Source organism: Marinobacter sp. NFXS9 (assembly GCF_040148665.1).
GTDB lineage: Bacteria > Pseudomonadota > Gammaproteobacteria > Pseudomonadales > Oleiphilaceae > Marinobacter_A > Marinobacter_A mangrovi.
In genome coordinates, this window is sequence record NZ_JAGDDW010000019.1 from 1 (window position 1) to 57,671 (window position 57,671).

Here is a 57,671-nt window from a genome sequence, read left to right on the forward strand (position 1 = left end):
CCGTGGGATCATGGGGCTTTCTTCCGGTTTTTGGACGAAACGGGGAGATTTATGATGGATATTATACCCCGAAGTCAGGCCAACTCATTGCCTTTGTTCAGGTTTTTACTTTTGCAGGGGCGACAAAGTCCGGTTTCCGGACACCGAATCCTTATCAGCCTTGTGCCCAAAGTCGTCGTTAATCGGTCATAATATTGATATATCGGCATTTTTTAGTTTTCGTATTTTTGAATTAAGTAATTGAACATACAGCTTTTCGCCGATTACGGCCGATTGCCACCAGAGAGAGAGGCCACCCTCCGGAGGCAAAGGTCATAGGTTCGAATCCTATCGGGCGGGCCATTTTCTCTTCAGAAAATGTCCCTTCCTCGGATTTCCAGTCACCCGTTTTTAGTCGCTTCGCTCCTGTTTTGTGCCGGGTGCCGTTCGCAGCGCTGCGTTTGTCCACTGGACAAACGGTCGTTGCTCACCCTATCGGGCGGGCCATATTCCACAAAGAAGCCCGCCTAGCGCGGGCTTCTTTGTGGAACGGTGGTTTGCGGGATGGCCGATGAAGAACCTACGGTTCGACTCGGAGTCTGCAACGCAGACGTAGAAAACGTCGGAACATCGTGACGACGGCCCCGAAGGGGTGAGGCCGCTTGCGGCGGAATACTAACGGCGCCAGCCGTTTGGGCGTCGGAGCCCTGCGACGACGGGGCGAAGCCCCGAGCAACGCGCCTGACGCGTTGCGAGTCCATCCTATCTCCTCAGGCACATCCTCGTTACGCTCTGTCTGCTCATCTACCCGCAGCCAATGATTCACTTTCTACCCCAACCCGCCAGTAATACATCCCCGACATCTTCCCAATAATCCGCGCCGACATATGCGCATCACTGGCCTTACCGGCCAGCCCGTAGCACACGTGCAGCGGCAACAGATGTTCTTCCCGGGGATGACAGAACCGGGCATACGGTGCTTGATCCCAATGCACCAGCCGTTCATTACGCTGCGATTCCGGCATGGAGGCGTCACCACACGTCTCTTCCAGCCACGCTTCGAACGCTTGATTGCGGGCACCGTCCTCGGGAGAGACCGCAGAGTAGAACGCTCGCATGTTGTGGAACGAAAACCCCGATCCGATCACCAGCAGGTTGTCATAATCCAGCGCCTGCAAGGCTCGACCGATCGCCAAGTGCGTTTCCGCGTCCATCGTGTTCACCAGGGACAGCTGCACGCAGGGAATGTCCGCCTCCGGGTACATCAACTTGAGCGGCACGAACAAGCCATGATCAAAACCCCGCTTGTAGTCCAGCCGGGCCTGCAGCCCCGCCTGCTCCAGTGCCATCGCGACCTGCCGGGCCAGCTCAGGCTCCCCCGGACACGGGTACTGAATTTCGTAGGATTCCGGCGGAAAACCGTAGTAGTCGTATATGAGCTTTGGGTAAGCGCCTGCCGTAATCGTCGGCACGGATTCTTCCCAATGCGCGCTGACCACCAGGATCGCCGATGGCCGGCGTAGCTTGCCTGCGATGTCGGCCAGCGTGTCCACCATCTCCCGATGGCCAGGGTCGCCGAGCAATGGCATCGGACCGCCTCCATGGGAAATAAACAGCACATCGGTGTGAGTGTTCATCGTCACATTCCTCCAGGCTCATTGTAGATCTGCAACCGGCGCCGACACAGCAACCCGTGCCGGCTCCCCACCCAATCCAGCGAAGCGTCACGCCGCCTTATGGATCAGGTTATCCAGGGCGAAACGGCCACCGCCCTGAATCACCAGCGATACCGTGACGGCGAGCAGCGCCAGGGCATATTCGTAGCCGTTGTTCGACATGAACAGGCCGTTGCCAATGTGGACGGAGAAGATCGCCACCAGCATGGTGAAGGCTGTCACGAACGCTGCAGGACGCGTCAGCAAGCCCAGGAACAGCGCCAGACCGCCAAAGAATTCCGCACTACCGGACATCAGGGCCATCAGGTAGCCCGGCTCCAGGCCGATGCTCGCCATCCACTGACCCGTGCCTTCAAGGCCATAGCCACCAAACCAGCCAAACAGTTTCTGGGAACCGTGGGCCGCCAGCGTGAGACCGACCGGGACCCGCAGGATCAGCGCGGCCACACCCGCGTTGGACTGGAGCAGCGTTTTGACGAATGAATTGTTCATGACAGACACCTCGAATGATTCGTTGATCGATGAATCCCGAGGCCCTCGCCCCAGGTGATGTGAGCACTTTACTATCACCAATTAGCGAGACTAAGATGGCATTCATTGCTTTATTATCAATGAAACGTTGATTATCAACACAGCACACGTGGGAGCCCGGCCATGGATCGCATCGAAGCCATGCGCGCGTTTGTTCATGTCGTCCAGGAAGGGTCCTTCACCCGCGCGGCGGAACGGCTGGATACCTCACCGCAACTGGTCAGCAAGTACGTCTCCCAGCTTGAGCAGCACCTGGGCCTGCGCCTGCTTAACCGAACGACCCGACGCATTCACCTGACCGAAGCCGGAAACCGCTACTACCAAGGCGCCCAACAGGTCCTCACTGACATCGACGACATGGAGAACCAGCTCGGCGATCTGCATGCCGAGGCGCAGGGCGTGTTACGCATCAGCGCGCCGGTGTCATTCGCCATGCATCACCTGCCGCCGCTGCTGAGTGCTTTCCAGAAGGCGCACCCGGCGGTCAAGATCGACCTCCAGCTGAATGACCGGAAGGTGGACATCGTCGAGGAAGGGTTCGACGTCGCCCTGCGGATCGGCCACCTGAAAAGCTCATCGCTGATCGCCAAACGCATCGCGCCGGTCCGGCTGGTGCTGTGCGCCTCGCCGGACTACCTCGAACAACACGGCCACCCGGAGCGCCCGGAAGACCTCATCCATCACCAGTACCTGCACTACAGCTACATGGATATGGAATCGATCCAGCCCATACAGAAATCCTTGTTGAGCATCAGCGACGACGACCGGGTCATCGCGAGTAACAACGGTGACGTGCTGACCGCCACCGCGATCGAGGGGGCGGGCATTGTCCTGCAGCCGACGTTCATAGCCGGTGCCGCTATCAAGGGAGGCAAGCTAAGGGTGATCCTGCCGGAATACGAGCCTGAGCCATTGGGACTGTACGCGGTCTATGCGCACCGGCAGCTGCTGGCCAGCAAGGTGCGCAGCTTTATCGACTTTATTGATGGGTTCTTTGGGGAGCCGCCTTATTGGGATCGGTTTGAGTGAGCCATTCAGGACCTACTCTTTGGCGGGTTCTTTCAGGAGGATAAAGTGCTCAATCAACCGAATCATCAGGGATTTCTGATCCGGCAGGCTTTCAGCCACCAACAGGGCCAGGGCCACCAAGGTGTTGTCGTTGATAAGTTGCTCTACGGGCCGCGCCAGCAGAGACTCATTGCGGCGTAGATACCACAGAAACAGAAACGATCCGCAGCGTTTGTTGCCATCCGCCAGCGGGTGGTTCTTGATCACGAAGTAAAGCAGATGAGCCGCCCTTGAAGCCACGTTAGGATAGAACAGCTCATCGCCAAAGCCCTGCTCGATCGTCGCCAGCGCCGAAGCCAATCCCTCTCCACGAAGTTGCCCGAATAGGTCGGTGGCTTCGCCCTTAGCCATCAGCGTCTGTTTCAACTCCCCGATCGCGGTCAGCGCCTCATCCAGTTCAAGCGGGCGCATGTCCGGCTGCTTGATGCCGACTTCGGCCAGTTCCTGCTCGTCGTAGCCTTGCAGCAGACTCCAGGATCGGGCGTAGTCGCTGATGACGTGAGCAACGGCTTCGCCGTCAGTGGATACCAACCCCTGATTGGTTAGTGTTCGACTCAATAGTTCGACGGCCTGCTCGAATTCAATGCCACGTTCAGCAAGGCGGCGTTGGTTGAGGGTATAGCCCTCGACCAAATGGTCCTTCAGAACTCGCGTGGCCCATTGGCGGAACTGCGTCGCACGTTTGGAGCTGACCCTGTAGCCCACGGAAATAATGGCGTCCAGGTTGTAATGTTTGATGCGGCGTCGAACCTGCCGCTTACCTTCCTGGCGAACTACTAAGAATTCCTTAGTAGTTGCCGGCTCCGACAACTCTTCGTCCTTGAACACGTTCTGGAGGTGCATCAGCACGTTCTCCGGAGTGGTATCAAAGAGCTGGCCCATCTGGGCCTGACTCAACCAAACCGTTTCCGCTTCCAGCGCCACTTCCAGCCGGGCCTGGCCATCGCTTGCCGAAAAAATGCGCACTTGCTGTTCTGTCATGACAGATCCTTGTCTTCTCTTACAGAACGACCAGTATAACGGCCACTACGCTAACCAACAGCCAGACGTTCGTGCCTGTTTTCACCCGTAACGCGACTGTCGAATTGTCAACTCACTGTGGCAAGCCGCCCCACCACCCAAACTTGCACTACTTGTCATAGCCCGCCCAAAACCGCTTGCGCCGTCCTGGCCCTAAAAAATCACCTTCGCACCAAACAGGGACGCTTCGGTTTCACATCTATTTTCGCCATTCCGCATTTTTCATTTTTTCAAAATTCAAGAAAAACAATCCACTTCCAACCTCTTTCCCGTTCATGGCACAGCGTCTGCAACACCTACCCCACGGATCATGACCTGTTAGTACAAGTGACCAAACGGGAAGGATAAGACGATGAGAGACTCAAGAACCCTTGCAACCATCACCCTATGCGGATCGCTCGCGCTGTTCGCGAGTGCATCATCAGCAGAGACCATTCGTGTCGGTATCGGCCACCAGAGCATGGTGACCAACACGGTGTCCGGCGGCATTGTGCTGGAGAAGCTGAACCTGCTGGATAAGTACCTGCCTCATACCGGCAAATACAAAGACGTCGATTACGACATCATCTTCCGAGACTACGATTCCGGCCCCCCCATCACCAACCAGATGCTGGCCGACAAACTCGACTTCGGCGTCATGGGCGATTACCCGCTGATTGTGAACGGCGCCAAGTTCCAGGAAACCGGCAAACAGGAAACGCGCTTTATCGGCGTGACCGGCTACAACCTGCTGGGCACGGGCAACGGCATTGTCGTCCCGGTGGATTCCCCCGCGCAGAGCCTGGCGGACCTGAAGGGAAAAACCCTCTCCGTTCCGGTCGGCAGCGCCGCCTGGGGCATGACGCTGAAAGCCCTGAGCGAGGCCGGACTGAGCGATGACGTGCGCATCGTCAACCAGAGTCCGGCGGTCGGGGCGGCCAATATCCAGGCCGGCCGGATCGACGCCCACGCCGATTTCTGCCCCTGGTCGGAAATCATGGAATACCGCGAAACCGGCCGGAAGATCTTCGATGGCAGTGAAGCCGAGATCCCCACCTTCCACGGCATCGTGGTCCGGGAAAGCTACGCCGAGAAATACCCGGAAGTCGTTGAGGGCGTTCTGGAAGCCACCCTGGCCGCTCAGAAGTGGATTAAGGACAACCCGATGGAAGCGGCGGTCAAAGTGTCCGACTGGACCGGCGTCGAGAAAGAAGTGCTCTACCTCTACTTCAGCGAAGGCGGCATCACGACGGCGGAAGCCAGCATCAAGCCCCAGTGGGTCGATGCGATGAAGTACGACCTTGCGCTGCTCAAACGGGAAGTCGGCGTCCCCGACCTGGATTTCAATCGCTGGGTGGATGACAGCTATCTGCGCGCCGCCTACCAGGCCATGGATCTCGACTACGACACCCTGGTCGCTTCTGTCGTCTCCGCGGAGCCAAACAACCCCGCCCTCAAACCCGCGGAAATCTGGTTCAAGGACAAGGGCATCGTCACCTACGGCAGTATCGCCAAGATGCTGGAAGCCTCCCAGGGCAACCAAGACCGGATCAACGCCACCTATGTCTACGACAACCTCACCGGCCTGAAGCTGTTCGGCAAGGCCGCCTACATGGTGAAGGGTAACGATGGAGAGGTGGTCGCCTTCCTGAAGAAAGTCGATTCCGACAATTACATCGCTGAGCACGGCGGGACTCCGGTCACCGGGGACCAGGCCGTTGCCATGGCCCAGTAAGCGAACCGGCGCGGTCCGTCGGTGAGACTGGCCGCGCGTTCCCGGCCTGAGGAGCAACAAAATGGACAGTAAAAGCAACGTGGCGCTCAAGGCGTCCGAGCCGCCTGTCGCGGACTCCGAGCCCGAGTCCGAGTCAACGGCCCGGCGCAATCCCGCCATACCCATCCCGGACCACACTCCGGCGGTCGAACCGCGTGTCCCGTTCAGCACCTGGCTGAAAACCACGGGCGTCCGGTACGGCATCCGGACCCTGGCCCTGATCTCCGCCCTGGTGTTCTGGCAGCTTGCCTCGACCCACGGTCTGCACGCTTACGTGAACTTCGAAAACATTCCGGCACCGTCTGTGGTCGGCGCCGCACTGGTCAGTGAACTGACCGGCCAGGAATTCTACCTGCACATCCTGTACAGCATGGAGCGGGTGGCAATCGCCTACGGCCTGGCCGTCGTAATCGGCGTACTGCTGGGTATTGCGATGGGCCGTTCCCGCTGGGCGGAAGACATCATTTTGCCCTACATCGAACTGCTGCGCCCGATACCGGCCGTGGCCTGGATTCCACTAGCCATCCTGATGCTACCCACCGAGCAGGCGAGCATCATCTTCATCACCTTCCTTGGCGCCCTGTTCCCGATCGTGCTCAACACCACACATGGGGTCGAGCAGACCAACGACGTCCTGATCCGGGCCGCACGCAGCCTCGGCGCCAGCAACGCGTCGATCCTGCGCCACGTCATCCTGCCCGGCGCCATGCCGTCGATTGTGGCCGGGCTGGCCATCGGCATGGGCGTAGCCTGGTTCTCGCTGCTGGCCGGCGAAATCATCAGCGGCCAGTACGGCATCGGCTACTACACCTGGAACTCCTACACGCTCATCCAGTACCCGCAAATCATCATCGGCATGCTCACCATCGGTGGCCTCGGCACCCTGTGCACGCTGCTCGTCCGCAGCGCCTGCAAACCGTTGCTGAAGTGGCAGGCCAAGGGAGGTCGATCATGAATCACCTGTCGGCAAACGATAACCGTCTCGCCGTACTGGATCACCGTCGCCTGCGCGACAAATCCGGCCCGGAAGAAGGCGACCGCGGCCATATTCTTGTGAGTGATGTCGACGTCGTGTTCGACACGGCCACCGGCCCTCACGTCGCTGTCCAGAGCGCCAACCTGACGGTGCGTCCGGGCGAATTCATCTGCCTGCTGGGCCCGTCGGGCTGCGGCAAGTCGACGCTGATGAACGCCATCGCGGGTTTTGTCACGCCCACCCGCGGCGACATCGCCGTCGATGGTGCTGTCGTGACCGAACCCGGACCGGCCCGGGGCATGGTGTTCCAGCAGCATTCGCTGTTCCCGTGGAAAACGGTCAAGGAGAACGTGGCCTTCGGCCCGCTCATGGCCGGTGCCAGCCGCCGGGAGGCCGACAGCATTGCCCGCACCTTCCTGTCTCTGGTCGGGCTCGCCGCCTTCGAGACGGCCTACCCCAACACACTCTCCGGCGGGATGCAGCAACGGGTGGGCATCGCCCGGGCGCTGGCCAACTACCCCAGCGTGCTGTTGATGGACGAGCCCTTCGGCGCCCTGGACGCCCAGACCCGGATCATGATGCAGGAGAACCTGCTGGAGATCTGGCAGGAGTTCCACAACACCGTGGTTTTCGTCACCCACGACATCGACGAAGCGGTGTTCCTGTCCGACCGGATTGTGGTCATGAGTGCCAGCCCCGGCCGCATCATCGCCGACATCGCGGTCAAGCTGCCGCGCCCGCGCGAGCAATCCCTGCTGACCAGCACCGAGTTCATGGCGCTCAAGCGCCAGTGCCTGGACCTGATCCGGCAGGAGACGCTCAACGCCTTCCAGCAACAGAACAAGGCGGGCTGAGCCATGGACATCCAATCAATGACGACGGCTCCACTCGCCATAACTTGTCATGACAATTGGGAGGGTGCGTTATGCCTGACGCAAACCAAATGATGGTGGAAGAATCCCCCCTTCCGCTGTACGTCCAGATCCGTGACAACCTGCGTCGACAGATTCTCGACGGCACCTTTCAGGTCCATGAACGGCTGCCTTCCGAGAACACCATGATGAAGACGTTTCGGGTCAGCCGGATCACCATCCGCCAGGCCCTGCGGGATCTGCACAACGAAGGGCTGGTCTTCAGCGCCCAGGGCAAGGGGACCTTCGTCAGCAAGCCGAAAGCCGTACAGAACGTGCAGCGCCTTGAGGGTTTCGGCGAAGCCATGGCTGCGCAGGGTTACGAGGCCTCGGCCCGGGTCCTGAGTATCCAGCAACTGAAGGCCCCCAAGGCCGTGGCCGCCTCGCTCGATCTGGAACCGGGGGACGACGCTGTCGAGGTCAAGCGTGTGCGCTATCTCAACCGCTCGGCCGTGTGCGTGGAGAACAGCTACTTCCCCATGGATATTGGCCGGCGCATGTTCAGCCTCGACCTGTCCGGCGACATCTTCCCGATGCTGGAGAACCTGTTCGGCGTGCCGCTTGGCGGCGCCGATATCAGCCTGGACGCCATCCTGGCCGACGACGAAGCCCAGCAACACCTCAACCTCAAGAGCGGCGAAGCCATCCTTCGCGTCGAGCGCCTGACCCACAACCGGGAAGGGCGCCCCATCGACTTTGAGTACCTCTGCTATCGCGGTGATTCATTCAAATACCAGTTCCGGATTGACCGGAAATAGGAGTGCAGCATGGAAATCAACAACATCCCTGTCATCGACACTGACGTCCTCGTGATTGGCGGTGGCACGGCCGGCCCGATGGCCGCCGTGACGGCCAAGGAACAGAACCCCGACCTGAACGTGATGCTGCTGGAAAAGGCCAACGTGAAACGGTCCGGCGCCATCTCCATGGGTATGGACGGCCTCAACAACGCCGTCGTGCCCGGGCACGCCACGCCGGAGCAGTACGTCAAGGAAATCACGATCGCCAACGATGGCATCGTGCATCAGCCTGCGCTGATGGCCTATGCCACACGGTCGTTCCCGATGATCGAAAAGCTGGATTCCTGGGGCGTTCATTTCCAGAAAGACGAAACCGGCGACTACGACATGAAGAAAGTCCACCACCTGGGCACCTACGTCCTGCCCATGCCGGAGGGCCACAACGTCAAAAAGATTCTGTATCGCCGTCTGCGCCGCAACCGGGTGCAGATTGAAAACCGCTACACCGCCACGCGCCTGCTGAAAGATCCAGACGGCAACATTGCCGGGATGATCGGCGTGAACACCCGCACCGCGGAGCCCATCATCATCCGGGCCAAGGCGGTCATCATGGCCACGGGCGCGGCCGGTCGCCTGGGGCTGCCCACATCCGGATACCTGTTCGGCACTTACGAGAACCCGGCCAACAACGGCGATGGTCATGCCATGGCCTACCACGCCGGCGCTGACCTGGCGAATCTCGAGTGCTTCCAGATCAACCCGCTGCTGAAGGACTACAACGGCCCGGCCTGCGCCTACGTGACCGGCCCGCTGGGTGGTTTCACCTCCAACGCGTTTGGTGAGCGGTTCATCGAGTGCGACTACTGGTCCGGCCAGATGATGCTGGAGTTCTTCAAGGAGCTGGAATCCGGAACCGGACCGGTGTTCCTCAAGCTGGATCACCTGGCCGAGGAAACCATCCAGGAAATCGAAACCGTTCTGCACACCAACGAACGCCCATCACGGGGCCGCTTCCATGAAGGACGGGATGTGAACTACCGCCAGCGCATGGTGGAAATGCACATTTCGGAAGTCGGATTCTGCTCGGGCCACTCGGCCTCCGGCGTCTGGACCGATGAAACAGGCGCCACCACCGTACCCGGCCTCTACTGCGCCGGCGACATGGCCAGCGTGGCCCACAACTACATGCTGGGTGCCTTCGTTTACGGCCAGATCTGCGGCGAAAGCGCCGTTGAATTCGTGAAGTCCCGAAACGAGCCGGTGCTGGACGAGGCCTTCATCCAGACCGAACTCGAGCGCATCCAGGCCCCCATGAAGCGCGCCGACGGCCTCCCGCCAGAGCAGATGGAATACAAGGTGCGTCGTCTGGTGAATGACTACCTGCAGCCGCCCAAGGTGACCAGGAAAATGGAAATCGGCCTGGAGCGGATTCTCGCCGTTCGCGAAGACCTGCCCCAACTCTGCGCCCGCGACCCCCATGAGCTGCTCAGGGCCATGGAAGTGCAGTCCATCATCGACTGCGCCGAAATGGCAGCGCGCGCTTCCCTCTACCGCACCGAGTCCCGCTGGGGCCTCTATCACTACCGCGTGGATTACCCGGAGCAGGACGACAGCGAGTGGTTCTACCACAGCCGGTTGTTCAAGGACGAGAACGGGCAGATGGCCAGCGGCAAACGTCCGGTGGCGGATTACCTCGTCAAGCTCGGCGATGAGAAAGACGCCTACCGCAAGATGCGGGTCCAGAAAGCCGCCAACGCCTGAGACCACAACAACAGGCTCCCCGAGGGTCTGTGAACACCGAATCAAGCGATGAGAGAGGAATACCGACATGCCCATTGCCAATCATCATTCCAGCGTCCCGGTGATCGTGGACGAAGACAAATGCATCGCCGACAAGGGCTGCACCGTGTGCATCGACGTGTGCCCGCTGGACGTCCTCTGGATCAACGAGGAAACCGGCAAAGCCCACATGAAGTACGACGAGTGCTGGTATTGCATGCCCTGCGAGGCCGACTGCCCGACGGATGCCGTCACCGTCAACATTCCCTATCTGCTGCGCTGAGGTAAGCCATGAAGACCTACGACGATCCCGAACTGCAGGCCATCGCCAACAAGCTGTCGTCCGACGATCCCGGTATTCGCCGGGTGGCCGTCCTGGAACTGGTGGACACCGGCGATCCCGATGCGGTGGAACTGGTGATCCACGCGCTCCAGGACCCGGACACCCACGTACGCCAGGAAGCAGCCAAAGTGGTGGACGAGTTCGAAGCCGAGGACATGGCGGACGCCCTGATTGCCGCCCTCAGTGACTCCGACGAAACCGTCCGCAACGCCGCCGCCCACGCGCTGGCCGACCTCAAGGATCCGGCAGCGGCCGAACCGTTACTGCAGGCCCTGGAAACCAGCACCGACAGCTTCGTGGTGTCCGGCATTCTGCGGGCCCTCAAGCCCTTGCGAACCCAGGAGGCCCAACGGCCGGCCCTCACGCGCCTGGCCGATGCCGACGCGCAGGTGCGGCGTGAAGCCGTTGGCGTGATCGGCTGGCTGAAACAACCGGAGAACCTGCCCGCACTGGTGGAAACCGCCCAGCACGATGCCGAACCGGAAGTCCGCCGGGCGGCCACCGGCGCGCTGGTTTACGCCAACCCGAGCCAGGTCGGCCAGGCCCTGATCGGCCTGCTGTCAGACGCGCACTGGCAGGTGCGCTGCGAAGCCGCCAACAGCCTCGCGAAGCTGGATTACCAGGCCGCCGTACCGGCCCTGATCACGGCCACCAGCGACGACCTGTGGCAGGTCCGCGAAAAAGCCGTCGACGCTCTCGGCAAGTTGGGCTCGGTGGAAGCGATCCCCGTACTGGGCGAATGCGCCGCCGACACCATGAGCAACCTGCGCAAGGCCGCTATCGGCGCCCTCGGCACCATCGCCCACAGCGACGGCCGGCCATACGTGGTGACGGCCCTGGACGATCCCGATCCGGACGTGCGCAAGCTGGCGCGCTGGGCGATCTCGAAACTGGACGCGGCGGCTTAGCCCCGGGAACCGGCCCGGACACCGGGCCGGTCGCTGCCTTTCAACATTGAGGAGACCGTCATGACCTTTGTTGTGACCGAAAACTGCATCCGCTGCAAATACACCGACTGTGTCGACGTCTGTCCGACCGACTGTTTCCACGAGGGGCCGAACTTCCTAGTGATCAATCCGCAGACCTGCATCGACTGCAGCCTCTGCGTTCAGGAATGCCCGGCCGATGCCATCTACGACGAGAAGGACCTGCCGGAGGACCAGCGTCACTTTATTGAACTGAATGCCGAACTGGCCGAAGTCTGGCCGGTCATCGATGCCACCTCGGCGCCCATGAGCGAAGCCGAACAGTGGATCGACCGCCCCGACAAGCTGCAGTACCTGGAGCGCTGAGCCATGCCCCAACTTGTCATAACGAGTGGATTCCGGCGGTTCCCCCTGGCGCTGGTGGTGCTGTCCGCCGCGGTACTGGGCAGCGCCCGCCCGATCGACATTCCCGACCGGTACACACCACCAGCGGAAACGCCGGATCTGATTCTCCCCGCACGGGCTTTGGCCTGGGCAACAGCGGATAACACGAGGAGCCCCTCATGACCCGACAGCAGATTGTTGATCCCCCGACGGAAGTCCGCCTGAGGCGCAAGAGCAACGCGGTGGAGCTTAGTTGGCCAGACGGCCTGACCGTGCAGCTGACGTGCCTGCAACTGCGCAAGTCCTGCGCCTGTTCGCACTGCACCCAGGCGGAGCGTCAGGGTCGTCTGAGCCTGATCGACGTTACGGTCAGCGTCGAGCGGATCGAACTATCCGGCGTCAGCGGCCTGCAGTTTTTCTTCAGTGACGGCCACTACCGGGGTCTCTACCCCTGGGCCTACCTGCGGGAGTTGAGCGAATTGTGCGAACTGAATGAGCAGGCGTCATGACCCCGACCCTGCGCGCCCTGGACACCAGTTGGTGGACGCCGGTCCGCCGGCGCTACCCCGGTACCGCGATGTGCGTGGTGCTGGCCCTGGCCGGCAGCTTCCTGGCCCAGCATTACGAGGCACCCGCCCTGATGTTGGTCCTGCTGCTGGGCTTCGGGTTTGCCAGTCATGCCTCGGATCCGCGGCTCGCGGAAGGCGTTGCCTTTTGCAGCCGCCAGGTCCTGCGTGTGGGCATTGCCCTGTTGGGCGCCCGGATCGGCGTCGACCAGTTGATGGCGGTCGGCAGCCTGCCGCTACAGGTTGTCCTGACCTGCGTCCCGCTGATCATCGGCGCCGCCCTGTTACTGGGCCGTTGGCTGGGCCTGCCGCCGTTGCAGAGTCTGGTTGCCGGAATTGCCGTGGCGATCTGCGGAGTGTCGGCGGCGGTGGCCGTCGCGGCGGTGATCCCGCAAGGCAAGCTGGAAGACCGGCGGCTGCTCGGCGTTGTGGTCGGCGTCACCGCCCTGGGTACGCTGTCCATGCTGACCCTGCCTCCTCTATTCGAATCGCTCGGCTACAGCGACCCACAAACCGGCCTCCTGCTGGGTGCCAGCATCCACGATGTCGCCCAGGCCGCCGGCGCCGGTTATCTCGTCTCCGACACCGCCGGCGACATAGCCACGCTGACCAAATTGCTGCGGGTCGCCCTGCTCGCTCCGCTGGTCTTGTTACTGGGCGCCCTGCTGAACCGGCAGGGCACCAAGCGAACGGAACACCCCTGGTTCCTACTCGGCTTCGTCGGCCTGTTCAGTCTCAACAGCCTGGGCTGGCTGTCGGCCGAACTGCGCCAGGCCCTGACTTCGACCTCGCAGGCCTGCCTGCTGGTCACCATGGCGGCACTGGGCATGCGGACCAGTCTGCCGGCGCTTCTGACCCAGGGATGGCGACCGTTTGCCCTGCTCGCCCTGCTCAGTGCGTTGCTGGTCAGTACCGCCATGCTGGCCATGGCCACCTATTCACCCTGAATCCATTGCTGTTCTGAGTCCGTCCACACGCCACTCATGTCACGACTAACGCCACCAGGAGGAACACCCCATGGCTGCACTGGGAACCGAAAACGTCATCAGCGTCCATCACTGGAACGACACGCTGTTCAGCTTCAGAACCACCCGGGATCAAAGCCTGCGGTTCGAGAACGGGCACTTTGTCATGATCGGCCTGCCGGTGGAGGGCAAGCCCCTGCTGCGCGCCTACAGCATCGTCAGCGCCAACCACGAGGAACACCTCGAATTCCTCAGCATCAAGGTCCCCAACGGGCCGCTTACCTCACGACTGAAACACCTCAAGGTCGGCGACCCGGTGTACGTCAGCCGCAAACCCGTCGGTACCCTGGTCATGCACGACCTGAATCCCGGCAAGTACCTCTACCTGTTCGGAACCGGCACCGGGCTGGCGCCGTTCATGAGCATCATCCGCGACCCGGAGACCTACGACAGCTTTGAAAAGGTGATCCTGGTCCATTGCGTACGGGAGGTCAGCGAACTGGCCTACCACGACTACCTGACGCAGGAGCTGCCCAACCACGAGTTCCTGTCCGAGATCATTGGTGACAAGCTGATCTACTACCCCACCGTCACTCGCGAACCGTTCCGCAACCAGGGCCGGATCACCACTCTCATCGAAAGTGGCCAAATCGCCAACGACCTGGGCCTGCCACAACTCAGTCCGGACACCGATCGGGTCATGCTCTGCGGCAGCCCGGCCATGCTCCGGGATCTGACGGCCATGCTGGACGCCAACGGCTTTGTCGCCTCACCCCAGCAGGGCGAGCCCGGTGACTATGTCATCGAACGCGCCTTTGTCGAACAGTAAGCGGAGCAACTGCCATGACGTCCCATATCTCCCAGATTCCAACCTCTGCCAACCGGTCCGCCAATCTGGAACAACGCGCCATACCGGGTGTGAAGCACCTGATCGCCGTCGCGTCAGGCAAAGGCGGCGTGGGCAAATCGACCACCACGACCAATCTTGCCCTGGCACTGAAGGCCCAGGGCGCCCGGGTCGGCATCCTGGACGCCGACCTTTATGGCCCCAGCCAGCCCCGCATGCTGGGGCTGGAGGGCACGCCTGAAAGCGCCGGTGGCCAGCGCCTCAAACCCATGCAGGGACATGGCCTGCAGACCATGTCCATTGGGTTCCTGGTGGATGACGAATCCCCGGTGATCTGGCGCGGACCGATGGTCACCCAGGCACTGACCCGGCTGGCGTATGAAACCCAATGGGACAACCTGGACTACTTGCTGGTAGACATGCCACCGGGAACCGGCGACATCCATTTGACGATGGCCCAGCGCATGCCGGTCTCCGGCGCCGTCATCGTCACCACGCCCCAGGACATCGCGCTGCTGGACGCCCGCAAAGGCCTGGCCATGTTCGAGAAAGTGAACGTGCCGGTACTGGGCATCATCGAGAACATGAGCACCCACCTCTGCAGCGAATGCGGGCACGAGGAGCATATCTTCGGGGAAGGCGGCGCCCGCAGGATGGCCGAGGACGCCGATACGGAATTGCTGGGCGAACTGCCCCTGCACATCCACATCCGGACCGGATCGGACTCTGGCATTCCGGTCATGGTCAGCGATCCACGCGGGCCCCTGTCCACCGCCTATAACATCATCGCGACGGCCATCGCCCACAAGCTCGACACGCTGTCCGCCACCTCGACCGACGCCCGGGAACCGGCCATGCCGAATATTGTCATGGAGTAGGCATCAACCTGCCATGAGGCAGTTTGCCGTCCGACATACGGCGGCAGGCTGCCCGATCACTCCGCCCTGAGTCGCGCCTGGCTTAACGCCCCGGACCGAACCACCCACGTCATATACACCACCAGCAACACCCCACCCATCACCGCAAACGCCACGGTAAAGTTGGTCATGTCCGCCAGAAAACCAATCAGCATCGGCCCCAGCACCTGGGCGCCGCGATTGCCCATCAGGCGGGTGGCCATGGAGGCGGAGCGTTGTTCGGGAAGGACGCTCTCGGACAGGATGACCATGGACAGAGGCTGGGAGATGCCGCCGGCGATGCCGATGATGACGGCCAGGACCACCAGCAGTGCGTAGTGGTCGCCGACCAGGCCGGTCACGGTGAGGGAGCCGGTAATCAGGACGATGGCGATCAGGATGGCCCGGTTGCGGCCGCCGCACAGGTCAATGATGCGGGACATCACCACCCGCACCGCCATGGAAGAAATGGCGCGGATGCTCAGCAGCAGGCCGATGGAACTGGCCTCCAGCGAGAGGGATTCCAGGTACACCGGCATAAAGGTGGAGTGAATGCTCAGCACGAACAGCGCGGTGACGGTGAGCATGATCGACGTCTGCATGCCGGTATTGCGGCGCAGCAACTGCCACTGTTCACGGTAGCCGCCACCGGACCGGACCGCCTTGCCGCTCTTGCGGATATCCCGGGAAAAGAACAGCGCACCGATCGCAGACAGCAATGGGATCAGACCAATCGCCGCCAGGGAGACATTGACGGAGAAATGGTCGATCAGGAACCCGGAGGTGATCGGCCCGAGCAGCTGCCCACCCGACAGGCAGGTGGTGTACCAGCCGAAGTACTGCTCCAGCCGCTTGCCACTGGCGAGGCCGGACACCACGGTCTGGGCCGAGATGATCAGAACCATATTCGCCAAACCGACAATCACCTGGGTGACAAACAGACTCGCCACCGACGGCAGCAACAGCGTTACCCAGGGCCCCACCGACATGCCAAGGGCGCCGGCGATGATCATTTTCTGGCAGCCGACGCGGGCCACCAGGCCACCCATGGGAATCGCCAGGAGCATGGGCAGGACATAGGGGGCCGAGATGATGACACCCACCAGCGACGGCCCCACGCCCAGCTCGATCGCCTTGAAGGGCACCGCCAGCAGCAACATGGTGTTGGCGAGGATGGCCGCCGTCAGGCACAGGCTGACCACCACCAGATTTCTCAGGGCGTCTTTTTCGGCAGGCGTTTCAGAAGTTTGGGCGTCTTCCGTCGTCATTGATCGAGGGATCCTTGAACCGGGTGCTGACACGCCAATGTCGGTAGAAGGCTACCGATTAGCGCGCGAATTGAAGAACACCATTCTAGGATTCCGAACCGGTCTTGTATCTACGTAATTGGGCGACCATGGGCTTTGGCAAGCTTCAGACCACCACTAAGCTCCCATGGCCACACCGACTTTCGAAGCCGGCGCACGCCCCAGTTCACGGCTGATCCACTTTCCAACCGCCACCAGCCTGTGAAGGTCAACACCAGTCGTCACTCCCATGCCACTGAGCATGTACACGACGTCCTCGGTCGCGACGTTACCGGACGCGCCCTTGGCGTAGGGGCAGCCACCCAGTCCGGCCACCGAACTGTCGACGGTAGCGATTCCCATATCCATAACGGCCAGCAAATTGGCCAACGCCTGGCCGTAGGTGTCATGGAAATGGGCAGCGAGATGAGCGACAGGTACCCGGGTCGCCACCGTTTCCACCATTTGCCGAGCCTTCAATGGGGTGCCGGTGCCGATCGTGTCGCCAAGGGAAATCTCGTAGCAACCCATCCGGAACAACCGGTCCGCCACTTCGGCAACGGCCATGGGGCTGATGTCGCCTTCATAGGGACAACCCAGCACGCAGGACACGTAACCCCGGACCCGGATACCCGAAGAGCGGGCCGCCTCCACCACCGGCGCGAAGCGCTCCAGACTCTCCAGGATGGAGCAGTTGATATTGCGCTGCGAGAAGCTTTCCGACGCCGCGCCGAACACGGCCACCTCTTCCACGCCGACCGCCCGAGCCGCCTCGAACCCTTTCATGTTAGGTACCAGCACTGGATAGGATACCCGGGAGCGGCGCCGGATAGCCGAGAACACTTCACCACTCCCGGCCATCTGCGGAACCCATTTGGGGGAGACGAAAGCTCCTGCCTCGACCACGGACAAACCGGTATCGGCCAGTTGCTCGATGAGGGCGGCTTTTACGTCTCCACCAATGACGCCGGATTCATTCTGAAGGCCGTCCCGCGGGCCGACCTCCACGATTTTTACGACTTCAGGTATCGCCATAAGGACGCCTCGTCATCACCCGGAATCACGATCATTGTTGCCGGAGCGACTGGAGAATCGCCTCGGCCACATCCACTCTCACCTTGCCCAGGGCCACCAGTTCCTGCGCCACCTTGTCGATTTCCTCGCCCACGGCCCCGACCATGACGGCAATGTTCTTTGCATGCAGCGCCATGTGGCCTTTCTGGATACCGGTGGTTGCCAGCGCCTTGAGCGCGGCGAAGTTCTGGGCCAGGCCGACAGCGGCGATGGTGCAGGCCAGTCGTTCCGCGGTCTGCACACCCATGATATCGAGCGCGATACGGGCGGTCGGGTGGGAGCGCGTGGCGCCGCCGATCAGCCCCACAGCCAGAGGCATTTCGATCGTACCGGTGAGGTTGCCGTCTGCGTCCACTTCCCACTGGGTGAGCGAGCGATACTGCCCCGAACGAGCGGCATAGGCATGGGCACCGGCTTCCACGGCCCGGGTGTCGTTGCCCGTCGCCAGTACCACCGCGCTGACGCCGTTCATGACGCCCTTATTGTGGGTCGCCGCCCGGTAGGGATCGATATCGGCAAAATCGAACGCCGCCAGGATACCGTCACGCACATCGGCGCCGCCGATGTCGTCCAGCGACCAGGTGGCCCGGGCCCGGGCCAGACGACGATCCGCGAGGTTGGACAGAATGCGCAGATAGGTCCGTCCGCCGGTCCACTCGGCAATCCGTGGCGCCACCGCTTCGGCCATGGAGTTCACCGCATTGGCGCCCATGGCGTCACGGGTATCGACAATCAGGTGGGTAATGACCATGGGTCCGGTCCGTCCGGACAGGATACGCACCTCGATATCCCGGAAGCCGCCGCCGTGCTTGAGCAGGACCGGATCGGTCTCATCGCAGATGGCCTTGATATCGGACAGGTGTTCGAGGATCTGCAGCCGCGCGAACTCGGGATTGGTCACGCCGACCAGTTGCACCTGGGCAATCATCTGCGCGCCGGACATGGCGGTGGTGAAACCGCCGGTACTGCGGCACTGGCGTGCGGCGTTGCAGACGGCGGCAACGACCGAGGATTCCTCAGTTGCCATCGGCACCAGGACGTCCCTTCCGTCGATCAGCATATTGGTGGCAACGCCCAGAGGCACGTTCATGGTGCCAATAACATTCTCGATCATCGAATCGGCTGTCGCCGGATCCAGGTTGCCAGTATTGCGCATATGGGCAACGGCATCGGCCCCCAGGCCCGCCGCCTCGGCGACTTTTTCCAGACGCTCGGCGGGAGGCAATTTGTGCAGCCCCGGAATACGCGAAGTTGTGGTTGTCATCGTGAGTTATCTCCAGTGTTCATTCAGTGAACCGGCTGTGCGATCTGCTCGGGCAGCCAGGTCACGATGTCGGGGAAGAAGATGAAGAGCAGCAGACCAATCAGCTGCAGGACCAGGAAGGGCACGATCGCCCGATACACGGTTTCCATGCCGATGCCGTCCGGCAGCACGCCCTTGATGTAGAACAACGTGTAACCGAAGGGTGGGGTGATATACGCCATCTGGGCGGTAATCAGGAACAGCACGCCGAACCACAGCGGATCAAAGTGGAAGGCATTGATGATCGGCAGGAACACCGGTACGCAAAGCAGGATGATGCCGATCTCGTCCAGGAACAGGCCGAGGAAGACCAGCACCAGCATCATCGCCAACAGGACCAGCCAGCGGTTCACGTTCAGGTCCTGGATAAACTGCAGCAACGAATCCGCGCCGCCGGTTCCGGTAAAGATCGACACAAAGATCTTCGCCCCGATGGTGATCCACATGATCATCGTGGTCACCCGCAGTGTATCCATGGCAGCGCCCTGGAGATTACCGAACGTCAGCGTTCGTTGCAGCGCGGCGGACACCAGCGCACCGGCAACACCCACCGCGGCCGCTTCCGTCGGTGTGGCGATACCGGCGTAGATACTGCCCAGTACCGCAACGACGATCAGGGTCGGCAGGATCAGCGACTTGAGGGAGCCGAACATTTCCCGCAGATCGACCGCCTCGCCCTGCTGACGTGGCGCCTTTTCCGGCTGGAGCGTGGCGCGAATCACGATATAGAGGACATACAGACCCGCCAGCACCAGACCGGGCACAATGCCCCCGGCAAACATCTTGCCCACCGAAATCTGCGCCGTGGCGGCGTAGACAATGGTGATGATCGACGGCGGAATCAGGATACCCAGCGTACCACCGGCACAGATGGTGCCCAGCGCCAACCGCTGATCGTAGCCACGCTGGAGCATGGATGGCAGCGCCAGAATGCCCATCGCCGCCACCGCAGCGCCCACGATACCGGTCATGGCGGCCATCACCGTACAGATCGCCACGGTTCCCACGGCCAGTCCGCCCGGCAGGCGCCGGAACCAAAGCTCCATGGCGCGATACAACGCTTCGATAATGCCGGAACGCTGCAGGACACTGGCCATCAACACATAGAGCGGGATCGCCAACAGGATGTCGGAGGTCATGGCGTCAAAGGTCTGGAGCACCGTGAGGACCAGCGCATCCGTGCCCCAAAGTGAGATGGTGAACAGCACCGCCAGAGAGGACAACACAAAGGCCAGCGGCATCCCACTCAGCAGCAACACCAGCAATCCCACGAACATCATGGACAGGACCAGGGTGGAACTCATACCGCCACCTCCCGGCCCAGGGCCCGCCGGGCCGCCAGGATGGTCTCCGCCACGGCCTGCAGTACCAGCAACAGGAAAGCTACCGGAATCAGCGCTTTCACCGGCCAAATGGCCGGATTCCAGGCGGTGAAGGACGTCTCGCCGCTGTCATAGGCATTCATTGCCACCGGCAGGCTTTGATCGATGAAAATGACCGCAACAATGACGATCAACGGATAGGTCAGGCAATCCACTAACCCAGCCAACCGGGGAGATAATTTGCCATACAGGATATCGACGTTGACGTGACCGGCGGTGTGCAACAGGTAAGGACCGGCCAACATAAAATAGGGCCCGAACAACAGCGTCGACAGTTCCATCGCCCAGGTGGTGGGCGCATCGAAGAAGTAGCGGGAAACCACCTCGTAGCTGATGACCGCCACCATGACGAAGACGAGTGCAGAGACCGCCCCGGCCACCCAGCGGTTGATCGCCGTGATGAGCCGGCAGTAGCCGAGCAGAACAGTCATAGGAAAACCTCGGGGAATGGCAGCCCGGCTTAGCCGCCGGGCTACGGTACGATCAGGCCCGGACGCTTAGTCCATCAAGCCCAGTTCTTTCATGAAGGCGATCTGGCTGTCCAGAATCCTGTTGGCCAACTCGTCATCGCCCGCGGCTTTACGCCAGGCTTTCATGGCAGTGGGACGGCCCTGGGCAATAATGTCCGGATCCAGGTGGATCACATCGGCGCCCTGCTCCTGGAATTTCTTCAGGGCAACGGCATCCTGGGCGAGGATGTGCTGACGCAGCGATGACGAAATTTCCCGGGCCGCCACTTCGAGCGCCGCCTTGTAGGAATCCGGCAACTTGTCGTAAGCCGATTGATTGGCCACATAGCTCGTTGCGGTCGTTGGCTGGTGGAAGCCCGGCACCACCACGTACTTGGCCACTTCGCCGAGACCGGCTTCCAGGTTGGCGGTCAGGTCACCACGGTCGGCAAAATCGATCACGCCTTTTTCCAGCGCCTGATAGACCTCCGCCGTAGGCAGTCCGGTTGTGGCCACACCGAATTCCGCCATCACGGTACTGGCCAGTCCGACGAAGCGGCCTTTCTTCCCTTTCAGATCGTCAAGAGAATGAATGGGGAACTTGGAGTGGATGGGCTCCTGTCCATAGACGGTTGGAGCGATGTAGAAGAGGCCGGCCTTGGCATAGGCTTCGCGGGCCATTTCCAGACCGCCTTTCTCGTAGAACCAGGCTTCATACTGGTCCGGCTCCGGAAAGCCGAAGGGCACCGTGCTGGTAAAAGCGAAGGCGGGAATGGAGCCCGCCTCATAGCCGTCGAAGGTTTTCATCATCTGGAATGCGCCCGCACGGACAGCCTCGAACGCCTGGGCCGACGGGGCCAACTGGCCACCGGCAAACAGCCGAATCTGGAACTTGCCGTTGGTCAGGTCCGCGACACGCTGGACGAATTTTTTCTCATAGTCGTAGGGCGTCGTTCCGGCATCCCAAAGCGCCTGCATGCGCCAGTTAACGGAAGGCATCTCATCCGCCGCAGCCACCAGCGGGGAAACCGAAGCGGTCACCAGAATAGCGGCGGCGAGTGTTTTGAGAAAACCACGGCGATGGTTGTTGGTCCGCAATTTCATATCGTTCTCCATTGTGCGTGGTCGCAGCTCAGATCCGGATGCCGGACGAATGCGCCACAGTTTCTTGTTGGAACAACACAGCAACGGGAAACCCCGTTTTGAATACCTGTCTTTGCGAGGAACCTGCCAGCACCCGTCCTTGATTCATGCTTTTTTCATACCGGACTGGACAGCTGGACAATTCGTATTCAAAACTTAGGACAGCAGAGCAAAGTGAACAAGGTACAATTCGGTCAATTGTGCCTAACACTGTACCAACCAAAAAACGGGCACAATCTGGACATCTATGGAACACTCGGTATCGCGCGCGCAGGAAATCGCCAACACGTTTGTCCGGCAGATCGAGCAGGGGCAATTGCCCGCGGGTACCCGCCTGCCCTCGATCCGCAGCGCGGCCACACGGTTTGGCGTCTCGAAAAATACGGTGATCGATGCCTACGACCGACTGGTGGCAACGGGCCACGTCAGCCCGAGGCGTGGGTCGGGCTTCTACGTTGAGGCCGCTCGGCCTGCTCACCCGGACATCAAGCCTGAACATTTCACGGAAGCCGTCGACCTGATATCGCTGCTGCGGGAACAACTCAACCAGCACTACGAAGTCAGGGCCGGTGACGGGCGCCTCCCGGCCAGCTGGATGGAAAACACCGACATTCGCCGCCACTTCAAGCGCATCACCCAGGATGGTGAACAGCGGGATGAGTTCGAGTACGGCAACCCCCAGGGCTTGCCGGGATTGCGTGACGACATTTCCCGGACCCTGATGGACCGGGCCATCAGCGCTCACCCGGACCAGATCCTGATGACCTTCGGCGCCAATCACGCACTGGATCTGATCGTCCGCCACTTTGTCGACACCGGCGAAGCCGTATTGGTGGAGAGCCCCGGCTACTACCCCATGTTCGGCAAGCTGCGGCTCCAGCGAGCGAACATCGTCGGTGTCACCCGCGGCCCCGAAGGACTGGACCTGGTAATGCTGGAGCAGAAAATCCGGGAGCACCGGCCGCGACTGCTCTTCGTCCAGCCAATGGCCCACAACCCCACCGGCACCTCGATGTCGCTGCAGAACATGCACGCTCTGCTGCGCATCGCTGAGCAGCACGACCTGACCATCATCGAGGACGATCCGTTTGGCGACATCCTGCCCCGTGCGACCCCGCACCTGGCCTCACTAGACGCGCTCAATCGGGTCATCTACGTGGGCACATTCTCCAAGACACTGTCAGCCAGCCTGCGCTGTGGCTATATCGCTGCCAGTCAAAAGCTGATCCGCTCGCTGACCGACATCAAGATGCTTACAGTGGTCAACGGATCCAGCATCATCGAACGTATGATTCATGAAATGATCGTTCGGGGCCGCTATAGACGACATATGACTCGCCTGCGCGACCGGGTGGCAAAGGCCGGCGCCGAAGCCGTAACGGCTTTGCAGGGCATTGGCATCAAGGACATCCATCCGCCGAACGGCGGTTACTACATCTGGTGCCCGCTACCCAGGCACGTCAACGCCGGCGAACTCGCCCACCGTGCCTCGGCACAGGGAATTTTCCTGGCCCCTGGCCACCTGTTCACTCTCTCTGAGGCCGAGGGTGCTTCCGCACTGCGCATCAATATTGCCCATGCGAAGCATCCGCGACTGCTGGACTTTCTGGCGGAGGCGATCCGCGCTAAAGAGTAAACATCTAAAGACTTACCGCGCCGGCCTGGGGTTCTCGGCGAGTTGGGCAACGATCGGCTGATCGGGCGCCGTCCGCAGGTGTGTGCAGTAGAGTGGACGGTTAACGGGTGGTTTCCCGGATCCGTTCGGCCACCTGCTGCAGGCGGGGCAGATAGCTGTTGGTCAATGTGTCCATATCCACCCGGGCGGCATTGGTGCTGATGTTGATGGCGCCCAGCAGTTCCCCGTCGCCGGCGAAAACGGGCACGGCGGCCGAGCGCAGCCCCAGGTCGAGCTCCTGATCGACGATGCAATAGCCCTGTTCCCGGCCTTGGAGAATGGCTTTTCTCAGACCAGCCACCGAATCGACCGAAGACGGCGTGTGGCGATGCACCTCCACCCGGGACAGGAACTGCTCCAGCTCGTCATCCGGCAACTGGGCCAGCAGGATTCGCCCCATGGAGGTGTAGGCGGCCGGCAGGCGGGTCCCTACAGACAGACTGATCGCCATCAACCGGTGACGCGCGGCGGAGCGCACCACATAGACCACATCCTGCCCATCCAGCACCGCCAGTGACGACGACTCGCCCAGATCGGCCGTGATGTCTTCCAGGTATTGCTGGATCACCGCGCGATAACGGTTCGAGGCCTGGTAGGCGTAACCCAACTGCAACACCCGCGGCGTCAACTCGAAGTAGCGACCGTTGCGCCGCACGTAACCGAGGGCGTGCAGGGTCAGCAGAAACCGACGCGCCTTGGCCCGATCCATGTCCGCCCGGGCGGCGACTTCACTGAGGGTCATGCGCTGGTGCTCGGCGTTGAACGACTGCAGCACGGTGAGCCCGGAGGCCAGGGCCCCGACGTAATCCCGATCGCCCGGCCTCAGTGTCTTGTCTTCCATTCCTGCTCCTGTTGGGGTGCCGCCATAGGGTGGTCTGCGACCGAATGGTAGCAGCTTGTTCGTTCTGCGAACACTCGTTCTCAAAAGCAAACGATCAAACTTTGCACTTGACGATGGTAAAACCTTCGCGTCATTATGTTCGCATATTAAACTTATATTCGCATTACGAACAAACAACGCAAAGTGCCAGAGGAGAATTGCCATGGCCGAATTTCTCTCTCTTAAAGAGGCGGTCAGCCGCCACATCAACGATGGCGATACCGTCGCCATGGAAGGGTTTACCCACCTGATTCCCTTTGCCGCGGGACACGAGATCATCCGCCAGGAGAAGCGCGACCTGACGCTGATCCGCATGACGCCGGACCTGGTGTACGACCAGATGATCGGCGCCGGCTGCGCAAAGAAGTTGATTTTCTCCTGGGGCGGCAACCCGGGCGTCGGCTCCCTGCACCGCCTGCGGGACGCAGTCGAACGCGGCTGGCCCAACCAGCTGGAAATCCTCGAACACAGCCACGCCGCCATGGCCTGCGCCTATGAAGCCGGCGCTGCGGGCCTGCCGCTGGCCGTGCTGCGCGGCTACATCGGCAGCGACCTGCCCAAAGTGAACGAGCAGATCAAGTTCATCGAATGCCCGTTCACCGGCGAGAAACTGGCCGCCGTGCCCTCGGTCCGCCCGGATGTTTCCGTGGTTCACGCCCAGCGCGCCGACCGCAAAGGCAACGTCCTGGTGGAAGGCATCATCGGCATCCAGAAGGAGGCCGTGCTGGCCGCCAAGCGCAGCATTGTCACCGTCGAGGAAGTGGTGGACGACCTGGGCGCCTCCGTCAACGCCTGCGTACTCCCGTCCTGGGCGATCACGGCCATTGCCGAAGCGCCGAAGGGCGCCAAGCCGTCCTACGCGCTGGGCTACTACGACCGCGATAACGCCTTCTACAAGGAATGGGACGGAATCGCCCGCGACCGCGACGCCTTCCAGGCGTGGCTGAACGAGAATGTCTTCGAGAACGGAGGTGCCTGAGATGAGCCTGGAATTCACTTCGTCGGAAATGATGAGCGTGACCGCTGCGCGGGCGCTGAACAACGACATGACCTGCTTCGTCGGCATCGGCCTGCCCAGTGAGGCCGCCAACCTGGCGCGCCTGACCCACGCGCCGGACGTCACCCTGATTTACGAATCCGGCACCCTGCAGACCAAGCCGGACGTATTGCCGCTGTCCATCGGTGACGGCGAGCTGTGCGAATCCGCGCTGACTACCGTGTCCGTGCCGGAAATGTTCCGCTACTGGCTGCAGGGTGGCAAGGTCAGCGTGGGCTTCCTGGGCACCGCCCAGATCGACCGGTACGCCAACATCAACACCACCCTGATCGGCGACTACCGTGAACCGAAAGTCCGCCTGCCCGGCGGTGGCGGCGCGCCGGAGATCGGCACCAACGCCCACGAAGTCTTCATCACCGTGAAGCATTCCAAACGCACCTTCGTGAAGGACGTGGACTTCATCACCACCGTCGGTTTTGGCCGGGACGGCAAGGCGCGGGACAATGTGCCCAACATCGGTCGTGGCCCGACCGTGGTGATCACGGACCTGTGCATCCTCAAACCGGACCCGGACACCAGGGAACTGGTGGTCACCTCCCTGCACCCGGGCGTCACCCGCGAGCAGGTGATCGAGGCGACTGGCTGGGAGATTCGTTTTGCCGAGAAGGTGGACACCACACCCGAGCCGTCAGCCAAGGAACTGGAAGTGCTGCGCGATCTCAAGGCCCGCACCAACGCCCACCATGCCGGCCAACAGTGAGGTGAATCATGACTGACGTCTATCTCTGCCATCCCCGCCGTTCGGCCGTCGGCCGCTTCGGTGGCACCCTCGCCAGCGTGCGTCCCGACGACCTGGCGGCCCACATTTTCAAGGCCGTACTGGCCGAAGCGCCGGAACTGGACCCGGCCGCCATCGACGAAGTGATGATGGGCTGCGCCAACCAGGCCGGTGAAGACAACCGCAACGTGGCCCGCATGTCCGCCCTGCTGGCCGGCCTCCCCACGTCCGTGCCCGGCACCACCCTGAACCGCCTGTGCGGCTCGGGCATGGACGCCGTCGGCACCGCGTTCCGCGCCATCCGCGCCGGCGAGATGGACCTGGTCCTGGCCGGCGGTGTGGAATCCATGTCCCGCGCGCCTTACGTGCTGGGCAAGGCGGACAGTGCCTTCACCCGCGGTCAGACCATCGAGGACACCACCATCGGCTGGCGTTTCGTGAACCCGCTGATGAAGCAGCAGTACGGCATCGACTCCATGCCGGAAACCGCCGAGAACGTGGCCGAACAGTACAAGGTGTCCCGCGAGGATCAGGATCTGTTCGCCGTGCGCTCCCAGAACAAGGCCGAAGCCGCCCGGGAGGCCGGTCGCCTGGCCGAGGAAATCGTCCCGGTCAGCATCCCGCGCCGCAAGCAGGAGCCGCTGGTTTTCGATACGGACGAGCATCCCCGCGCCGGCACCACCGTGGAAAAGCTGGCCAAGCTGCCCACACCGTTCCGCGAGAATGGTTCCGTGACCGCCGGTAACGCCTCTGGCGTGAACGACGGCGCCGCCGCCATGCTGGTCGCCAGCGAAGCCGCCGTGAAAGCCCACGGCCTCAAGCCGATGGCCCGCATCCTCGGCATGGCCACCGCCGGTGTGGAACCGCGCGTCATGGGCATCGGCCCGGTCCCGGCCACCCGGAAGCTGCTGAAGCGCCTGGGCATGACCGTCGACCAGCTCGACGTGATCGAATTGAACGAGGCCTTCGCCGCCCAGGGCCTGGCGGTCCTGCGCGAGCTGGGGATTGCCGATAACGACGCCCGCGTAAACCCGAACGGCGGCGCCATCGCATTGGGTCATCCGCTGGGCATGTCCGGCGTGCGCATCCTGCAATCCGCCGCCCACGAGCTGCAGCGCAGCGGCGGCCGCTACGCGCTGTGCACCATGTGCGTCGGCGTCGGCCAGGGCATCGCCACGCTGATCGAACGGGTCTGATCGACAGGAGGAACCATGGCCTTTCTGGAACACGATGGACGGACGATTCACTACCGGCTGCTCGGGTCAGCCGACAAGCCGCTGCTGGTGCTGGCCCACCCGCTGGGCATGACCCAGGCGGTCTGGGATGACCTGCTGCCCGGCCTGCTGCCTCGCTTCCGGGTGCTGACCTGGGACCTGCCCGGCCATGGCGGCAGCGCTGCCGCGAGCCCGGCCTGTGATGCCATCACGCCTGAAGATCTGGCACAGGAAACGCTCGCCCTGGTGGGCTCCGCCGACGCGGAACAGTTTCATTTCGTGGGAACGTCCATCGGCGGCGTTATCGGCCAGCAGTTGCTGAGTCGCTACCCCGAAATCCTGCTGTCCGCCACGCTGACCAACACCGGCCCGGTGATCGGCACGCCCGACGCCTGGAAAACCCGGGCCGCGGATGTGCGCAGCAAAGGCCTGCCAACCATGGCCGAAGGCATCGTGCCGCGCTGGTTCGGCCCACTGGCCGCCGCCGAACAACCGGCCCTGCTGGATGGCTGGAAGGTCCTGATGGGTCGCGGCGACGCGAACAGCTACGCCCTGCTGTGCGAGATGCTCGGCCTGGCGGATTTCCGCGGCGCCTTCGGCGACCGCAAAGTACCGGTCACGCTCATCGGAGGCCGAGATGACATGGCTACTCCGCCCGCGGCGCTGGAAGCCCTGGCCGACGCCGTCGGCGGCCCGACACCGCACATCCTCGACCGGGTCGGCCATGTGCCGTCCGTCGAAAGCCCGCAGCAACTGCTGCCATTGATCGAGCAACACCTTTCTTCCTGATTGTGCCCCTGGCCCGTCGACAACTCGACGGGCCCTTTTTTCTCCCCGCCCGTCTTTCACACCCCTGATTCCCCGGTGACTTTTCGCTAGACTCAGCATGCAATGGTCTTGGCGCTCACGGCGCCGAACTCGCCCGCCAATAATAAAAAGGGACACTCACTCCATGCCCTCATCCGCCGTCACGATCGAAGAAAACGGCCCGGTCTGCACCATCATCCTGAATCGCCCCGGAAAAAAGAACGCGGTCGACCGGCCTACCGCAAGCGCCCTGCGCCAGGCGTTCACCGATTTCGAAGCGAACGACGCGCTGCGGGTCGCGGTGCTCTGGGGCGATGGCGGCACCTTCTGCGCTGGCGCCGACCTGTCGGCCATGGGCGATCCGGACACCCGCAACGAGATCGAGCCGGAAGGCACCGGACCCGGCCCGATGGGCCCGACGCGCATGGCGCTGAGCAAGCCGGTGATCGCCGCGGTCTCGGGGCACGCGGTGGCCGGTGGACTGGAGCTGGCGTTGATGTGCGACCTGCGGGTGGCCGAGGCATCCGCCGTCTTCGGCGTGTTCTGCCGGCGCTGGGGCGTGCCACTGATCGACGGTGGTACGGTACGTTTGCCGCGACTGATCGGCCAGTCCCGCGCGCTGGATATGATCCTGACCGGTCGCCCGGTCGGCGCCGACGAAGCGCTGCAGATGGGATTGGCCAACCGCGTCGTGCCGGACGGCGAGAGCCGCCAGGCGGCGGAACAGCTGGCCGCCGACATCGCCCAGTTCCCGCAGCACTGCCTGCAGGCGGATCGGGCGTCCGCCTACGCGCAATGGGATCTGACAATAGAGGAAGCGCTGAAACAGGAAGGGGCCGGTGGCTATCCGGTAGTCTTCGAAGAAGCGATCAAGGGCGCCGACCAGTTTGCCAAAGGCGCCGGCCGGCATGGGCGGTTCGACGACTGACCCGGGGATTACTCGGGCTCGCCCTCGCTCAGCACCCAGTCCCGGAACAGACGGACGGTTTCGTTGTCTCGCCGGTGATCGGGCAGCACAAAATGATAGCCGCCCTGGCTCTGGAAACTGTGCGAGACCGGCACTATCAGTTGCCCGGCCTCCAGCTCCCGTTCAATCAGGAACGGCGGAATCAGGGCGATGCCCATGCCGTGGGCGGCGGCTTCCGCCAGCATGGTGAACAGCTCGTAGCGCTGCCCGGACATGTCCCGCTCCACCCGCATGTCCAGTGACCGGAACCAGTGCCGCCAGGCATAGGGTCGCGTGGTCTGCTGCAATAACGGGTAGTTCAGGATTTCTTCATAGGTCAGCGATGTGCGACCCGCCAGCAGATCCGGACTGCACACCGGCACCGGCCGCTCCCGCATGAACACCGTGGTTTCCGTACCGGACCACTCGCCATCCCCAAAGTAGATCGCCGCATCGAACGGAGTGTCCGAGAACAGGAACGGCCGCGTCTTGTTGGTCATGTTGACCGTAATGTTCGGGTGCAGCGCCTTGAACCGCCGCAGCCGGGGAATCAGCCAGCGGGTCCCGAAGGTGGGCACCACCGCCAGCTCCAGGGCGTTTTCCGTGCCATGATTCCCCATGACGGACAGCGTATCGCGCTCGATCTCATTGAGGCGCTGGGCGACCAGACGATGGTAGTTGTGGCCCGCCTCGGTGAGCCTCACACCCTGACGACCGCGCCGGAACAACTTGACGCCGAGGAACTCCTCAAGCGAAGCGATCTGGCGGCAGATGGCACTCTGGGTCAGCGACAGCTCCTCGGCCGCCTCGGTAAAGCTGACGTGGCGCGCCGCGGCTTCGAAGCCCATCAGGACGGTGGTACTGGGGACCTTGCGACGCATGGCGCTCTCCGGATAGGGTCAGGGCAGCAACTTATGAAGTGAGTTTTATGCACAACGAAATGAAATATTATCGTTTGAGCCCGACGTTGTCGATTCACTAGTATGGCCACACATCAATAATATCGCGCGCTCCCGCATCACAAGAGATACCGCCAACTACACGACATGTGAGGTAAACGAACAATGAGCCGCCCCAACGCTGAATTTGACTGGTTGAGCCCTCTCCTGCTGGACAGCCAGCTTGAAGAAGAAGAACGTATGGTGCGGGACACCGCCCACAACTACGCGCAGGACAAACTGGCCCCGCGCGTACTGGAAGCCTTCCGCCACGAGAAAACCGACCCGGCGATTTTCCGGGAAATGGGCGAACTGGGCCTGCTGGGTGCCACCATTCCGGAACAGTACGGCGGTGCCGGCCTGAACTACGTGTCCTACGGGCTGATCGCGCGGGAAGTGGAGCGGGTCGATTCCGGCTACCGCTCCATGATGAGCGTGCAGTCCTCCCTGGTCATGGTGCCGATCAACGAATTCGGCTCCGAGGAGCAGAAGCAGAAGTACCTGCCCAAACTGGCCAGCGGTGAATGGATCGGCTGCTTCGGCCTGACCGAGCCAAACCACGGCTCCGACCCCGGCAGCATGGAAACCCGCGCCAAGAAAGTCGACGGCGGCTACAAGCTGAGCGGCAGCAAGATCTGGATCACCAACAGCCCGATCGCCGACGTGTTCGTGGTCTGGGGCAAGACCGAAGACGGCAAGATCCGCGGCTTCATCCTGGAAAAAGGCATGAAAGGCCTGAGTGCGCCAGCCATCCACGGCAAGGTCAGCCTGCGTGCTTCCATCACCGGCGAGATCGTGATGGATGAAGTGTTCGTGCCGGAAGAAAACATGTTCCCGGAAGTGACCGGCCTGCGCGGTCCGTTCACCTGCCTGAACTCCGCCCGCTACGGCATCGCCTGGGGCGCCCTGGGTGCCGCCGAGTTCTGCTGGACCGCCGCGCGTCAATACGTACTGGACCGCAAGCAGTTCGGTCGCCCGCTGGCCGCCAACCAGCTGATCCAGAAGAAGCTGGCCGACATGCAGACTGAAATCACCCTGGGCCTGCAAGGCTGCCTGCGCCTGGGTCGCATGAAGGACGATCACACCGCCGCCGTGGAAATCACCTCGCTGATGAAGCGCAACTCCTGCGGCAAGGCGCTGGACATCGCCCGCACGGCCCGCGACATGCTGGGTGGCAACGGGGTTTCCGATGAGTACGGCGTGATCCGCCACATGGTGAACCTGGAAGCAGTCAACACCTACGAAGGCACGCACGACGTCCACGCCCTGATCCTGGGCCGCGCCCAGACCGGCATTCAGGCCTTCACCGGTTAATAGCCCGCTTACCGGATCCCCCTACTCGCACCGACTCCGGTGCGAGCCTCCCCTTCACGTGCCGATGAAGGAGTTATTTCATGTCTGCACAAACCAATGACCGTCCGGGCCCCCTGGACCATCTGACCGTACTCGACCTCAGCCGCATCCTGGCCGGTCCATGGACTACCCAAATGCTGGCCGACCTGGGCGCCCGGGTGATCAAGGTGGAAAGTCCGGCCGGTGACGACACCCGGCGCTGGGGCCCCCCGTTCTTGACCCGACAAACGGAAGACGGACAGACCGAATCATCCGACGCGGCTTATTTCACCTGCTGTAACCGTAACAAGGAATCGGTGTGTGTCGATTTTTCCAAGCCTGAAGGTGCCGAACTGGTCCGCAAACTGGCGCAGTCCGCCGACATTCTGGTGGAGAACTTCAAGGTGGGCGGCCTGAAGAAGTACGGCCTCGATTACGACAGCCTTCGAGCCGTCAACCCACGTATGGTCTACTGCTCCATCACCGGCTTCGGCCAGACCGGCCCCTACGCCAATCGCGCCGGTTACGACTTCCTGATCCAGGGCATGGGCGGTCTGATGAGCATGACAGGCCTGCCGGAAAACGGCGACCAACCGGCCCAACCCCTGAAGACCGGCGTGGCTATTGTCGACGAATTCACCGGCATGTACGCCGCCACGTCGATCCTCGCCGCCATCGCCAGCCGCGACCAGACCGGCGAAGGCCAGCACATCGACTGCTCGTTGCTGGACTGCCAGGTCGCCATGCTCGCAAACCAGGGCTCCAACTGGCTGGTCGGCAAGCGTACCCCCAAACCGATGGGCAACAATCATCCGAACCTGGTGCCTTATCGGGCCTACCCGGTCCAGGATGGACACGTCATCATTGCGTGCGGGAATGATCGCCAGTTCCAGGCCTTGTGCACGGTGCTTGATGTCAAGTCCATCGCACGGGATGCCCGGTTTGCCAGCAATGCGGGCCGGGTCACCAACCGGGACGAACTGGAAACCATTCTGGAAAGCCGTCTGGCCACGGTATCTCGCGAGCGGATCATCAGTCTGCTCGAAGTGGCTGGCGTCCCCTGCGGACCGATAAACACCGTGCCGGAAGTGTTTGCGGACAAGCACATCATTGCCCGGGAAATGATGGTTCCCATGACACGGGCAGACGGCTATGAGATTCCAACGGTGGCCTATCCCGCCAAGTTCAGCGGTACGCCGGCTACTTACCGGTCTGCGCCTCCCAGCCCTGGCAGCCACACGCGTTCAACGCTGTCCAAAGACCTAGCACTGACCGAAGCGGATATCGAAACGCTCGTCAGGTCCGGGGTTGTGGCCTGAGGCGCCCCAAACCGCCCCCTCCCGGAAGACATCAGGATACCGAACCGGTAATCGCCGCAGGCAAGACGCCGCCTGTGGCGACCGGCTTCGGTCGCCGTCTCAATCCCAAAGCCCCCCCAGGTTCGACAACGTCATGACCATCGGATGGTCCCCGGCGCCGTACGATTACAGAATGCAACCGTGCCCCCTTTGCGGGACGGCCATCAGATCCCTCACAGCCGGCGCTCAGACGGGCATCGAGCGCATCCGCCAGCGCTTGCCAGGAGGAGGACAGCGGAGAAAGGAATTCGAAGGAAGATGGGGCAAAGGCAGGAAAAAAGGGCCCCGGATGAACCGGGGCCAATCAGAGTCAGCAACTCACAAGGAAAATGTCATCCATTCGATGACCCACTTAGAACCCGAACTTGATCGTGCCCTGCAGGCGGACCGCATCCCCTTTATCACCATTTACCTGCTTACGCGTGTGGTAGCCGGCTTCTACACCGTAGGTAATGTGGTCATAGGGAGACCAGATGTAGTTCACGAAGGTGCTGGCGTATCGCTCGTCAGAGGTTCCGGCCAGATCCCCGCTTCGGTAGGCATCATCCAGATCGGTGACAACGATTCCGTATCCGACATTCACTGAGCCGGGTCCGGTCGCATAGCTCACGCTAACGCCACCGCCTGTGCCTTTGATCGTCTCCAGGTTGCCAGTGCTGCTGACATAACCCGGTGCGGCAGGGCTCAGGTACAGGTACCCGCCAATACCGTCGCCATGGGTGATGGAGCCACGGATGGTAATGCTGTCCGTCAGCTTTGTGTTGGCTTCCAGCATGACACCCCAACCTGTCGCGGTGTCGTCAGTCCAGGCCGGATTCGAGACGGTTTGCCCTTCGGCGTCGTATTGCAGGTACCGCACCAGGGCAGCCGCCGCATAATTGATCGGGCCGGACGTATTTTGATAACGCACGGTCAGATCCGGAATACGATAGACGTTCGTACCTTCGGCGATTACATCCCCGCCGGCGGCGCCGCTGCCCTCGGGATCCTCGAGCGAGAAGGAGAAGTCGCCCGTCGTATAACGCAGCTGAGCCTGGCGACCGCCACCCTGACCGAGCGGACCGTTGAAATCGACGGTCGGAAACAGGCTCAGGATGTTGCCGAAGTTACTCCATGTCTGCCCGGCCAGGATGCCGTTCCAGGTCCCGTAGGCATGGCGCAGGCGCAGTTCGCCACCCCCGCCACCAAAACCATTATTGCCGTAAAAATCCCCCTCAATCACGGTTTTCAGCGTGTGGCCGCCAACCGGTGTTGAAGTACGGAAGCCAAGCCGACTCTGATAAGCATGCATGGTGGTATGGCCGTCAACACCGGGCTCGCCATCCAGCCCGATTTTGCTGCGAATAATGGTATTGCCCAAATCCGCATCGACGTCATAGATCATGTCGAGCTTGGCATAACCATAGACGTCAATGTCCGTGTTTTCGATCGTCAAATCTGCAGCCTGGCTAGACGATGCCATGAGCATGGTCAGCCCGGCCAGCGACAGCATAGACGTTCTCTTTTTCGTTAGTGCGTGCATAAAGCCCCCTCAAGTGACTCTTCTTGGTATCGATTTATGTCTTGAAGAAGTGGGTTGGTCGTTTGGATTGACCTGTCATCCGGTGATTGCCTAACGACTCTCAGTCGTCATTTTTCTTGGTGGTTCGAGTTAAACAATACACCTGCATGTATTTTTTTCAATACATTTAAAAATGTTTTTTTAATACAAATATTGTGATTTTAAAAATTTAACATTTTGGCTTAAAAAAAATACAAATGAGTTTGGATAAAAGCGACCGGAGAGGGGCATTCGCGCGTGATGAGGGCAACGGGTGCAGGGTGTAACAGAGTAGACTCAAATACGGCCGGGCCCCACTCTGGACGGCATAGAGGTAGGTGCCGGCCGATCATTGAAACATCGGCCGGCGTGCCCGGTTGAGCCAGACGGCTAAGACAGCGACGGCAACCAGGTCACCAGGCTCGGGAAAGCGACCAACAAAAGAACCAACAGGATCGAGCACACGATGTAGGGAATGGCGGCCAGATAGATCTCCTGCATGGTGGTACCGGGCGGCGCGACGCCTTTCATGACAAACAGGTTCAGGCCCAGAGGCGGTGTGGAGAAACCGATCTCAAGGGCAATCAGGGTGATCACCGAGAACCAGACCAGATCAAAGCCCATTGACTGGGCCAGCGGGAAGAAGAATGGAACGGTGATCATCATGATCGAGATCGCCTCCATAAATGTCCCCAGAACCAGCAGGACCAGCAGCATGCAGGCCAGCATCAGTAACGGCGGTAAATCGAAGCTGGTCGCCCAGTGGATAAGACCGCTTGACGCTCCGGAAAATGCCAGGAGCTGACTGAATGTCGCCGACCCGAAGACAATCAGGTAGGCCATCAGCGTCACCTTCAGTGCACCGACAACGGAAAGCTTGAAGGACTCGACAGAAAGCTCTCCAAACACGAGGGCGAGCACAATAACACCCAGGGCACCAAACGCCGCCGACTCCGATGGCGTCGCGAACCCGGTCAGCATCATCACCACGATAATCACAATAACGCTGAGCATGGGCAGGATATCGCGCATGAATATCATGAGCTTCTGGGCGAGGGGCACAGACTCTACGTCATAGGCCGGTGCGGCCGACGGATTGAGTTTGGTTTTTAGCCAGATTGTCAGCATATAGAGCCCAGCTAGCAGAATGCCCGGCACGATACCGCCAATCAGGACATCACCGATGTCAATCTTCGCCAGAGTGGCCAGGAGCACGCCAATCGCGGAAGGGGGAATAATGATGGCCAGCCCGCCCGTCCCCAGAATGGGGCCGATCGACATGTATTTCTTGTAGCCCCGCCTTTCCATTTCGGGAACAAGCAGGGATCCGAGCAACGCCGTGGAGCCCATTGACGAACCACTCAGTGTCGAAAAGGCCGTTCCGCCGACAACGGTTACGTAGGACAGTCGACCGGGGACCCGCCCCATCAGGTGGTCGATCGCGTTGAACATGCGCATCCCGAGCCCCGTGCGGAAAAACAACTCCCCCATGAGCAAGAAAAGGGGAATGGGCACCAGGCTAAAGCTGGAAAGGGCGCCGAAACCATTATTGAGCAACTGGGTCAGACCGGCGCTACCGCCCATAAAATACCAGGCGCCAACCAGATTCGCGCCGATAAAAGCCAGAGCAACAGGGGCGCCAATCAGCATCAGCACCAGGACGATGGATAACAGGAACAGAAGAGACTCGTGCCAAACCATGTTATACGTTCCCGGATTTGCTGCTGTGGAAAGAGTCTTTCGAAACGATGAATCGACTGAATTCGATCCCCATCAGCGAAAAGCTGACTGGATAGGCCACGGTAAAGATCCACATGGGTACGAAATAGGTCCTGACATCGTAATCGCTGCCCTGAATGTTGGAGATCACGAGCTGCAGCCCCTGCCAGGCCAACACGAAGCTGATCGCCGCACAGATCGCCATCACCAGTCTCGACAACACACTGAGCGCCCTGGGTGGCAGCCGGTTGATCGCCACCTCGATATAAACGTGCCCTTTCTCGCGAACGAGCCACGGAGCACCGAGCAACGTCAGGTAGAACATGAAATATTCCGTCGAAGAGAATAGCCATGCCGGCGACTGATATCCGAGGTTTCGAATCACAACGGAGAGAACCACCGCGACCATAAGCCAGACCAGCATCGTGGCGGCGATAAAGGCCATGGCATCGATCAGCCTGTCGTAGAGGCGAATGAAGGAGAACATAGGCGCACCCATTACAGAATCAAAAAGGGCCCGGCAAAGCCGGGCCAACGGGGTGGTTATTCCGCGTCCGGCTTATTGAAGTCCTTAACAAGCTCGTCGTAATTCGTCAGGCCACCCGGCTGATCCTTCATATGCTCACGCATCCGATGGAGCGACGCGTCCTTGGCGGCCTTGAGATAGGTTTCGGCCGCAGCATCCCCCAGGGTGAAGGGCTTCATGCCACCCTCTTCCAATTCGGCCTGCTGCTTGCTGGACAGTGCCTTGAAGGCCTCAGCGCTGTCCTTCTCATGCTTGATGGCTACGCGTTGCAGGATGTCCTGGGCCTTGTCACTCAACTTGTTCCAGCTTTTCAGGTTAACGATCACACCCATGTCCGTTGAATAGAAAGCCGGATCGATACGGTAGTTGAGGAACTTGTCCCAGTTGAGATCGTGCATCCCGATCTGTGTCCAACCGGTCGCATCCACCACGCTGCGCTCCAGGGCTGAATAAACGTCAGTCGTCGGCAGGCTGATCGGCTGTGCTTTCAGGTAGTCGGTAAAGAACGCGTTATATACCGGGTTGCTGCGCAGGCGTATGCCGGACATATCAAGATTGCCCTGCGCATCCACCTTGGGCTTGTTGACGGTATAGAGGTTGTATTTCACCCCGCTATCGAACCACCCCAGGTAGTAAACGCCCATCTTTTCCTGGTGGATCTTGTTAAGCAGATCAATACCACCGGACTTACGCGCATAGATCGCATTGGTGTTGGAAGAGATGAGGGCATCCCGCTCGGGCAACTTATCGGCATAGAAGCTCGCCGCCGTGTAGGCCATGTCGACAACGCCGTTACGAACCGCTGACGGTTGCTGGGAGAGGCCAATAGCTTCCGGTCCGCCCAGAACCTGGATTTGCACAACCCCCTTACCCGCCTTATTCACTTCGTCAACAAAGTCCAGAAAGCTCTGGGTGTAGATCAGCGATGTGGGAAACGCGTGAACCGCCCGGATCACCTGCTCTTCGGCCGATGCATTCAGCGCAAACAACATCGAAAGACACGCCGCAATCATACGCATTGGTTTATTCATGATAACCTCATTTGGTTTTTTATTGCTGTTGGCAGAGTATTGATTTTATTTAAATTACTCTTTCCCCGAGTTGAGCCAGGGGTAGTGCTTGACGTAGTCACGCCGGAACCGTTCGATCTCCGGGGTCCTGTCCCGGGTCAGGTCAATGTCGTCCCAACCATTCAGCAGCTTCAGCTTCCAGGTCGGGTTTACCTCGAACCCCACTTCGTGGCCGTGGAAGGCAATGGTTTGAGCCGTGAGGTCAACCGTCACCTGCCCGGGGTTCCCGGCGAGTGCCTCAAGCACTTTTTCGGCATCCTGCTCGGAAACCAGCGCAGGCAGCAGGCCATTGTTAACGGCATTGGAGGCGAAGATGTCACCGAAACTCGGCGCAATAACACATCGAAAGCCGTAGTCGACCAGGGCATACACCGCCGCTTCGCGCGATGACCCCGCCCCGAAATTACGACGCGCCACCAGGATTTGGGCGTCCTGCGCCGGCTCATGATTGAGGATGAAATCACGGGGTGTCCCGTCGGCGTTGAAGCGGAGGTCATGCAGCAGGAAGCCACCGTAGCCGCTCGACCGCGACTCCTTCATGAAGCGTGCAGGGATCAGTTGATCCGTATCCACGTTCTCCATCGCCAGAGGACACGCCAGTGATGAGATTTCCTTTAATGGTTCCATGACGATCCCCCCCAGAGTTCGCGAATGTCGGTCAGATGGCCATTCAGGGCTGCGGCGGCAACCATGGCGGGCGACATCAGGTGGGTTCGGGCACCCGGCCCTTGCCGGCCCTTGAAATTACGGTTGGTCGTCGAGGCACAGCGTTCTCCGCTTCCAACCAAGTCGCCGTTCATGCCGACGCACATGGAGCAGCCGGACTCGACCCACTCCAGCCCCGCCTCGACAAACACTTGATCCAGCCCTTCTGCCTCAGCCTGGACCTTCACAAGCGTTGAACCCGGCGACACCAGACCGCCAACCTTGCACTTCTTGCCGCGAAGAACATCGGCGGCCGACCTCAGATCCTCGATACGCGCATTGGTGCACGAGCCGATAAAAACACGGTCGACCTGGATGTCAGTGAGTTTCTGGCCGGGGGTCAGCCCCATATAGTCCAGACTGTCTCGAATCTGTCGGGCCTTGGCGTCCGAGCCCGCCTGGAGCGGATCCGGCACAACGGAATGAATGGGGAGGGCTTCTTCGGGCGAGACGCCCCAGGTTACCGTCGGCGCGATATCGCGACCTTCCAGCTGCACGTCGCGGTCGAACGCAGCATCGGCATCACTGAAAAGCGATCGCCAGTACCGTTCGGCCTGCTCAAGAGCCGCACCTTCCGGCGCAAACGGCCGACCTTTCACGTACTCGATGGTTTTATCATCCGGCGCGATCATGCCGCAGCGGCCTCCCCCTTCTATGGAGAGGTTGCACAGGGTTAAACGAGCCTCGACGCTGAGACCGTCGATCACGTCGCCGGCGTATTCAATGGCATACCCACGGGCACCGTCTGCGCCCAGGTGAGCGATCCAGGCAAGAGCGATATCTTTCGCGGTGACGCCGGGCGCCAAAGCCCCGTCAATCCGGACTCGCATCCGTTTGGGCTTGGTCTGCCATAGCGTCTGGGTGGCCAGCACATGCGCGACTTCAGACGCTCCGATACCGAATGCAAGAGCCCCAAGAGCGCCATGGGTCGATGTATGACTGTCACCACAGACCATGAGCAATCCGGGCTGAGTGATGCCCTGTTCCGGTCCTACGACATGGACAATACCCTGGCGCGGATCGTCCAGGCCAATCAGTCTTACGCCATGGCGGCGGGTGTTTTCGACGAGCTGCTCAATGACATCGCGGACCTTGGGCTGCACGGCGATCAGGTCGCGCCCGCGGGTGGGTACATAATGGTCCGCTATACCGATCGTCTGCTCCGGATGGCGTACCGGAAGGCCTCGCTCAGCCAGCTTGTTGAAGGCATGAAAAGAACCCTCATGAGCCAGATGCCGGTCCACCCAGAGCAGACTTTGGCCTTCATCATTTTGGCAGACTTCGTGTGCCCGCCAGATTTTGTCAAACAGCGTCTCTCCCGCCATGCTTCTGCTCTCGATTTCGATCTGTGGCTTGCTTCTTGCGGCATCAGCTCACGGATAAATGTATTTTTATCACTACAACAAATGTATTATTTGTTATACAGATAAAGGTATACCAGTCTTTTTGCCGATGTCAACAGAATGAATGGACGAGAGCATGGGGCCGAACGGAACTATCGCTGTTCCGGCGCCAGGGGCTGCCAGTAACGATCGTCCTCGTCACCTGCGCGGCTCAGATCAATCTCAATGCGATAACGATCCGGGCGGTAAAGCGCGTGCAGATACTCAACGCCTTGCCCGCTCTTGTCGTACACGACACGGGTCAATGAGATGAGGGGCGATCCAACGGCCACATCCAGCGCCTCGGCGACGTCCTTCGTTGCCAGCGTTGCCGAAATGGACTGGGAGGCATGATCGACATACACCCCACTGCGCTCCAGAAGAGCAAACAGTGGCGTCGTTGCGAGATCGGCTTCGTCGTAGCTCAACGCAATCCGTTCCGGCACGTAGGTGGTGAGATAGGAGAACGGCTTATCTTCCGCCAGGCGAACTCGGACCGACCTCTGCGCCCGATCTTCCGGGGCCAGACGCAAGCGCTCGCGAACGCCTTCTGGAGGAACGCCATAACCAAACTCGAGCAAACGAACGTGCGAGTTCTCGCTCAACTTGACCATGTTGGGCAGAAGGTTCGAGACGCTGGCCGTCATGACAGTAGCCCCCACAGGGCGCTCGCAGACCAGCGTCCCCACACCCGGCCGGCGTGTAATCAACCCCTCTTCGGTCAACGCCTCCAGCGCACGGCGCACCGTCACACGCGAGACACGATGCTCTTCTGCCAGCTTTAGTTCTCCGGGAATCTTGGTTCCCGCCGCCATGCGCCCACTAACAATGGCGTCCTTCAGCAGCAGAAATAACTGATGCGACTTGGTACCACCAGGTCCATTAGTGGAATGGGATGTGACCATTTAGCTTGCCTCTTAATTTTCCAGGGTCGTCAGACTTGACAGCTCATCCAGATAGAACATATAAATGTATCATGAATAGAACAATCAGGTAATCAAGTATTCCATCAAAGCGCGCCGCACCAATAAGGAACCATCATGCCGATGATACAGGTCAATCTACTGACGGGGTACAGCTCTGCACTCAAAGATCGACTCGCGCGCGCCCTCACATCGGTGATCGGCGGCATTACCCGGGCGAAGCCAGACGCCATCACCCTCTGGATCCATGAGATTGATCCTGAGAATTACAGTCGGGGAGGTTCCCCGCGGCTTCCGGGCTCCGGCACAACGGACCCGGTGATGCTGGTCCTTGGTTATCTGGACGCAATGCAGGAAAGGAACCTGGAGACGGCCCAAACCTACCTGGCCGCCCCTTTCGCCATGACCTTCCCCGGGAGTGGTGAACTCACATCGCTCGGCGCCCTGGTCGAGTGGTCTAAGGACCGTTATCGCCACATCGAGAAAACGGTGATGGCGACCAATGTGGCGTATGAAACTGACCACATTGTCGTGATGGTTCAGGGCACCCTGGCGGGTCAGTGGCCCGATGGCCGCAACTTCAGCGGCGTTCGGTTCATCGACCGCTTTGAGCTCCGGGAAGACCTGATTCATCGACAGGACGTCTGGAACGACCTGGCCAATAAGAAGCCACCGGCGTAGCGCGACGTCCCGTTTTCATGATCGGCAACGCCGGTGTTTCACGGCGCGGCCACCTCTAGCCAATCAACATGGAAAAGAGTATGCCAACACATCAGAACGCCCTGCCAACGGCGACCCTGAAAGATCGTTTGTGGAGTCCGGGCATTGTTGTCGCACCGGGTGTATACGATGCACTGGGAGCGTCACTGGCGGAACAGGCCGGTTTCGATACCGTGTACCTTTCCGGTGCCAGCCTCGCTTACACCAAGCTGGGCCGGCCCGACATCGGCCTGATGAGCCTGACCGAGGTTAACGACTCCCTCGCTCACATCCGCGAACGCAGCGATCTCTCGATCGTCGTCGACTGCGACACAGGGTTCGGTAACGCCCTCAACGTCATGCGTAGCGTCCGCCTGCTTGAGCGCTCCGGCGCCAATGCGATCCAACTGGAAGACCAGACCTATCCCAAGCGCTGCGGTCATCTCCGTGGCAAGACACTGGTCAGCGCCGGTGAGATGATAGGCAAGATCAAGGCGGCAACCGATGCCCGCCACGATGACAAGACACTGATCATTGGCCGCACCGACGCCATCGCTTCGGAAGGTATTGAGAGAGCGCTTGAGCGCGCCAACGCTTACTATGAGGCGGGCGCCGATATGATCTTTGTGGAAGGAATCCGCTCATCTGAGCAAGTTCGGCAGGTGATGGACCGGCTCAGGGGCACAGTGCCGATAATGGCCAATATGGTTGAGGGTGGCGACACCCCGCTCCAGGATGCAACGACACTCCAGTCCCTGGGTTTCTCGATGGTCATTTTCCCTGGCGCGCTCGTCCGGGCTTTCACCTTCATGGCTTCCCGCTTCTTCGATACATTGAAAGCCGACGGCACCACCGACAACTTCCGTGACCGCATGTTCGACTTCAAGCAACTGAACGACTATCTCGGCACCCAGACCATGCTGGATCTGGGGCAGCAATATGAAGATCCAGTGCGCTGAGACCCTGTACACCCAGATTTCAAGAGGAACACGATGCAAACCACTGACAAAACCGCCAAAGAGATTTTCTCCGACGTGATGGCCAACCCGCAGCGGGTTCCGTTTGGCTTTGGGAAAAAGGCCGTACTGGTTAATGTCGATCCACAAAAGGCCTATACCCGGACGGATCTCTACAAGACTGCGTACGAAACCGACCCTCGCCAACTGGAATATGTCAACGAACTGGCAAAACGCTTCCGGCGCCTGGGCTGGCCGGTTGTCTGGACCCACGTCGCCTTCCTGGGCTCCGCCGAGGATGCCGGCGTATGGGGCACCCGAACCGATACGCCCGATTCCCTGCAAAACATCAAGTACGGTTCCGATCGGGCCGCCTTTGACGAGCGGGTCGATATCGATTACAGCCGGGACGTCGTTTACACCAAGCGAATGCCCTCCGCGTTCTTTGAAACGCCGCTGCAGTCCCTGCTGGTCTGGCACCAGGTCGACACCGTGATCATCACCGGCGGCTCCACCTCCGGCTGCATCCGAGCCACCGCTGTCGAAAGCCTTTCCCGCGGTTACCGGACAATCGTTCCCGAAGAATGCGTGGCCGATAAACACGAGAGCTATCACTACGCCAACCTGACCGACCTGCACCTTAAATATGCGGACGTGGTTAAGGTTCAGGGCGTCATGGAATGGCTGGACAACCAAGCCGGCGAACACGTATAGCAGGCCTGGCGGACCATTAGGAGTGTGGGAGGCGCCGCTGCCTCTCGCATGCCTGTTCCTGATACAACCAAAGGCGGAACGTTATGAAAGAAAGTCTCAGCGTATACGACTACTGGCCCTATAGGGACCGCCCCAAAATTCGCTGGCCCAACGGCGCCAAGGTCGCCTTCTGGGTGGCGCCCAATGTGGAATACTATGAACTGGATCCGCCAGCGAATCCTTATCGCAAAGCCTGGCCAAGGCCGAATCCGTCCATCCCGGGCTACAGTATTCGCGACTACGGCAACCGGGTTGGACATCGCCGACAGATGGCCTTGCTCGACAAGTATGGGATACGGGGCTCCGTCTCCCTTTCCGTTGCGCTTTGCGAGCATCACCCTGAAATCATCCAGATGTGCCAGGAGCGTGACTGGGAGCTGTTCAGCCACGGCATCTATAACACCCGTTACACCTACGGGTTGAGCGAGCAGCAGGAGCGCGACATGATTCGCGATTCCATCGAGACTATCTACCGGCATACCGGTCAGAAATGCGCCGGCTACCTGGCTCCCGCCCTGTCTCATTCAGAACGCACGCTGGATCTGTTCGCCGAGGTCGGTACCGAACTGTTTGGGGACGAAGCTGGCATCTATACCTGCGACCTCTTCCACGATGACCAGCCAACCCCGGTATCCGTGCGCAGCGGCAAACGCTTCATTTCCATCCCCTACTCGCTGGAGATGAACGACACCATCGTCTATGCCGTCAACAAGGTGGAACCACGCCACTACGGCGACATCCTCAAGCGCCACTTCGACCGCCTGTACCAAGAGGGCGAGGAATCCGGAACCGTGATGTGTATCCCGACACACAACTATCAGGTCAGTTGCCCGCACCGGATCAAGGTATTCGAGGAAGTGCTGGAGTACATCACGGGCCACAGCGATGTATGGGTCGCGACGGGCCGGGAAATCGCCGACTACTACATGGCGAATTACTACGATGCCGCACTTGAAGACATCGAACGGAAGAGGGGAGTGTGACATGAGCCTCGACAATGACTACCTGACCTACCCCTGGCGCTCCCATGGCTACGATCACGAGCGATACGACTGGTCCATGCTGGCGGACCGCAAGCCGGTCTCCTGGCCCCAGGGCAAGCGGCTGGCCGTCTGGATCAACACGTCGCTGGAGTTCTATCCATTGAACCAGCGGAGCGAGCCTTTCAAGGTTCCCAATGGCATGACCATGCCGTATCCCGACCTGCGTCATTTCACGCTCCGGGATTATGGAAACCGGGTGGGTATCTACCGCTGCCTGAAAGCCTTCGAACGCTCCGGGATTCGACCGACATTTGCCATCAACAGCCAGTTGGCCCAGCAAACTCCCTACCTGCTTGAGCAGTTGCTGGACTTCGACAGTGAAATCCTCTGCCACGGCTGGAACATGGATCACCTCCACTATGGTGGCCAGGACATTGATGAGGAATCGGAGCTGGTCCAACGATCCGTGGAAACCCTGCGAGAACTCACCGGACACCCTATCCGAGGATGGCTGAGCCCGGCAAAGAACCAGAGCTGGAACACGCCAGACCTACTGACAGCTAACGGAATTGACTACTGCTGCGACTGGGTCAACGACGACATGCCGTATCGTTTCAGGACGGCCAATGGTCCGCTGGCCATGATGCCCTTGTCGACGGAACTGGAAGACCAGTTTGTCATCGGCCAGAACCTGCACTCCGAGGACGCCTGGGTCCAGCAGATCAAGGACGCTTTCGATTTCCTGATGGAAGAAGCGGAAGACGAAGGTGGCCGCATGCTGGCACTGAATGTCCATCCCTGGCTCATTGGCCAGCCCCATCGCATCAGCTGCCTGGAAGCTGTGCTGGACTATGTCGCCGACCGCGACGACGTCTGGCAAGCCACAGCCAGTGAAATCCTGGACGCCTTCGACAATCAGGACGGGCAGGGAGGAGATTAAGGTATGGCCGATGTCAGAAATGATGGCGCCGATATCGCTTTCGAAATGACGCTACCCCTGGTCATCATCGGTGGCGGCGCCTGTGGTCTTGTGGCTGGACTGGCTGCAAAATCGCTGGGTGTTGAGGCGGTCATTCTTGAACGGGACGCCACGCCGCGAGGCAGCACCTATATGTCGTCAGGATTCGTTCCCGCCGCGGGCACCCGGTTCCAGCGAGCGGCAGGGGTCGATGACTCACCGGCGACCATGGCCGACGATATCCAACGCAAGAACCATCATGAAGCCGATCCGGCGATCGCCCGGCGACTCTCGGAAGCGTCCGCCGCTGTCATCGAGTGGCTGGCTGACGAGCATGGCATTCCCTTTGAGCTGGTCGAGGGTTTCCTCTATCCGGGCCACAGTCGGATGCGCATGCATTGCACGCCCCGCCGCACCGGCGAGGAGCTGATGGCCTGCCTGCTGTCCGCCGCCGAAAAAGCAGAGCTCAGCGTGTTGACCGAAGCCCGGGTAACAACGCTTCACATCGACGAACAGCGCCGCGTTCAGGGCGTCTCCTTCGAACGCCCGGACGGCGCGGTCGAGCAACTGGGTTGCGCATCGCTGTTACTCGCTTGCAATGGCTACGGCGGCAATCCGGCTCTCATTGAGCGGTACATTCCGCACATGAAGGAGGCGCTCTACTTCGGTCACGAAGGCAACCAGGGAGAGGCACTGCTCTGGGGCGAGGCGCTGAACGCAAGCATGAAGGACCTTGGCGCGTTTCAGGGCCACGGCTCTCTCGCCTGGCCCCATCAGACGCTGATTTCCTGGGCCGTCATGATGCAGGGCGGTATCCAGCTGAATCAGCACGGCCAACGATTCTCTAACGAGCACGGCGGTTACTCCGAGCAGGCGGCCAAGGTCCTCGCACAGCCCGGAGGTATCGCCTTTAATGTGTTCGATCACCGAATCCACGAACAAGCCATGCAATTCGAGGATTACCGCAACGCCTTCAGCGCCGGAGCCATTCGAACCTTCCCATCGCTGGAGGCGCTGGCGGATGGCCTGGCCCTCCCAACAGAGCAGTTGCTGGCCACATTCAATGAAATCGAGACACTGCAGGAAAACGGAGACGCTGATCGATTCGGCCGTCGATTTGATCCTGAAGATCGTCTGGAACCACCTTATTCGGTGGTCCGTGTCACCGGCGCCCTCTTCCACACCCAAGGGGGACTGGACGTTTCTTCGGAAGGACAGGTCTTGGATACAGAGGGAGAACCACTCCCCAACCTCTACGCCGCTGGCGGGGCTGCCAGAGGCGTATCGGGCGCCGGCGACAGCGGATATATGTCCGGAAACGGGCTGCTCAGCGCCGTCGTACTCGGCGCCATCGCAGGCCGCTTTGCGGCTTCGGCCACAAACCAGATCACGACACCCGCCGGATCCAATCGCTGATCCGGCGACATCAACACCAACGTGTGTTTAGGCACCAGAGCTCCCCTCGGTGCCTCTTTTTTCACTGCCCCTGGCTGGTCAACGCCGGCATTGCCCGAGCAGATCAACCGCCCGGCACGGCTATCCACAACGCGACCCTGGCGAATTAGCAACCGATTCATTCTTGACGCCTCAGTCACCTTCGGCCACCATGTTCGTATATTAAATTATTGTTCGTAATACGAACACATGAGATAGACATGGATGTCCGGGACTCCCGACAAGAGCCCCTCCAGCGTTCCGGTTCCGCCCTGATGGCGTTGCCAAGTACCGGCAAGCCTGACGCGGGAGCGGGACGTCTCTGACGAACCAAAAACAGCAAACCGAACCGAGAAATCACCAACCATGCAAGCCGTTACCAACTTCTCCGTCCGTATCGTGCAACGCTACCTCCCCAGCGCCTTCGTGCTGGCGATCCTGTTGACCGCCATCGTCTTCCTGCTCGGCGTCACCCTGACCGACCATTCCCCCATGGAGATGGCCAACTACTGGGGCGGTGGCTTCTCGAAGCTGTTCAAGTTCGGGATGCAGATGACCCTGGTGCTGCTGACCGGCTACGTGCTGGCGCTGACGCCGATGGTGCAGACCCTGCTGACCGGCATGACCAAACACGCCAGCACCCCAAAACAGGCGATGGTGCTGACGATCGTGGTGAGTTTTGTCTGCTACTACCTGAACTGGGGCTTCGGCATGGTGACCGGCGCTATCCTGGCCCGCGAGATGGGCGCCCGCATCAAGGGGCTGCACTTTCCGCTGATCGTAGCCGCCGCTTACGGCGGTGAGCTGGTGCGCGGCCCGTCGTCGTCCATCCCGCTGGTGATTGCCACACCCGGGCACTTCATGGAAGACAGCATCGGCATCGTGCCGGTCACGGAAACCCTGTACTCATCGTGGAATATTGCGCTGACGCTGGCCCTGCTGGTCTTGCTCATCATCTTCTTCTTGCTGCAAAAACAGCCGGAGAAAATTGTCACATTGCGTGCTAGCGAAGAGCGTAACGATGAGGAGGCCCTGGACAAGGCCAACATGAGCCCATCCGACCGGCTGGAAAACAGCCGCTGGCCGACGTTGCTCCTGGGGCTGATCGCTGCGGCCTTCCTGATCGGTCAGGCGATCGACAAGGGCTTCAGCATTAACCTGAACACCATCATCGTGATCTTCCTGGCACTGGGACTGCTGCTGCATAAAAGCCCGGCGGCTTACCTGCACGCGGTTGAAAAAGCGGTCAACGCGGCCCGCGGCATCATCGTCCAATTCCCGCTCTATGCCGGAATCGCCGGCATGATGACCAGCGCCGGCCTGGTGACCCAGTTCAGCGAGGCGATCATTTCCGTGGCCACACCGACCAGCTTCCCGCTGCTGACGTTCCTGTCCGCCGGTATCGTCAACTTCTTCATCCCGTCCGGTGGCGGCCAATGGGCGATCCAGGGGCCAATCATGATGCAGGCCGCCGCGGCCATTGGTGCCGACCCGGCCCAGACCATCATGGCCTTTGCCTGGGGCGATGGCTGGACCAACCAGATCCAGCCGTTCTGGGCGCTGCCGCTACTGGGCGTCGCAGGCCTGTCCGCCCGGGACATCATGGGCTACCTGCTGATCTGGCTGATCATTGCCGGCGTGGCGATTTCCGGCACCTTTGTCGCACTGTCGGTGTTCGGCTGACCTTCTGCCCCTCCTTCCCGGCCAGGCTTCAACCTGGCCGGCTTTTTCCTTTCCTGATCGTGCAACCACCTCGGCGGCTGACCGGGATCATGCCTCGTATTTGCACCTCTCCCGGGCTTTTATTAACGTGCCGAGACGCCTGAGTGACCATAGACCCGGTCAACCGGACAGGCTCACATTCGCGCAACGGATTTGCGCTGACTCAGCACCCAAGGGAATGGATATGCAGATTAAACGCCCCCGGGATCTCACACTTCGGGATCTCCTCCGTATTGAATCACCCGAATTCGCCCCGAGCAGCCTCCCGCTCAACACGGCAATCGCCAGCCCCAGTCTCAGCGAAACACTCAAACTCGCCGATGATTTTATTGGCAGCCCCTACCGGTCAGACCGCGAACGCATGGATCGTCTCAGGACAAAGTTGCGGGATTGACCTTCGGCGAATCGCAACCGTACTGTTCATGCCAATGTGCCGGAGAACGCATGAAATCACTTGTTTTATCATTGTTGGTCATGGTTGCAATAACTTCATTGACCGGGTGCGCCGCATCAAGCGAGACGCCCCCAAGTTGGTCATTCTCCGTCGCGGCCCCAGAGCATTATCGCGTCTGGGTAGAGCACCTTGAACTAGAGAAGTCAGGAGTCAAGCACTGGCGCATGCCTATTGGCGGTGTGGATTGCTGCTGGCGAGGGTCAGATGGACCAAGCGGTCCGGGTGGGCCGATAACCGTTCTGCCGAATTACATTGGCATCCAATGGTTCTCCTTTTCGGAGCAGAAATACTATCAACGCCGGATTCCTGTCCCTGACGATCTCAAACAAAGGATGGAAAAACCTGCCACTTATTCCGGTGCTAATGGAGAACACCAAGCACCTAGAGATATGTTTGTTGTAGGTCTCGCCCCAGGAGGAACCATTGTCCTCTGGATCATGAACCAAATCGGCAACGAGGTCGAAGTCGCCCGAATGCAAGCCAACGAATTCGGCGGCGACCCTAACGACTATCGGGCGGCCACCAAGCGTTATCTCAAAGAAAACGGCGACTACCTCAAACAACACGGTGTCCCTACCAGCGGCTGGTAAGCCCCATACACCCGCCCAATCATCACCATAGATTTCTCCATCGTCAGCCGTCGCTTCACGGCCGACCTCACCGCCAGACGGCGTCCCGTCTGGCGATCCCTGCTTTTATTTAGCCTCGCTCAATATATGCACATTAAATCATAAGACTTTTGGCTAGTTGCAGGCCTAACCACTTTTAACTGCAATCCATGACTGGTGATTGCATGTTCATCACCTGTAACACCTATGAAATACCATGCATATAAAACAACAACAACAATGAGAGCCGCTATGAGAGGAATCATCGCGCGCCAGGGTTATTGGATAAGGGATCTCGGCTCACCGCCATCCCTCACCACTGCCCTGCCTGATCTCACCAAGGCCATGCACGCTGTAGGTATTCGACCCTCGCCTCTCGATTTCACCAGGCGACGTCGCCGAAGGCTGACCAGCGTACGGTAACGATCCCAATGGACCCCAACCCCGCCACGGCAAGCGCTGTGACGCATAAGCAATAACAAGAGAGAGGAATGTATATGGACGGCATTACTGAAGACGGCGCGCTGGCGTCGAACGGCCGGGGCTCGGCCGGCTTCTTCTCCCGTGAACGGACCATCGCCGGTCCGCAATTCAACCGATGGCTGGTGCCGACCGCAGCGCTTGCGATCCACCTGTGTATCGGGATGGCCTACGGCTTCTCGGTGTTCTGGCTGCCGATGACCCACATCGTCACCAATGCCGATCCAGCCATGTGCTCGAACCTGAGCTTCTTCCAGGCGCTGACCACCACCTCCTGTAACTGGACGGTGCCCCAGGTCACCCACATCTTTGAAACCTTCATCGCCATGCTCGGTGTCTCCGCAGCCCTCTGGGGCGGCTGGCTTGAACACGCCGGTCCGCGCAAAGCCGGCTGTATCGCGGCACTGTGCTGGGGTGGCGGTCTGATCGTCGGCGGCATCGGCGTGATGGTGCACCAGCTGTGGCTGGTCTACCTGGGCTGCGGCATCCTCGGCGGTATCGGTCAGGGTCTGGGTTACATCACGCCGGTATCCACACTGATCAAATGGTTCCCGGACCGTCGCGGCATGGCTACGGGCTTCGCCATCATGGGCTATGGCGGTGGCGCGATGATCGGTGCACCGCTGGCTGTTCTGCTGATGGGTCACTTTACCGGCTCCGGTGGTACCGGCGTTGCCATGACCCTGGTGGTCATGGGCGCGATCTACATTGTGGTCATGGCGTCCGGCGCCATTGGCTTTCGCGTCCCGCCCAACGGCTGGAAGCCGGAAGGTTGGACACCCCCGAAAGAAGCCCACGGCAGCGGCATGATCACCCGCCGTCACGTCCACCTCGACACCGCCTGGAAAACCCGTCAGTTCTGGCTGATCTGGGGCGTGCTGTTCCTGAACGTGACCGCCGGCATTGCGGTGATCTCCATGGCCAGCCCGATGTTGCAGGATGTGTTCGGCGGGGAACTGGTCGGCATCGATAACGGCGGCGCAGCTCTGACAGCGGCGCAATCAGCGGCGGTGGCGGCAGCGGCCGCGGGCCTGGTGGGCCTGATCAGCCTGTTCAACAGCGTGGGCCGCCTGTTCTGGGCCTCACTGTCCGACAAGATCGGCCGCAAGAACACCTACTACACCTTCTTCATCCTCGGGATGATCGTCTACTGCCTGCTGCCCACCTGGGGTCACCTGGGCATGCCGCTGATGTTCGTCATTTCCATCTGCATCATCCTCAGCATGTACGGCGGTGGCTTTGCCACGGTGCCGGCGTATCTGGCGGATATTTTCGGCACACAGATGGTCGGCGCCATCCACGGTCGCCTGCTGACCGCCTGGTCCGCGGCCGGAATTGTCGGTCCGCTGGTGATTGCGGCGCTGCGCGAAGCCCAGCTGAATGCCGGTCTGGAGCCCAGTCAGGTCTACGACCGCACGCTGTACATCATGGCGGGGCTGCTGTTCGCCGGCCTGATCTGCAACCTGCTGGTCAAGCCGGTGAAGGAAGAGCACCACATGTCCGACGAGGAAGTGGAGAAGGAACGCTCCCTGCAGCACGACGACAGCATCTCGGCCAACGCAGAGACGGCTGCGCGAGGCAGCTTCGGCATCGGCGGTGTCCTGGCCTGGCTCGGGGTGGGCGTGCCCTTCCTGATCGGCCTGTACATCGCGCTGGCCAAGGCGGCTGCCCTGTTTTGATGTGAGTCTTGGGTGAGTTTTCCGGGCGTCGTTACGGCGCCCGGCGATTCAGGCGCGATCGCTTTCCAGCAACTGCGCGAAGGTACAGATCTCGCCACAGCGATCCGGGGCGTAGCCGGCCAGTTTGTCGATCTCGGCCAGGAACGGCTCCGAACTCATCAACGCGAGCAGCTGCTGCATGTTCTCCTGCTGCAGTCGCTCTTCGGGACAGATCAGCAGGTAGTGCTCGGTGGACAGGTGGATAAAGTCGAGGCCGAACTGGGCCGCGGCAGCCTCCACCCCGAAACCGACATCCGCCATACCGGAGGCCACATAGGCCGCCACCGCCGTGTGGGTGAACTCCTCATGTTCGGCGCCGTTGATCTGGCTTTCGGTAATGCCCTGCTCGGCCAGCAACATATTGAAGAGGATGCGGGTACCGGAATGTTCATCTCGATTGATAAAGCGGATGTCCGGACGCGTGAGGTCGGCCAGCCCGGTCACGTCCTCCCGGCTGTCCCTGCGAATGATGAGCCCCTGCTCCCGGGTCACGAAGCGGATGATCCGCAGGTTCTTCAGGTCGAGCTGATCCCGGTAGGCCCGCATCACCTGGTCCGCCAGCCGCGAACAGGACGGGAAATGGAAACTGGCCAGATCACAGTCGCCGCGCCCCAGGGCATTCAGCGCCTCCGCCGGATTGCAGTACTGCAGGTCCAGCTCCACCTGATCGGCAAAGTCGGGCAGCAACGCCACCGCATAGCCGTGACTGGCGTGCAGCCGAAGAATCGGATGCGCACCCGCCAGCAGCTGCTGGAGCTGGTTGTTCAATTCCGACGCCATGCTGTCTATTTGCGGCCCCAGACGGGCCTTCACCCGCTGCTCGGACCACAGCAGCTTCTCCCCCAACGGCGACAGCTGCGTGCCCTGCCCCTTGCGCATGTTCACCAGCGGCAGGCCGAAAAAGTCGGCGCCCCGATTGAGCAGGTTCCAGGCATGACGGTAGGAAATCCGGGCCTCCTGGGCCGCCATGGTCAGCTTGCCGGTGTCCCGCAGGCTCTTGAGCAGCTGGAACAGAACCGGGTCGAACAGTTCGCCGTCGTCACTCCGGAAAACCCAGGCGGGCGCGATACTCAGCTTTTTTCTATGCATTGTCATTCATATTTATGAGGCGTATTGGGAGTGCTATTTTGGCGCTATAACGACCCAAAAGCCAAAACAATTAAGAACGATCGTGCATATAAAGACGATCCACTGACAACCTGATGAGATAACAGCCATGTCACACGCCGGCACCCAACCCGTACAGGACTGGACGCCAGAATTGATCCAGCAAGCCGTGGACGCGCATAAAGACATGCCCGGCGCCATGCTGCCCATTCTCCATGCGATCCAGGACCGCTTCGGCTACATCCCGGAAGCGGCCGTTCCGATCATTGCCGAGTCCCTGCGCCACACCCGCGCGGAGGTGCACGGCATTATCAGCTTCTACCACCACTTCCGTACGCAGCCGTCGGGCAGCCACGTGGTTCAGGTCTGCCGTGCCGAAGCCTGCCAGGCCGTCGGTGCGCGCCAGCTGGAAGCCCACGTCAAGGCACGCCTGGGCGTCGACTATCACCAGACCAGCCGCGACAACGAATTCACGCTGGAACCGGTTTACTGCCTGGGCAACTGCGCCTGCGGCCCGTCCATCCGGGTGGATGACGACATCCACGGCCGCATGGATGCCGAGAAGTTCGACCGTCTGGCAGACCGGCTGACCACAACGGCCGTGGAGGTAAAGTGATGACTGTGACCGTCTATGTCCCCTGCGACACCACGGCCCTGGCCCTGGGCGCCGACGCCGTCGCCGACACCCTGCATCAGGCCGCCAGAACCAAAGGCGTTGATCTCAAACTGATCCGCAATGGCTCCCGGGGCCTGTTCTGGCTGGAGCCGCTGGTGGAAGTGGACACCCCAAACGGCCGGGTCGCCTACGGACCGGTCGAACCGACCGATGTAGACAGCCTGGTCGAGGCCGGCCTGTTCGAGGGTGAGGCCGATCACCCGCTGGCCCTGGGCCTGACCGAAGAGATTCCGTATCTGAAGAAGCAGCAGCGCCTGACGTTCTCCCGCATTGGCGTCACCGACCCACTGTCCATCGACGACTACCGCGCCCATCGCGGCTTCGCCGGCCTAGAAAACGCTCTCAATATGGACAGCCAGGCGATCGTCGACGCGGTCAAGGATTCCGGCCTGCGCGGTCGTGGCGGCGCCGCCTTTCCCACCGGCATCAAGTGGCAGACCGTCCACGATGAACCGGAAGGCCAGAAGTACATCGTCTGCAACGCGGACGAGGGCGACTCGGGCACCTTTGCCGACCGGCTGGTGATGGAGTGCGACCCCTACATGCTCATCGAAGGCATGACCATTGCCGGGCTCGCCGTCGGTGCCAATCAGGGCTACATCTACCTGCGCTCGGAATACCCGGTGGCGCATCGCATCTTCAATGAAGCCCTGGACCGGGCCTATAAAGCCGGCTACCTGGGCCAGAACATCCGCGGCAGCGGCAAGAGCTTCGACCTGGAAGTCCGTCTCGGCGCCGGCGCTTACATCTGCGGCGAGGAAACCTCCCTGCTGGACAGCCTGGAAGGCAAACGGGGCATGGTGCGCGCCAAGCCGCCGCTGCCCGCCATCAAGGGTCTGTTTGGTCGGCCCACCGTCGTCAACAACGTGCTCTCCCTGGCGGCGGTGCCCTACATCCTCGATCAGGGGCCTCAGGCCTACGCCGATTACGGCATGGGCAAGTCCCGCGGCACCCTGCCGATGCAGCTGGCGGGTAACGTCAAACGCGGCGGCCTGGTGGAACTGGCCTTCGGCATCACCCTGCGGGAGCTGATGGAGGACTTCGGCGGTGGCACCCTGAGCGGTCGGGCCCTGAAAGCCGTCCAGGTGGGCGGCCCGCTCGGTGCCTACCTGCCGGAAAGCCAGTGGGATTCGCCGATCGATTACGAGGCCTTTGCCGAATTTGGCGGCGTGGTCGGCCACGGTGGCGTGGTGATGTTCGATGACACCGTGGACATGGGCGAACAGGCCCGCTTCGCCATGGAGTTCTGCAGCGTCGAGTCCTGCGGCAAGTGCACCCCCTGCCGGATCGGCGCCGTGCGCGGCGTCGAGGTGATCGACCGCATCCGCGCCGGCGAGAACGCCGACGACAACCTCACCCTGCTGACCGACCTCTGCGAAACGATGGTGGACGGCTCACTCTGCGCCATGGGCGGGATGACGCCCTTCCCGGTGCAGAGTGTGATGAAGCATTTTCCGAATGACCTGACCCGGCAGAAAGCCTGACAGAGGGGAGACACCTCATGTTGAACTATTTCGACCCCAGCCAGCACCGCATCGATCCTGACCGGGATTACGGGACACCCGCCCGGCTCTCGGAGACCGCCGTTGCCCTGACCATCGACGGCGTCGAGATCAGCGTACCGGAAGGCACCTCCGTGATGCGCGCGGCCGCCCTGGCCGGCATCACCGTGCCCAAGCTCTGCGCCTCGGACAACCTGGAGGCCTTTGGTTCCTGCCGCCTGTGCGCCGTGGAAATCGAGGGCAAGCGCGGTTACCCCGCCTCCTGCACCACGCCGGTGGCCGAGGGCATGGAAGTCCATACCCAGACCGGCAAGCTCGCCAAGCTGCGGCGCAACATCATGGAGCTGTACATCTCCGACCACCCACTGGACTGCCTGACCTGCCCCGCCAACGGCGACTGCGAACTGCAGGACATGGCCGGCGCCGTGGGCCTGCGGGATGTGCGCTACGGCTTTGAAGGTGCGAACCACCTGGATGCGGAAACCGACGCGTCCAACCCGTATTTCAGCTTCGATCCCAGCAAGTGCATCGTCTGCTCCCGCTGCGTGCGCGCCTGCGAGGAAGTCCAGGGCACCTTCGCCCTGACCATCGACGGCCGCGGCTTCGACTCCAAGGTCGCCGCCAGCCAGGACGAAGACTTCATGGACTCCGAGTGCGTGTCCTGCGGTGCCTGCGTGCAGGCCTGCCCGACGTCCACGCTGATGGAAAAGAGCGTGATCGAGGAAGGCGTGCCCGAGCACAGCGTCGTCACCACCTGCGCCTACTGTGGCGTGGGCTGCTCGTTCAAGGCGGAGATGAAAGGCGACCAGCTGGTGCGCATGGTGCCCTACAAGGGCGGCGACGCGAACCACGGCCACTCCTGCGTGAAAGGCCGCTTCGCGTTCGGTTACGCCACCCACAAGGACCGCATCACCGAACCGATGATCCGCGAGTCCATCGACCAGCCCTGGCGCACCGTCTCCTGGGAAGAAGCCATCGACTTCTCCGCCAAACGCCTCAAGGGCATCCAGGCCGAATACGGCCGCGAGAGCATCGGTGGCATTACCTCCTCCCGCTGCACCAACGAGGAGACCTACCTGGTGCAGAAACTGGTGCGCGCCGGCTTCGGCAACAACAACACCGACACCTGCGCCCGGGTCTGCCATTCCCCGACCGGTTACGGTCTGAAGACCACCATCGGTGAATCCGCCGGCACCCAGACCTTCGACTCGGTGATGCAGGCCGACACCATCCTGGTCATCGGCGCCAACCCGACCGACGCCCACCCGGTGTTTGGCTCGCAGCTGCGCCGCCGGCTGCGCCAGGGCGCCACCCTGATTGTGGTGGATCCGCGCCGGATCGATCTGCTGAAGACGCCCCATGGCAGTGACAGCCTGCACCTGCCCCTCAAACCGGGCACCAACGTGGCGATGATCAATGCGCTCGCCCACGTGGTGGTCACCGAAGACCTCGAAGACAAGGCGTTCATCGAGAAACGGTGCGAAACGGACGCCTACCAGGCCTGGCGCGATTTCATCAGCGAGGAGCGCAATTCACCGGAAGCCCTGGAAGCGGAAACCGGCGTTTCGGCCGAACTGGTGCGCAAGGCTGCCCGTGCTTACGCCAACGCCGGCAACGGCGCGATCTACTACGGCCTGGGCGTGACCGAACACAGCCAGGGATCCACCATGGTGATGGGCATTGCCAACCTGGCGATGGCCACCGGCAACCTAGGCCGCGAAGGCGTGGGCGTGAACCCGCTGCGGGGCCAGAACAACGTGCAGGGTTCCTGCGACATGGGCTCATTCCCGCACGAACTGCCGGGCTACCAGCACGTGGGTGATCCCGCGGTTCGCGAACGTTTCGAGAACCTGTGGCACGTAAAGATCGACGACGAACCGGGTCTGCGTATCCCCAACATGTTCGACGCCGCCATCGCCGGCCACTTCAAGGCGCTCTACGTGCAGGGCGAAGACATCGCCCAGTCGGATCCCAACACCCAGCACGTGGAGCAGGCCTTGACCTCACTGGACTGCCTGATCGTGCAGGACATCTTCCTGAACGAGACCGCCAAGTACGCCCACGTGCTGCTGCCCGGCTCCACCTTCCTGGAGAAGAACGGCACCTTCACCAACGCCGAGCGCCGCATCAACCGCGTGCGCAAGGTGATGGCGCCGGTCGCCGGCAAGGAAGACTGGGAAGTCACCCAGGATCTGGCCAACGCGCTTGGCTACCCGATGAACTACAGCCACCCGTCCGAGATCATGGACGAGATCGCCCAGCTCACGCCGACCTTTACCGGCGTCAGCTATGACAAGCTGGACGAACTGGGCAGCATCCAGTGGCCGTGCAACGACGAGCACCCCGACGGCACGCCCACCATGCACGAGGTGGACTTCCCCATCGGCAAGGGGCATTTCGCGATCACCGAATACGTGGCCACACCGGAACGCAGCACGCGGCGCTACCCGCTGCTGCTGACCACCGGCCGGATCCTCAGCCAGTACAACGTGGGCGCCCAGACCCGGCGCACCGAGAACAGCCGCTGGCACGAAGAGGACGTACTGGAAATCCATCCGAGCGATGCGGAACTGCGGGGCATCAGCGACGGCGACTGGCTGGGGGTGAGCAGCCGTGTCGGCCAGACCGTGCTACGCTGCCGGATCAGTGATCGCATGCAGCCAGGGGTGGTCTACACGACCTTCCACCACCCGGGCAGCGGCGCCAACGTGATCACCACCGACAGCTCGGACTGGGCCACCAACTGCCCGGAATACAAAGTCACGGCGGTCCAGGTGGAAAAAGTGTCGCAGCCGTCGGAATGGCAGAAGCACTTCCAGTCCTTCGACGAGCAG

54 protein-coding genes (1 of these 54 running past the window's edge) are annotated in these 57,671 nt (G+C 61.1%); 35 read left to right on the forward strand and 19 right to left on the reverse strand.

Annotation, left to right across the window (positions count from 1 at the left end; all coding sequences use genetic code 11):
• Window positions 1-182, forward strand: a 182-nt coding sequence (locus J3364_RS20820; RefSeq protein ID WP_349560071.1) for a hypothetical protein, incomplete at its 5' end; no start/stop codon positions are given.
• 597 nt (window positions 183-779) lie between these two features.
• Here the strand turns inward: J3364_RS20820 and J3364_RS20825 are convergent.
• Both J3364_RS20825 and J3364_RS20830 read right to left on the reverse strand, forming a co-directional pair.
• Complete coding sequence (locus tag J3364_RS20825; RefSeq protein WP_349560072.1) at window positions 780-1,616, reverse strand: DODA-type extradiol aromatic ring-opening family dioxygenase; 837 nt, start codon at window positions 1,614-1,616, stop codon at window positions 780-782.
• Window positions 1,617-1,703: 87 nt separating this feature from the next.
• Window positions 1,704-2,147 (reverse strand): DoxX family protein, encoded by a 444-nt coding sequence (locus J3364_RS20830; RefSeq protein WP_349560073.1) that lies wholly within the window; start codon window positions 2,145-2,147, stop codon window positions 1,704-1,706.
• A 162-nt stretch (window positions 2,148-2,309) separates the two neighbouring features.
• On the opposite strand from J3364_RS20830, the gene J3364_RS20835 reads away from it, so the two are divergent.
• Entirely contained in the window at window positions 2,310-3,215 is a 906-nt protein-coding gene (locus J3364_RS20835) for a LysR family transcriptional regulator (RefSeq protein ID WP_349560074.1), read from the forward strand.
• Window positions 3,216-3,227: 12 nt separating this feature from the next.
• Here the strand turns inward: J3364_RS20835 and J3364_RS20840 are convergent, their stop codons facing one another.
• Window positions 3,228-4,235, reverse strand: a complete 1,008-nt coding sequence (locus tag J3364_RS20840; RefSeq protein WP_349560075.1) for a virulence RhuM family protein/type II toxin-antitoxin system death-on-curing family toxin — start codon at window positions 4,233-4,235, stop codon at window positions 3,228-3,230.
• 391 nt (window positions 4,236-4,626) lie between these two features.
• Here J3364_RS20840 and J3364_RS20845 point away from each other — a divergent pair, with 391 nt between their 5' ends.
• The 13 genes from J3364_RS20845 to apbC all read left to right on the forward strand — a co-directional run bounded on the left by J3364_RS20845 (window position 4,627) and on the right by apbC (window position 15,342).
• Entirely contained in the window at window positions 4,627-5,988 is a 1,362-nt protein-coding gene (locus J3364_RS20845) for an ABC transporter substrate-binding protein (RefSeq protein ID WP_349560076.1), read from the forward strand.
• Window positions 5,989-6,049: 61 nt separating this feature from the next.
• Window positions 6,050-6,982, forward strand: coding sequence for an ABC transporter permease (locus tag J3364_RS20850; protein WP_349560077.1), 933 nt, complete (start codon window positions 6,050-6,052; stop codon window positions 6,980-6,982).
• Window positions 6,979-7,857: an ABC transporter ATP-binding protein gene (locus tag J3364_RS20855; protein ID WP_349560078.1), complete on the forward strand. Its 879-nt coding sequence runs from the start codon at window positions 6,979-6,981 to the stop codon at window positions 7,855-7,857. The genes J3364_RS20850 and J3364_RS20855 overlap by 4 nt, the downstream gene beginning before the upstream one ends.
• A gap of 71 nt (window positions 7,858-7,928) precedes the next feature.
• On the forward strand, window positions 7,929-8,672 hold the full coding sequence (locus J3364_RS20860; protein ID WP_349560079.1) for a GntR family transcriptional regulator: 744 nt from the start codon (window positions 7,929-7,931) through the stop codon (window positions 8,670-8,672).
• 9 nt (window positions 8,673-8,681) lie between these two features.
• Window positions 8,682-10,415 (forward strand): fumarate reductase/succinate dehydrogenase flavoprotein subunit, encoded by a 1,734-nt coding sequence (locus J3364_RS20865; RefSeq protein WP_349560080.1) that lies wholly within the window; start codon window positions 8,682-8,684, stop codon window positions 10,413-10,415.
• A gap of 67 nt (window positions 10,416-10,482) precedes the next feature.
• Window positions 10,483-10,716 carry a 4Fe-4S dicluster domain-containing protein gene (locus J3364_RS20870; RefSeq protein WP_023012262.1) on the forward strand — a complete coding sequence of 78 codons (234 nt, stop codon included), beginning with the start codon at window positions 10,483-10,485 and terminating at the stop codon, window positions 10,714-10,716.
• An 8-nt stretch (window positions 10,717-10,724) separates the two neighbouring features.
• Window positions 10,725-11,684 (forward strand): HEAT repeat domain-containing protein, encoded by a 960-nt coding sequence (locus tag J3364_RS20875; protein WP_349560081.1) that lies wholly within the window; start codon window positions 10,725-10,727, stop codon window positions 11,682-11,684.
• 60 nt (window positions 11,685-11,744) lie between these two features.
• Entirely contained in the window at window positions 11,745-12,068 is a 324-nt protein-coding gene (fdxA, locus tag J3364_RS20880) for a ferredoxin FdxA (RefSeq protein ID WP_349560082.1), read from the forward strand.
• 3 nt (window positions 12,069-12,071) lie between these two features.
• Window positions 12,072-12,269, forward strand: a complete 198-nt coding sequence (locus tag J3364_RS20885; RefSeq protein ID WP_349560083.1) for a hypothetical protein — start codon at window positions 12,072-12,074, stop codon at window positions 12,267-12,269.
• Complete coding sequence (locus J3364_RS20890; protein ID WP_349560084.1) at window positions 12,266-12,595, forward strand: DUF971 domain-containing protein; 330 nt, start codon at window positions 12,266-12,268, stop codon at window positions 12,593-12,595. The genes J3364_RS20885 and J3364_RS20890 overlap by 4 nt, the downstream gene beginning before the upstream one ends.
• Complete coding sequence (locus tag J3364_RS20895) at window positions 12,592-13,599, forward strand: YeiH family protein (RefSeq protein ID WP_349560085.1); 1,008 nt, start codon at window positions 12,592-12,594, stop codon at window positions 13,597-13,599. Before J3364_RS20890 ends, J3364_RS20895 begins: the two co-directional genes overlap by 4 nt.
• A 70-nt stretch (window positions 13,600-13,669) precedes the next feature.
• The gene (locus tag J3364_RS20900) at window positions 13,670-14,446 is read left to right on the forward strand and encodes a ferredoxin--NADP reductase (protein ID WP_349560086.1); all 777 of its coding nucleotides are present in this window, start codon (window positions 13,670-13,672) and stop codon (window positions 14,444-14,446) included.
• A gap of 14 nt (window positions 14,447-14,460) precedes the next feature.
• Window positions 14,461-15,342, forward strand: coding sequence for an iron-sulfur cluster carrier protein ApbC (gene apbC, locus J3364_RS20905; RefSeq protein WP_349560087.1), 882 nt, complete (start codon window positions 14,461-14,463; stop codon window positions 15,340-15,342).
• A 56-nt stretch (window positions 15,343-15,398) separates the two neighbouring features.
• Here apbC and J3364_RS20910 read toward each other — a convergent pair whose 3' ends face one another.
• From J3364_RS20910 to dctP (J3364_RS20935), 6 genes are all read right to left on the reverse strand, one after another.
• Entirely contained in the window at window positions 15,399-16,628 is a 1,230-nt protein-coding gene (locus J3364_RS20910; RefSeq protein ID WP_349560088.1) for an MFS transporter, read from the reverse strand.
• Between the two features lie 156 nt (window positions 16,629-16,784).
• Window positions 16,785-17,681, reverse strand: coding sequence for a hydroxymethylglutaryl-CoA lyase (locus tag J3364_RS20915; RefSeq protein ID WP_349560089.1), 897 nt, complete (start codon window positions 17,679-17,681; stop codon window positions 16,785-16,787).
• A gap of 31 nt (window positions 17,682-17,712) precedes the next feature.
• Window positions 17,713-18,984 carry a hydroxymethylglutaryl-CoA reductase, degradative gene (locus J3364_RS20920; RefSeq protein ID WP_349560090.1) on the reverse strand — a complete coding sequence of 424 codons (1,272 nt, stop codon included), beginning with the start codon at window positions 18,982-18,984 and terminating at the stop codon, window positions 17,713-17,715.
• A 23-nt stretch (window positions 18,985-19,007) separates the two neighbouring features.
• Window positions 19,008-20,327: a TRAP transporter large permease gene (locus J3364_RS20925; RefSeq protein ID WP_349560091.1), complete on the reverse strand. Its 1,320-nt coding sequence runs from the start codon at window positions 20,325-20,327 to the stop codon at window positions 19,008-19,010.
• Window positions 20,324-20,836: a TRAP transporter small permease subunit gene (locus tag J3364_RS20930; protein WP_349560092.1), complete on the reverse strand. Its 513-nt coding sequence runs from the start codon at window positions 20,834-20,836 to the stop codon at window positions 20,324-20,326. The genes J3364_RS20925 and J3364_RS20930 overlap by 4 nt, the downstream gene beginning before the upstream one ends.
• Window positions 20,837-20,902: 66 nt before the next feature.
• Window positions 20,903-21,958, reverse strand: a complete 1,056-nt coding sequence (gene dctP, locus J3364_RS20935) for a TRAP transporter substrate-binding protein DctP (RefSeq protein ID WP_349560093.1) — start codon at window positions 21,956-21,958, stop codon at window positions 20,903-20,905.
• Window positions 21,959-22,244: 286 nt separating this feature from the next.
• Between dctP (J3364_RS20935) and J3364_RS20940 the strand changes: the two genes are divergently transcribed.
• Window positions 22,245-23,633, forward strand: coding sequence for an aminotransferase-like domain-containing protein (locus tag J3364_RS20940; RefSeq protein ID WP_349560094.1), 1,389 nt, complete (start codon window positions 22,245-22,247; stop codon window positions 23,631-23,633).
• 100 nt (window positions 23,634-23,733) lie between these two features.
• Here the strand turns inward: J3364_RS20940 and J3364_RS20945 are convergent, their stop codons facing one another.
• On the reverse strand, window positions 23,734-24,513 hold the full coding sequence (locus J3364_RS20945) for an IclR family transcriptional regulator domain-containing protein (RefSeq protein ID WP_349560095.1): 780 nt from the start codon (window positions 24,511-24,513) through the stop codon (window positions 23,734-23,736).
• A gap of 202 nt (window positions 24,514-24,715) precedes the next feature.
• On the opposite strand from J3364_RS20945, the gene J3364_RS20950 reads away from it, so the two are divergent.
• From J3364_RS20950 to J3364_RS20970, 5 genes are all read left to right on the forward strand, one after another.
• Window positions 24,716-25,531, forward strand: a complete 816-nt coding sequence (locus J3364_RS20950; RefSeq protein WP_349560096.1) for a CoA transferase subunit A — start codon at window positions 24,716-24,718, stop codon at window positions 25,529-25,531.
• Window positions 25,532-25,538: 7 nt separating this feature from the next.
• A complete protein-coding gene (locus tag J3364_RS20955) occupies window positions 25,539-26,309 on the forward strand; it encodes a CoA-transferase subunit beta (protein ID WP_349560141.1) in 771 nt (256 codons plus the stop codon).
• Window positions 26,310-26,317: 8 nt separating this feature from the next.
• Window positions 26,318-27,523, forward strand: a complete 1,206-nt coding sequence (pcaF, locus tag J3364_RS20960) for a 3-oxoadipyl-CoA thiolase (RefSeq protein WP_502882539.1) — start codon at window positions 26,318-26,320, stop codon at window positions 27,521-27,523.
• A 15-nt stretch (window positions 27,524-27,538) separates the two neighbouring features.
• Window positions 27,539-28,330, forward strand: a complete 792-nt coding sequence (locus J3364_RS20965; protein WP_349560097.1) for an alpha/beta fold hydrolase — start codon at window positions 27,539-27,541, stop codon at window positions 28,328-28,330.
• Between the two features lie 163 nt (window positions 28,331-28,493).
• Window positions 28,494-29,276 (forward strand): crotonase/enoyl-CoA hydratase family protein, encoded by a 783-nt coding sequence (locus tag J3364_RS20970; protein WP_349560098.1) that lies wholly within the window; start codon window positions 28,494-28,496, stop codon window positions 29,274-29,276.
• An 8-nt stretch (window positions 29,277-29,284) separates the two neighbouring features.
• On the opposite strand, the gene J3364_RS20975 is transcribed toward J3364_RS20970, so the two are convergent.
• Complete coding sequence (locus tag J3364_RS20975; RefSeq protein ID WP_349560099.1) at window positions 29,285-30,175, reverse strand: LysR family transcriptional regulator; 891 nt, start codon at window positions 30,173-30,175, stop codon at window positions 29,285-29,287.
• Between the two features lie 183 nt (window positions 30,176-30,358).
• On the opposite strand from J3364_RS20975, the gene J3364_RS20980 reads away from it, so the two are divergent.
• The gene (locus tag J3364_RS20980; RefSeq protein ID WP_349560100.1) at window positions 30,359-31,546 is read left to right on the forward strand and encodes an acyl-CoA dehydrogenase; all 1,188 of its coding nucleotides are present in this window, start codon (window positions 30,359-30,361) and stop codon (window positions 31,544-31,546) included.
• Window positions 31,547-31,626: 80 nt separating this feature from the next.
• On the forward strand, window positions 31,627-32,883 hold the full coding sequence (locus J3364_RS20985; protein ID WP_349560101.1) for a CaiB/BaiF CoA transferase family protein: 1,257 nt from the start codon (window positions 31,627-31,629) through the stop codon (window positions 32,881-32,883).
• A 391-nt stretch (window positions 32,884-33,274) separates the two neighbouring features.
• On the opposite strand, the gene J3364_RS20990 is transcribed toward J3364_RS20985, so the two are convergent.
• The 7 genes from J3364_RS20990 to J3364_RS21020 all read right to left on the reverse strand — a co-directional run bounded on the left by J3364_RS20990 (window position 33,275) and on the right by J3364_RS21020 (window position 40,769).
• Window positions 33,275-34,414 (reverse strand): DcaP family trimeric outer membrane transporter, encoded by a 1,140-nt coding sequence (locus tag J3364_RS20990; protein WP_349560102.1) that lies wholly within the window; start codon window positions 34,412-34,414, stop codon window positions 33,275-33,277.
• Between the two features lie 438 nt (window positions 34,415-34,852).
• A complete protein-coding gene (locus J3364_RS20995; protein WP_349560103.1) occupies window positions 34,853-36,163 on the reverse strand; it encodes a TRAP transporter large permease in 1,311 nt (436 codons plus the stop codon).
• Between the two features lies 1 nt (window position 36,164).
• On the reverse strand, window positions 36,165-36,668 hold the full coding sequence (locus J3364_RS21000) for a TRAP transporter small permease (protein ID WP_349560104.1): 504 nt from the start codon (window positions 36,666-36,668) through the stop codon (window positions 36,165-36,167).
• A gap of 56 nt (window positions 36,669-36,724) precedes the next feature.
• Complete coding sequence (gene dctP, locus J3364_RS21005; RefSeq protein WP_349560105.1) at window positions 36,725-37,738, reverse strand: TRAP transporter substrate-binding protein DctP; 1,014 nt, start codon at window positions 37,736-37,738, stop codon at window positions 36,725-36,727.
• 54 nt (window positions 37,739-37,792) lie between these two features.
• Window positions 37,793-38,404 (reverse strand): 3-isopropylmalate dehydratase small subunit, encoded by a 612-nt coding sequence (leuD, locus tag J3364_RS21010; protein WP_349560106.1) that lies wholly within the window; start codon window positions 38,402-38,404, stop codon window positions 37,793-37,795.
• Window positions 38,392-39,807, reverse strand: a complete 1,416-nt coding sequence (gene leuC, locus J3364_RS21015) for a 3-isopropylmalate dehydratase large subunit (protein ID WP_349560107.1) — start codon at window positions 39,805-39,807, stop codon at window positions 38,392-38,394. The genes leuD and leuC overlap by 13 nt, the downstream gene beginning before the upstream one ends.
• 170 nt (window positions 39,808-39,977) lie before the next feature.
• Window positions 39,978-40,769 carry a GntR family transcriptional regulator gene (locus J3364_RS21020; RefSeq protein ID WP_349560108.1) on the reverse strand — a complete coding sequence of 264 codons (792 nt, stop codon included), beginning with the start codon at window positions 40,767-40,769 and terminating at the stop codon, window positions 39,978-39,980.
• Between the two features lie 135 nt (window positions 40,770-40,904).
• On the opposite strand from J3364_RS21020, the gene J3364_RS21025 reads away from it, so the two are divergent.
• The 9 genes from J3364_RS21025 (at window position 40,905) to J3364_RS21065 (ending at window position 51,513) form a co-directional block, all read left to right on the forward strand.
• Window positions 40,905-41,468 (forward strand): tautomerase family protein, encoded by a 564-nt coding sequence (locus J3364_RS21025; protein WP_349560109.1) that lies wholly within the window; start codon window positions 40,905-40,907, stop codon window positions 41,466-41,468.
• A gap of 80 nt (window positions 41,469-41,548) precedes the next feature.
• Window positions 41,549-42,445 carry an isocitrate lyase/PEP mutase family protein gene (locus tag J3364_RS21030; RefSeq protein WP_349560110.1) on the forward strand — a complete coding sequence of 299 codons (897 nt, stop codon included), beginning with the start codon at window positions 41,549-41,551 and terminating at the stop codon, window positions 42,443-42,445.
• A 33-nt stretch (window positions 42,446-42,478) separates the two neighbouring features.
• Entirely contained in the window at window positions 42,479-43,156 is a 678-nt protein-coding gene (locus J3364_RS21035) for an isochorismatase family protein (protein ID WP_349560111.1), read from the forward strand.
• An 83-nt stretch (window positions 43,157-43,239) separates the two neighbouring features.
• Window positions 43,240-44,178: a polysaccharide deacetylase family protein gene (locus J3364_RS21040; protein WP_349560112.1), complete on the forward strand. Its 939-nt coding sequence runs from the start codon at window positions 43,240-43,242 to the stop codon at window positions 44,176-44,178.
• A 1-nt stretch (window position 44,179) separates the two neighbouring features.
• A complete protein-coding gene (locus J3364_RS21045) occupies window positions 44,180-45,118 on the forward strand; it encodes a polysaccharide deacetylase family protein (RefSeq protein WP_349560113.1) in 939 nt (312 codons plus the stop codon).
• Between the two features lie 3 nt (window positions 45,119-45,121).
• Entirely contained in the window at window positions 45,122-46,552 is a 1,431-nt protein-coding gene (locus J3364_RS21050) for an FAD-dependent oxidoreductase (protein ID WP_349560114.1), read from the forward strand.
• 384 nt (window positions 46,553-46,936) lie between these two features.
• Window positions 46,937-48,253 (forward strand): short-chain fatty acid transporter, encoded by a 1,317-nt coding sequence (locus J3364_RS21055; RefSeq protein WP_349560115.1) that lies wholly within the window; start codon window positions 46,937-46,939, stop codon window positions 48,251-48,253.
• A gap of 483 nt (window positions 48,254-48,736) precedes the next feature.
• Window positions 48,737-49,336, forward strand: coding sequence for a DUF2931 family protein (locus J3364_RS21060; RefSeq protein WP_349560116.1), 600 nt, complete (start codon window positions 48,737-48,739; stop codon window positions 49,334-49,336).
• A 515-nt stretch (window positions 49,337-49,851) separates the two neighbouring features.
• A complete protein-coding gene (locus J3364_RS21065) occupies window positions 49,852-51,513 on the forward strand; it encodes an OFA family MFS transporter (RefSeq protein ID WP_349560117.1) in 1,662 nt (553 codons plus the stop codon).
• Between the two features lie 48 nt (window positions 51,514-51,561).
• Here the strand turns inward: J3364_RS21065 and J3364_RS21070 are convergent, their stop codons facing one another.
• The gene (locus J3364_RS21070; protein WP_349560118.1) at window positions 51,562-52,641 is read right to left on the reverse strand and encodes a substrate-binding domain-containing protein; all 1,080 of its coding nucleotides are present in this window, start codon (window positions 52,639-52,641) and stop codon (window positions 51,562-51,564) included.
• Window positions 52,642-52,768: 127 nt separating this feature from the next.
• On the opposite strand from J3364_RS21070, the gene J3364_RS21075 reads away from it, so the two are divergent.
• The 3 genes in view from J3364_RS21075 to fdhF are tightly spaced (at most 17 nt apart) and all read left to right on the forward strand, a layout consistent with a single transcriptional unit that may run on beyond the window.
• Window positions 52,769-53,275 carry a formate dehydrogenase subunit gamma gene (locus J3364_RS21075; RefSeq protein WP_349560119.1) on the forward strand — a complete coding sequence of 169 codons (507 nt, stop codon included), beginning with the start codon at window positions 52,769-52,771 and terminating at the stop codon, window positions 53,273-53,275.
• Window positions 53,275-54,819 (forward strand): formate dehydrogenase beta subunit, encoded by a 1,545-nt coding sequence (locus J3364_RS21080; protein WP_349560120.1) that lies wholly within the window; start codon window positions 53,275-53,277, stop codon window positions 54,817-54,819. Before J3364_RS21075 ends, J3364_RS21080 begins: the two co-directional genes overlap by 1 nt.
• A gap of 17 nt (window positions 54,820-54,836) precedes the next feature.
• On the forward strand, window positions 54,837-57,671 hold the 5' portion of the coding sequence (gene fdhF / locus J3364_RS21085) for a formate dehydrogenase subunit alpha (RefSeq protein ID WP_349560121.1). 54 nt of this gene lie beyond the right edge of the window; only the first 2,835 of its 2,889 coding nucleotides appear in the window; the start codon lies at window positions 54,837-54,839; the stop codon falls past the right edge of the window.

Coding starts and splice junctions, on each gene's coding strand:
- J3364_RS20995 (WP_349560103.1), bottom strand. CDS start 36,163: ATGGTTTGGCACGAGTCTCTTCTGTTCCTGTTATCCATCGTCCTGGTG.
- J3364_RS20980 (WP_349560100.1), top strand. CDS start 30,359: ATGAGCCGCCCCAACGCTGAATTTGACTGGTTGAGCCCTCTCCTGCTG.
- J3364_RS21035 (WP_349560111.1), top strand. CDS start 42,479: ATGCAAACCACTGACAAAACCGCCAAAGAGATTTTCTCCGACGTGATG.
- J3364_RS20830 (WP_349560073.1), bottom strand. CDS start 2,147: ATGAACAATTCATTCGTCAAAACGCTGCTCCAGTCCAACGCGGGTGTG.
- J3364_RS20825 (WP_349560072.1), bottom strand. CDS start 1,616: ATGAACACTCACACCGATGTGCTGTTTATTTCCCATGGAGGCGGTCCG.
- J3364_RS20975 (WP_349560099.1), bottom strand. CDS start 30,175: ATGCGTCGCAAGGTCCCCAGTACCACCGTCCTGATGGGCTTCGAAGCC.
- J3364_RS21060 (WP_349560116.1), top strand. CDS start 48,737: ATGAAATCACTTGTTTTATCATTGTTGGTCATGGTTGCAATAACTTCA.
- J3364_RS20925 (WP_349560091.1), bottom strand. CDS start 20,327: ATGAGTTCCACCCTGGTCCTGTCCATGATGTTCGTGGGATTGCTGGTG.
- J3364_RS20945 (WP_349560095.1), bottom strand. CDS start 24,513: ATGGAAGACAAGACACTGAGGCCGGGCGATCGGGATTACGTCGGGGCC.
- J3364_RS20840 (WP_349560075.1), bottom strand. CDS start 4,235: ATGACAGAACAGCAAGTGCGCATTTTTTCGGCAAGCGATGGCCAGGCC.
- J3364_RS20920 (WP_349560090.1), bottom strand. CDS start 18,984: ATGACAACCACAACTTCGCGTATTCCGGGGCTGCACAAATTGCCTCCC.
- J3364_RS21055 (WP_349560115.1), top strand. CDS start 46,937: ATGCAAGCCGTTACCAACTTCTCCGTCCGTATCGTGCAACGCTACCTC.
- J3364_RS20890 (WP_349560084.1), top strand. CDS start 12,266: ATGACCCGACAGCAGATTGTTGATCCCCCGACGGAAGTCCGCCTGAGG.
- J3364_RS20985 (WP_349560101.1), top strand. CDS start 31,627: ATGTCTGCACAAACCAATGACCGTCCGGGCCCCCTGGACCATCTGACC.
- J3364_RS20870 (WP_023012262.1), top strand. CDS start 10,483: ATGCCCATTGCCAATCATCATTCCAGCGTCCCGGTGATCGTGGACGAA.
- J3364_RS20850 (WP_349560077.1), top strand. CDS start 6,050: ATGGACAGTAAAAGCAACGTGGCGCTCAAGGCGTCCGAGCCGCCTGTC.
- J3364_RS20860 (WP_349560079.1), top strand. CDS start 7,929: ATGCCTGACGCAAACCAAATGATGGTGGAAGAATCCCCCCTTCCGCTG.
- J3364_RS20845 (WP_349560076.1), top strand. CDS start 4,627: ATGAGAGACTCAAGAACCCTTGCAACCATCACCCTATGCGGATCGCTC.
- J3364_RS20940 (WP_349560094.1), top strand. CDS start 22,245: ATGGAACACTCGGTATCGCGCGCGCAGGAAATCGCCAACACGTTTGTC.
- dctP (WP_349560105.1), bottom strand. CDS start 37,738: ATGAATAAACCAATGCGTATGATTGCGGCGTGTCTTTCGATGTTGTTT.
- J3364_RS20990 (WP_349560102.1), bottom strand. CDS start 34,414: ATGCTGTCGCTGGCCGGGCTGACCATGCTCATGGCATCGTCTAGCCAG.
- J3364_RS20865 (WP_349560080.1), top strand. CDS start 8,682: ATGGAAATCAACAACATCCCTGTCATCGACACTGACGTCCTCGTGATT.
- leuC (WP_349560107.1), bottom strand. CDS start 39,807: ATGGCGGGAGAGACGCTGTTTGACAAAATCTGGCGGGCACACGAAGTC.
- J3364_RS20910 (WP_349560088.1), bottom strand. CDS start 16,628: ATGACGACGGAAGACGCCCAAACTTCTGAAACGCCTGCCGAAAAAGAC.
- pcaF (WP_502882539.1), top strand. CDS start 26,318: ATGACTGACGTCTATCTCTGCCATCCCCGCCGTTCGGCCGTCGGCCGC.
- J3364_RS21030 (WP_349560110.1), top strand. CDS start 41,549: ATGCCAACACATCAGAACGCCCTGCCAACGGCGACCCTGAAAGATCGT.
- J3364_RS21025 (WP_349560109.1), top strand. CDS start 40,905: ATGCCGATGATACAGGTCAATCTACTGACGGGGTACAGCTCTGCACTC.
- J3364_RS21020 (WP_349560108.1), bottom strand. CDS start 40,769: ATGGTCACATCCCATTCCACTAATGGACCTGGTGGTACCAAGTCGCAT.
- J3364_RS20895 (WP_349560085.1), top strand. CDS start 12,592: ATGACCCCGACCCTGCGCGCCCTGGACACCAGTTGGTGGACGCCGGTC.
- fdxA (WP_349560082.1), top strand. CDS start 11,745: ATGACCTTTGTTGTGACCGAAAACTGCATCCGCTGCAAATACACCGAC.
- J3364_RS21075 (WP_349560119.1), top strand. CDS start 52,769: ATGTCACACGCCGGCACCCAACCCGTACAGGACTGGACGCCAGAATTG.
- J3364_RS20930 (WP_349560092.1), bottom strand. CDS start 20,836: ATGACTGTTCTGCTCGGCTACTGCCGGCTCATCACGGCGATCAACCGC.
- J3364_RS21040 (WP_349560112.1), top strand. CDS start 43,240: ATGAAAGAAAGTCTCAGCGTATACGACTACTGGCCCTATAGGGACCGC.
- J3364_RS20885 (WP_349560083.1), top strand. CDS start 12,072: ATGCCCCAACTTGTCATAACGAGTGGATTCCGGCGGTTCCCCCTGGCG.
- leuD (WP_349560106.1), bottom strand. CDS start 38,404: ATGGAACCATTAAAGGAAATCTCATCACTGGCGTGTCCTCTGGCGATG.
- J3364_RS21080 (WP_349560120.1), top strand. CDS start 53,275: ATGACTGTGACCGTCTATGTCCCCTGCGACACCACGGCCCTGGCCCTG.
- J3364_RS21065 (WP_349560117.1), top strand. CDS start 49,852: ATGGACGGCATTACTGAAGACGGCGCGCTGGCGTCGAACGGCCGGGGC.
- J3364_RS21000 (WP_349560104.1), bottom strand. CDS start 36,668: ATGTTCTCCTTCATTCGCCTCTACGACAGGCTGATCGATGCCATGGCC.
- J3364_RS21070 (WP_349560118.1), bottom strand. CDS start 52,641: ATGCATAGAAAAAAGCTGAGTATCGCGCCCGCCTGGGTTTTCCGGAGT.
- J3364_RS21050 (WP_349560114.1), top strand. CDS start 45,122: ATGGCCGATGTCAGAAATGATGGCGCCGATATCGCTTTCGAAATGACG.
- J3364_RS20950 (WP_349560096.1), top strand. CDS start 24,716: ATGGCCGAATTTCTCTCTCTTAAAGAGGCGGTCAGCCGCCACATCAAC.
- J3364_RS20900 (WP_349560086.1), top strand. CDS start 13,670: ATGGCTGCACTGGGAACCGAAAACGTCATCAGCGTCCATCACTGGAAC.
- apbC (WP_349560087.1), top strand. CDS start 14,461: ATGACGTCCCATATCTCCCAGATTCCAACCTCTGCCAACCGGTCCGCC.
- J3364_RS20835 (WP_349560074.1), top strand. CDS start 2,310: ATGGATCGCATCGAAGCCATGCGCGCGTTTGTTCATGTCGTCCAGGAA.
- dctP (WP_349560093.1), bottom strand. CDS start 21,958: ATGAAATTGCGGACCAACAACCATCGCCGTGGTTTTCTCAAAACACTC.
- J3364_RS20965 (WP_349560097.1), top strand. CDS start 27,539: ATGGCCTTTCTGGAACACGATGGACGGACGATTCACTACCGGCTGCTC.
- J3364_RS20970 (WP_349560098.1), top strand. CDS start 28,494: ATGCCCTCATCCGCCGTCACGATCGAAGAAAACGGCCCGGTCTGCACC.
- J3364_RS20915 (WP_349560089.1), bottom strand. CDS start 17,681: ATGGCGATACCTGAAGTCGTAAAAATCGTGGAGGTCGGCCCGCGGGAC.
- J3364_RS20855 (WP_349560078.1), top strand. CDS start 6,979: ATGAATCACCTGTCGGCAAACGATAACCGTCTCGCCGTACTGGATCAC.
- J3364_RS20875 (WP_349560081.1), top strand. CDS start 10,725: ATGAAGACCTACGACGATCCCGAACTGCAGGCCATCGCCAACAAGCTG.
- J3364_RS21045 (WP_349560113.1), top strand. CDS start 44,180: ATGAGCCTCGACAATGACTACCTGACCTACCCCTGGCGCTCCCATGGC.